Source organism: Rudaeicoccus suwonensis (genome assembly GCF_007829035.1).
Lineage (GTDB): Bacteria > Actinomycetota > Actinomycetes > Actinomycetales > Dermatophilaceae > Rudaeicoccus > Rudaeicoccus suwonensis.
Map to the genome: position 1 here is coordinate 799,193 of NZ_VIVQ01000001.1, position 57,671 is coordinate 856,863.

50 protein-coding genes and 1 riboswitch (2 of these 51 running past the window's edge) are annotated in these 57,671 nt (G+C 66.1%); of the genes, 32 read left to right on the forward strand and 18 right to left on the reverse strand.

Annotation, left to right across the window (positions count from 1 at the left end; all coding sequences use genetic code 11):
• The 3 genes from BKA23_RS03695 to BKA23_RS03705 form a co-directional block, all read left to right on the forward strand.
• On the forward strand, positions 1-285 hold the 3' end of the coding sequence (locus tag BKA23_RS03695) for a cell division protein PerM (protein WP_145225582.1). 921 nt of this gene lie to the left of the window's left edge; only the last 285 of its 1,206 coding nucleotides appear in the window; its start codon lies off the left edge, out of view; the stop codon is at positions 283-285.
• Between the two features lie 79 nt (positions 286-364).
• A complete protein-coding gene (gene purN, locus BKA23_RS03700) occupies positions 365-1,033 on the forward strand; it encodes a phosphoribosylglycinamide formyltransferase (protein WP_425473737.1) in 669 nt (222 codons plus the stop codon).
• Positions 1,030-1,596, forward strand: a complete 567-nt coding sequence (locus BKA23_RS03705; protein ID WP_145225586.1) for a GNAT family N-acetyltransferase — start codon at positions 1,030-1,032, stop codon at positions 1,594-1,596. Before purN ends, BKA23_RS03705 begins: the two co-directional genes overlap by 4 nt.
• 26 nt (positions 1,597-1,622) lie before the next feature.
• Here BKA23_RS03705 and BKA23_RS03710 read toward each other — a convergent pair whose 3' ends face one another.
• A complete protein-coding gene (locus tag BKA23_RS03710) occupies positions 1,623-4,337 on the reverse strand; it encodes an aminotransferase class III-fold pyridoxal phosphate-dependent enzyme (RefSeq protein WP_145225588.1) in 2,715 nt (904 codons plus the stop codon).
• 139 nt (positions 4,338-4,476) lie between these two features.
• Positions 4,477-4,555: riboswitch (ZMP/ZTP riboswitch) on the forward strand.
• A 31-nt stretch (positions 4,556-4,586) separates the two neighbouring features.
• On the opposite strand from BKA23_RS03710, the gene purH reads away from it, so the two are divergent.
• On the forward strand, positions 4,587-6,206 hold the full coding sequence (gene purH, locus BKA23_RS03715; RefSeq protein WP_145225590.1) for a bifunctional phosphoribosylaminoimidazolecarboxamide formyltransferase/IMP cyclohydrolase: 1,620 nt from the start codon (positions 4,587-4,589) through the stop codon (positions 6,204-6,206).
• A gap of 287 nt (positions 6,207-6,493) precedes the next feature.
• Here purH and BKA23_RS03720 read toward each other — a convergent pair whose 3' ends face one another.
• A complete protein-coding gene (locus BKA23_RS03720; RefSeq protein WP_145225592.1) occupies positions 6,494-6,925 on the reverse strand; it encodes a cyclic nucleotide-binding domain-containing protein in 432 nt (143 codons plus the stop codon).
• Positions 6,926-7,186: 261 nt separating this feature from the next.
• On the opposite strand from BKA23_RS03720, the gene BKA23_RS03725 reads away from it, so the two are divergent.
• Genes BKA23_RS03725 through BKA23_RS03735 form a run of 3 tightly spaced genes read left to right on the forward strand, consistent with a single transcriptional unit; the run spans position 7,187 to position 13,703 of the window.
• A complete protein-coding gene (locus tag BKA23_RS03725; RefSeq protein WP_170226357.1) occupies positions 7,187-10,159 on the forward strand; it encodes an adenylate/guanylate cyclase domain-containing protein in 2,973 nt (990 codons plus the stop codon).
• Between the two features lie 15 nt (positions 10,160-10,174).
• The gene (locus BKA23_RS03730) at positions 10,175-13,318 is read left to right on the forward strand and encodes an adenylate/guanylate cyclase domain-containing protein (protein ID WP_145225596.1); all 3,144 of its coding nucleotides are present in this window, start codon (positions 10,175-10,177) and stop codon (positions 13,316-13,318) included.
• Complete coding sequence (locus BKA23_RS03735) at positions 13,299-13,703, forward strand: YjbQ family protein (RefSeq protein WP_145225598.1); 405 nt, start codon at positions 13,299-13,301, stop codon at positions 13,701-13,703. The genes BKA23_RS03730 and BKA23_RS03735 overlap by 20 nt, the downstream gene beginning before the upstream one ends.
• 102 nt (positions 13,704-13,805) lie before the next feature.
• On the opposite strand, the gene BKA23_RS03740 is transcribed toward BKA23_RS03735, so the two are convergent.
• Both BKA23_RS03740 and BKA23_RS03745 read right to left on the reverse strand, forming a co-directional pair.
• On the reverse strand, positions 13,806-14,228 hold the full coding sequence (locus BKA23_RS03740; protein ID WP_145225600.1) for a hypothetical protein: 423 nt from the start codon (positions 14,226-14,228) through the stop codon (positions 13,806-13,808).
• 273 nt (positions 14,229-14,501) lie between these two features.
• Positions 14,502-14,987 carry a hypothetical protein gene (locus BKA23_RS03745; protein ID WP_145225602.1) on the reverse strand — a complete coding sequence of 162 codons (486 nt, stop codon included), beginning with the start codon at positions 14,985-14,987 and terminating at the stop codon, positions 14,502-14,504.
• A gap of 113 nt (positions 14,988-15,100) precedes the next feature.
• On the opposite strand from BKA23_RS03745, the gene BKA23_RS03750 reads away from it, so the two are divergent.
• Both BKA23_RS03750 and BKA23_RS03755 read left to right on the forward strand, forming a co-directional pair.
• Entirely contained in the window at positions 15,101-15,985 is an 885-nt protein-coding gene (locus BKA23_RS03750) for a bifunctional methylenetetrahydrofolate dehydrogenase/methenyltetrahydrofolate cyclohydrolase (RefSeq protein ID WP_145225604.1), read from the forward strand.
• Positions 15,982-16,251, forward strand: a complete 270-nt coding sequence (locus BKA23_RS03755; RefSeq protein WP_145225606.1) for a DUF3017 domain-containing protein — start codon at positions 15,982-15,984, stop codon at positions 16,249-16,251. Before BKA23_RS03750 ends, BKA23_RS03755 begins: the two co-directional genes overlap by 4 nt.
• 116 nt (positions 16,252-16,367) lie before the next feature.
• On the opposite strand, the gene BKA23_RS03760 is transcribed toward BKA23_RS03755, so the two are convergent.
• A complete protein-coding gene (locus tag BKA23_RS03760) occupies positions 16,368-17,348 on the reverse strand; it encodes a malate dehydrogenase (protein WP_145225608.1) in 981 nt (326 codons plus the stop codon).
• Between the two features lie 372 nt (positions 17,349-17,720).
• Positions 17,721-18,230: a GAF domain-containing protein gene (locus BKA23_RS03765; protein WP_246104594.1), complete on the reverse strand. Its 510-nt coding sequence runs from the start codon at positions 18,228-18,230 to the stop codon at positions 17,721-17,723.
• Positions 18,231-18,325: 95 nt separating this feature from the next.
• On the opposite strand from BKA23_RS03765, the gene BKA23_RS03770 reads away from it, so the two are divergent.
• The 15 genes from BKA23_RS03770 to BKA23_RS03835 all read left to right on the forward strand — a co-directional run bounded on the left by BKA23_RS03770 (position 18,326) and on the right by BKA23_RS03835 (position 32,871).
• Positions 18,326-19,507, forward strand: a complete 1,182-nt coding sequence (locus BKA23_RS03770) for a PIG-L deacetylase family protein (protein WP_145225612.1) — start codon at positions 18,326-18,328, stop codon at positions 19,505-19,507.
• The gene (locus BKA23_RS03775) at positions 19,507-20,517 is read left to right on the forward strand and encodes an ATP-grasp domain-containing protein (RefSeq protein WP_145225614.1); all 1,011 of its coding nucleotides are present in this window, start codon (positions 19,507-19,509) and stop codon (positions 20,515-20,517) included. Before BKA23_RS03770 ends, BKA23_RS03775 begins: the two co-directional genes overlap by 1 nt.
• Positions 20,514-21,236, forward strand: coding sequence for a PHP domain-containing protein (locus BKA23_RS03780; RefSeq protein ID WP_281287527.1), 723 nt, complete (start codon positions 20,514-20,516; stop codon positions 21,234-21,236). Before BKA23_RS03775 ends, BKA23_RS03780 begins: the two co-directional genes overlap by 4 nt.
• On the forward strand, positions 21,229-22,746 hold the full coding sequence (locus BKA23_RS03785) for a glycosyltransferase family 2 protein (RefSeq protein ID WP_145225618.1): 1,518 nt from the start codon (positions 21,229-21,231) through the stop codon (positions 22,744-22,746). Before BKA23_RS03780 ends, BKA23_RS03785 begins: the two co-directional genes overlap by 8 nt.
• Positions 22,743-22,889, forward strand: a complete 147-nt coding sequence (locus BKA23_RS17580) for a hypothetical protein (protein WP_170226358.1) — start codon at positions 22,743-22,745, stop codon at positions 22,887-22,889. Before BKA23_RS03785 ends, BKA23_RS17580 begins: the two co-directional genes overlap by 4 nt.
• A 47-nt stretch (positions 22,890-22,936) precedes the next feature.
• A complete protein-coding gene (locus BKA23_RS03790) occupies positions 22,937-24,622 on the forward strand; it encodes a hypothetical protein (RefSeq protein WP_145225620.1) in 1,686 nt (561 codons plus the stop codon).
• Between the two features lie 316 nt (positions 24,623-24,938).
• Positions 24,939-26,168: an NADP-dependent isocitrate dehydrogenase gene (locus BKA23_RS03795; protein WP_145225622.1), complete on the forward strand. Its 1,230-nt coding sequence runs from the start codon at positions 24,939-24,941 to the stop codon at positions 26,166-26,168.
• Between the two features lie 29 nt (positions 26,169-26,197).
• Complete coding sequence (locus BKA23_RS03800; protein ID WP_145225624.1) at positions 26,198-27,103, forward strand: nucleotidyltransferase family protein; 906 nt, start codon at positions 26,198-26,200, stop codon at positions 27,101-27,103.
• A 1-nt stretch (position 27,104) separates the two neighbouring features.
• A complete protein-coding gene (locus BKA23_RS03805; RefSeq protein WP_145225626.1) occupies positions 27,105-27,377 on the forward strand; it encodes a PqqD family protein in 273 nt (90 codons plus the stop codon).
• Between the two features lie 88 nt (positions 27,378-27,465).
• Entirely contained in the window at positions 27,466-28,689 is a 1,224-nt protein-coding gene (locus tag BKA23_RS03810; RefSeq protein WP_170226359.1) for an O-antigen ligase family protein, read from the forward strand.
• A complete protein-coding gene (locus tag BKA23_RS03815; RefSeq protein ID WP_211841584.1) occupies positions 28,686-29,231 on the forward strand; it encodes an acyltransferase in 546 nt (181 codons plus the stop codon). The genes BKA23_RS03810 and BKA23_RS03815 overlap by 4 nt, the downstream gene beginning before the upstream one ends.
• Entirely contained in the window at positions 29,228-30,235 is a 1,008-nt protein-coding gene (locus tag BKA23_RS03820; RefSeq protein WP_145225630.1) for a CgeB family protein, read from the forward strand. Before BKA23_RS03815 ends, BKA23_RS03820 begins: the two co-directional genes overlap by 4 nt.
• Positions 30,235-31,182, forward strand: coding sequence for a glycosyltransferase family 2 protein (locus BKA23_RS03825; protein WP_145225632.1), 948 nt, complete (start codon positions 30,235-30,237; stop codon positions 31,180-31,182). Before BKA23_RS03820 ends, BKA23_RS03825 begins: the two co-directional genes overlap by 1 nt.
• Positions 31,175-32,008: a glycosyltransferase family protein gene (locus BKA23_RS03830; protein WP_145225634.1), complete on the forward strand. Its 834-nt coding sequence runs from the start codon at positions 31,175-31,177 to the stop codon at positions 32,006-32,008. Before BKA23_RS03825 ends, BKA23_RS03830 begins: the two co-directional genes overlap by 8 nt.
• Before the next feature lie 14 nt (positions 32,009-32,022).
• Entirely contained in the window at positions 32,023-32,871 is an 849-nt protein-coding gene (locus BKA23_RS03835; protein WP_170226360.1) for an alpha-1,2-fucosyltransferase, read from the forward strand.
• Between the two features lie 24 nt (positions 32,872-32,895).
• Here the strand turns inward: BKA23_RS03835 and BKA23_RS03840 are convergent, their stop codons facing one another.
• From BKA23_RS03840 to BKA23_RS03875, 8 genes are read right to left on the reverse strand one after another with little or no spacing between them, the layout of a single operon-like run.
• The gene (locus BKA23_RS03840) at positions 32,896-33,753 is read right to left on the reverse strand and encodes a glycosyltransferase family 32 protein (protein ID WP_145225638.1); all 858 of its coding nucleotides are present in this window, start codon (positions 33,751-33,753) and stop codon (positions 32,896-32,898) included.
• Positions 33,750-34,565: an alpha-1,2-fucosyltransferase gene (locus BKA23_RS03845; RefSeq protein ID WP_145225639.1), complete on the reverse strand. Its 816-nt coding sequence runs from the start codon at positions 34,563-34,565 to the stop codon at positions 33,750-33,752. The genes BKA23_RS03840 and BKA23_RS03845 overlap by 4 nt, the downstream gene beginning before the upstream one ends.
• Positions 34,562-36,460 (reverse strand): ABC transporter ATP-binding protein, encoded by a 1,899-nt coding sequence (locus tag BKA23_RS03850; protein WP_145225642.1) that lies wholly within the window; start codon positions 36,458-36,460, stop codon positions 34,562-34,564. Before BKA23_RS03850 ends, BKA23_RS03845 begins: the two co-directional genes overlap by 4 nt.
• Complete coding sequence (locus BKA23_RS03855; protein ID WP_145225644.1) at positions 36,457-37,503, reverse strand: hypothetical protein; 1,047 nt, start codon at positions 37,501-37,503, stop codon at positions 36,457-36,459. Before BKA23_RS03855 ends, BKA23_RS03850 begins: the two co-directional genes overlap by 4 nt.
• Positions 37,496-38,413 carry a glycosyltransferase family 2 protein gene (locus BKA23_RS03860; protein ID WP_145225646.1) on the reverse strand — a complete coding sequence of 306 codons (918 nt, stop codon included), beginning with the start codon at positions 38,411-38,413 and terminating at the stop codon, positions 37,496-37,498. Before BKA23_RS03860 ends, BKA23_RS03855 begins: the two co-directional genes overlap by 8 nt.
• Positions 38,410-39,441 carry a glycosyltransferase family 4 protein gene (locus BKA23_RS03865; protein ID WP_145225648.1) on the reverse strand — a complete coding sequence of 344 codons (1,032 nt, stop codon included), beginning with the start codon at positions 39,439-39,441 and terminating at the stop codon, positions 38,410-38,412. Before BKA23_RS03865 ends, BKA23_RS03860 begins: the two co-directional genes overlap by 4 nt.
• Positions 39,438-41,534, reverse strand: coding sequence for a glycosyltransferase (locus BKA23_RS03870; protein WP_342783591.1), 2,097 nt, complete (start codon positions 41,532-41,534; stop codon positions 39,438-39,440). Before BKA23_RS03870 ends, BKA23_RS03865 begins: the two co-directional genes overlap by 4 nt.
• Position 41,535: 1 nt before the next feature.
• Positions 41,536-43,803: an N-acetylneuraminate synthase family protein gene (locus BKA23_RS03875; protein ID WP_145225651.1), complete on the reverse strand. Its 2,268-nt coding sequence runs from the start codon at positions 43,801-43,803 to the stop codon at positions 41,536-41,538.
• A 203-nt stretch (positions 43,804-44,006) separates the two neighbouring features.
• Here BKA23_RS03875 and BKA23_RS03880 point away from each other — a divergent pair, with 203 nt between their 5' ends.
• Both BKA23_RS03880 and BKA23_RS03885 read left to right on the forward strand, forming a co-directional pair.
• A complete protein-coding gene (locus BKA23_RS03880) occupies positions 44,007-44,906 on the forward strand; it encodes a class I SAM-dependent methyltransferase (protein ID WP_145225653.1) in 900 nt (299 codons plus the stop codon).
• A gap of 134 nt (positions 44,907-45,040) precedes the next feature.
• Positions 45,041-46,546 carry an LCP family protein gene (locus BKA23_RS03885; protein ID WP_145225655.1) on the forward strand — a complete coding sequence of 502 codons (1,506 nt, stop codon included), beginning with the start codon at positions 45,041-45,043 and terminating at the stop codon, positions 46,544-46,546.
• A 39-nt stretch (positions 46,547-46,585) separates the two neighbouring features.
• Here the strand turns inward: BKA23_RS03885 and BKA23_RS03890 are convergent, their stop codons facing one another.
• Both BKA23_RS03890 and BKA23_RS03895 read right to left on the reverse strand, forming a co-directional pair.
• Positions 46,586-47,272 (reverse strand): acylneuraminate cytidylyltransferase family protein, encoded by a 687-nt coding sequence (locus BKA23_RS03890; protein ID WP_145225657.1) that lies wholly within the window; start codon positions 47,270-47,272, stop codon positions 46,586-46,588.
• Positions 47,269-48,240, reverse strand: coding sequence for a hypothetical protein (locus BKA23_RS03895; RefSeq protein WP_145225659.1), 972 nt, complete (start codon positions 48,238-48,240; stop codon positions 47,269-47,271). Before BKA23_RS03895 ends, BKA23_RS03890 begins: the two co-directional genes overlap by 4 nt.
• A 69-nt stretch (positions 48,241-48,309) precedes the next feature.
• On the opposite strand from BKA23_RS03895, the gene BKA23_RS03900 reads away from it, so the two are divergent.
• The 3 genes from BKA23_RS03900 (at position 48,310) to BKA23_RS03910 (ending at position 51,688) form a co-directional block, all read left to right on the forward strand.
• Positions 48,310-49,377 carry a glycosyltransferase family 2 protein gene (locus BKA23_RS03900; RefSeq protein WP_145225661.1) on the forward strand — a complete coding sequence of 356 codons (1,068 nt, stop codon included), beginning with the start codon at positions 48,310-48,312 and terminating at the stop codon, positions 49,375-49,377.
• Positions 49,374-50,405: a prephenate dehydrogenase gene (locus BKA23_RS03905; RefSeq protein WP_145225663.1), complete on the forward strand. Its 1,032-nt coding sequence runs from the start codon at positions 49,374-49,376 to the stop codon at positions 50,403-50,405. Before BKA23_RS03900 ends, BKA23_RS03905 begins: the two co-directional genes overlap by 4 nt.
• A 110-nt stretch (positions 50,406-50,515) precedes the next feature.
• Positions 50,516-51,688: a glycosyltransferase gene (locus BKA23_RS03910; RefSeq protein ID WP_145225665.1), complete on the forward strand. Its 1,173-nt coding sequence runs from the start codon at positions 50,516-50,518 to the stop codon at positions 51,686-51,688.
• Positions 51,689-51,804: 116 nt separating this feature from the next.
• Here the strand turns inward: BKA23_RS03910 and BKA23_RS03915 are convergent, their stop codons facing one another.
• On the reverse strand, positions 51,805-53,328 hold the full coding sequence (locus BKA23_RS03915; protein WP_170226361.1) for a tyrosine-protein kinase domain-containing protein: 1,524 nt from the start codon (positions 53,326-53,328) through the stop codon (positions 51,805-51,807).
• A gap of 220 nt (positions 53,329-53,548) precedes the next feature.
• On the opposite strand from BKA23_RS03915, the gene BKA23_RS17585 reads away from it, so the two are divergent.
• A complete protein-coding gene (locus BKA23_RS17585; protein ID WP_170226362.1) occupies positions 53,549-54,142 on the forward strand; it encodes an arsenate reductase/protein-tyrosine-phosphatase family protein in 594 nt (197 codons plus the stop codon).
• Between the two features lie 50 nt (positions 54,143-54,192).
• On the opposite strand, the gene BKA23_RS03925 is transcribed toward BKA23_RS17585, so the two are convergent.
• Positions 54,193-55,680, reverse strand: coding sequence for a S10 family peptidase (locus BKA23_RS03925; protein WP_145225669.1), 1,488 nt, complete (start codon positions 55,678-55,680; stop codon positions 54,193-54,195).
• Positions 55,681-55,800: 120 nt separating this feature from the next.
• On the opposite strand from BKA23_RS03925, the gene BKA23_RS03930 reads away from it, so the two are divergent.
• Both BKA23_RS03930 and BKA23_RS03935 read left to right on the forward strand, forming a co-directional pair.
• Complete coding sequence (locus BKA23_RS03930; protein ID WP_145225671.1) at positions 55,801-57,102, forward strand: nucleotide sugar dehydrogenase; 1,302 nt, start codon at positions 55,801-55,803, stop codon at positions 57,100-57,102.
• A protein-coding gene (locus BKA23_RS03935; RefSeq protein ID WP_145225673.1) for an acyltransferase crosses the window boundary here: on the forward strand, positions 57,099-57,671 show its 5' portion. Its footprint extends 27 nt past the window's final position; the window shows 573 of its 600 coding nt (coding positions 1-573); it begins with the start codon at positions 57,099-57,101; its stop codon lies beyond the right edge, outside the window. The genes BKA23_RS03930 and BKA23_RS03935 overlap by 4 nt, the downstream gene beginning before the upstream one ends.

Below are 57,671 nucleotides of genomic sequence, written 5' to 3' on the forward strand. Positions count from 1 at the left end.
GTGCCGATCCTCCCCGTGGCGCTGGGCGCCGTCATCGGCTGGCGGTCGCTGGCGCAGCTGACGACTCTGGCCTCGCTGAAGACCAAGGCGACGACAGCGATGACCGCGTCCGGCCTCGCCGCCGTGCTGGTGCTCGTGCTGACCTGGCTGTCGACCGCGGGTGTCAGTGGCGGTTCCCTGGCGTATGTCGGTCCGTCACTCTTGGTGGCGCCATTGCTGGTCGTCGAGTTGCTGCTGGGCGCCGTGCTCTCGGCCGTCGTGCTGCACTGGCGGCGCACCCGCTGAACGACCCTGGAGCTTCACCCGCACGGTCGTCGCACCCCGAGCGCCGCTGACCCGCACACCGCGACTATCGTCCGCTGACGTGACCACTCCATCGCAGTTGTCCGCCGCAAGCCAGCCTCGGTATGCCGGCGCCGCGGTGCCGGTTGTCGTTCTGGTGTCCGGCTCCGGCACCCTGCTGCAGGCGCTCATCGACGCCGCCGCTGATCCGGCATACGGCGTGCGCATCGCTGCCGTCGGGGCCGACCGTGACGGCATCGAGGGCTTGGCGCGGGCCCAGCGACACGGCATACCTACATTCGTCTGCCGGGTGCGCGACTACCCGACGCGTGAGCAGTGGGATGCCGCGCTGGCCGAGGAGGTCACGCAATTCGAGCCTGCGCTTGTCGTGTCGGCGGGCTTCCTGAAGCTGGTCGGACCTCACTTCCTCGCCCGCTTCGGCGGCCGCTATCTCAACTCGCACAACGCGCTGCTGCCGAGCTTCCCCGGGATACACGGCCCCAGAGATGCCCTCGAGTATGGCGTAAAGCTAGCCGGGGCAACGCTTTTCGTTGTCGATGCAGGAATCGACACCGGTGCGATCGTGGCGCAGTGTGTGGTGCCGGTCGAGCACGACGACACGGTCGAGACGCTCACCGAGCGCATCAAGCAGGCTGAGCGCCCGCAACTGGTGGACTGGGTCGGCAGGCTCGCGCGCGAAGGTTTCTCGGTGAAGGGCCGGCGGGTGCAGTTGGGCCGAGCAGCGCGATGAGCCGGCCGGTCCTCGCGACCACACGACTGCAGTTGCGCCCGATGACGCTCGAGCACCTGCCTCTGTTGGTCGATCTCGACAGCGATCCGGAGGTGATGCGGTATCTGATCGGTCGGGCGCGCACACGACCGGAGGCCGAGGAGTTCTGGGTGCCGCGATGCGCGGACGAGTCGGCTGACACGTTAGGTCTGGGATGGTGGGCCGGCTTTGCGGGAGACGACTTCGTCGGCTGGTGGGATCTCGGTCGCAGTGACAGCGATCCGAGCGCGACGGTGGCCCACCGACGGCCGGAGGCCGGCTGGCGCCTGAGACGGGCCTTCTGGCGACAGGGCCTGGCGTCGGAAGGGGCAATCGCCCTGTTGGATCACGGTTTCCGCACGGTCGGTGTCGATGCGGTCTGGGCCGAGACGATGGCGGTCAACCAAGGCAGTCGTGGCGTGATGCGCCGCCTGGGGATGCGCCACATCGCGACCGAGGTGCGCGAATGGGACGATCCCCTGCCCGGGTCCGACCTCGGTGAGGTGGTCTACGAGATCACCCGCGAGGAATGGCTGAGGCGTTGACGCCATCCCGGGGCTGAGCCGCTGACTCAGTCGGACAGGCGGGTCAGCACGCGATCGATCGCAGCGACGACGAAGTCGACGCTGTCGGCGGTCACGACCAGCGGCGGCTTGATCTTGAGCACGTTGTGACCGTCACCCGTCGCCTGCACGATGCACCCCTCGCGCAGCAGTGACTCGCAGACGTCAGTCGCCAGATCCGTTGCGGGAGTGAAGCTCTCGCGATCCGTCACCAGCTCGACACCGAGGTAGAGCCCGAACCCGTGGACGGCGCCGATGGCCTGGTGACGATCGGCGAGCCGCTGTAGTTCCGTGCGGAAGTGGTCACCGACGACGAGCGCATTGTGTTGCAACTGCTCGCGTTCCATGACATCGAGCACCGCCATACCGATCGCGCAGGACACGGGCGAACCGCCCGCGGACGAGAAGAAACTGCCCTCGGCCGCGAACGCCTCTGCGATCGCGGCAGTGGTGACGACCGCACCCAACGGCTGGCCGTTGCCCATCGATTTGGCGACCGTGATGATGTCGGGCACGACGCTCTGTTGCTCGAATCCCCAGAAATAGTGCCCTGTTCGGCCGTATCCGACCTGCACCTCATCACTGATGCAGACACCGCCGAGCGCGCGCACCCGCTCGTACACACCGGCGAGATAACCATCGGGCAGGGCCACTCCGCCGCCGTTGCCGAAGATCGGCTCGAGGATCACCCCGGCGATCTGGTCGGTGTCGATCGCCGCCAGTTGATCGTCCAGATCCGACAGGTATGCCGCAGCCGAATCCGGCCCGCGGTGGGTGCCGCGGATCTGGTTGGGCGCGTCCATCAGCTCCACCCAGGCAGGTCGCGACTCCATCGCGCGCGGGTTGTCGCCGAGCGAACTCGTCACGGCATCCGAGCCGATCGTCCACCCGTGGTATGCCTCACGCGCGGCGAGCATCCGTGCGCGACCGGTCGCGGTCATCGCCAGTCGCAGGGCGAGGTCGACCGCCTCGCTGCCGCTGTTGACCAGAAAGACCTGATCGAGTCCGTCGGGCGCCAGGGCTGCCAGCCGCTGGGAGAGGGCAGCGCTGCCGGCGTAGTGGAACCGGCTGTTGGTGTTGAGCAGACTCCACTGCCGCTGCGCCGCGCGGGTCAGGTGCGGGTGCGCGTGGCCGGTCGTGGCGACGTTGTTGACCACGTCGACGTAGACATTCGCGCGGGTGTCGATGAGGAATTCGCGCCAGCCGCGCTCGATCTGCGGCGGGTCGTCGTAGTAGTGCTCCTGCACCGCCGCGAAGTGCGAATCACGTTGCTGCAGAATCGCTTCCGCCTGCGGTGCGGGTGCTGCGACATCGGTGCCCACGAGTGGGGAGGGGTCGGGGCAGATGTTGCGCCATACATGCTCGGCGTGGGCCGAGACGAACCGTGGCGGGGTGCCCGGCAACGTGCACGCCTGCAGCCACACAGCGTCAGCGACGACCGTGTTGTTCGCGTCCAAGCCGAATGCTGTGACACCAGAGGGCAATTCGGGCAGTTTCGTGCCTGTGGGCAGCAGCACCTCGATGCCCAGCGCGAAGACGTCGGCGGTGCCTTGCGCGCTGAGTGGGTGCGCCCGGTCGAGGCGATACTCCCCGTACCGCGTGCTGTATGCCGGTGCTTTCCGCGAGAGAGGCAGTCCGTCGTGCCAGGCGTCGGGGGTCAGCCACGCGCCGTCGTCCCAGCGCTCACTGGTGACACCGAGGTCGACGGGTGTCACGGACTCGATGACACCCGTGAGGTCGAGCCTGCGCAGGTGCTGACCGGTGCCGCGGATCAGCCAGGTCATCTCCTCGGCGTCGAGCGCGAGCGCGATCTGCAGCGATCGGCGCTCACCGGCAGAGCGGACGGCGGCATACGAGTTGGTCCCGTCGGCGGTGAGGTCGTCGCTGCACGCGACGAGCACCCCGGTGCGCAGGACGATCAGCGGCCAGACCGCGGTGAGTTCGGCGTCGGTGAGGTTCACGCGTCCGGCGAAGGCGTCGACGACGGCCAGCACGGCGGCCACATCGTCGGAGGTCTTGCCCAGCACGCCGGCGGCGGTCACGGCGAGTTCGGCGCAGCGCCAGCTCAGGCTCAGGTCACCGAAGTCGATGACGGCGGCATCTCCGTCCGGCGTGAGCACGACGTTGTCGTCGGTGACGTCGCCGTGGATCACCTGCAACGGCAGCTGATCCTGCACCGCTTCCAGGCGGGCGGTCGCATCGGCCAGTGTGGACCGCAGCGGCGGTGCCAGCTGGTCGATGACCTCGGTTGCCAGCCGCAGGTCCCACTGAGAACGCCGCTGAGTGCCCGGGTGGTTGAATCCGGCAAGGGCATCGACCACCCGCCCCGCGATGTCGCCGAGCAGTCGGCACTCGGCGGTGCCGAATCCGGCTCTGCCCAGCAGCGGTTCGCCGTCGACATACGTGATCACGTGCGCCAGCAGGTCGTGTCCGTCGACGGTGATCTCGTCCGCCCGGAACACCGGCACCGGTGCCGGAATCCCTGCTGCAGCCATGACAGCCAGGGCCTCGTGCTGAGCGTCGATCGTGTCGCGTTCCCAGGCCGGGTTGACGATCTTGACGACCACCGGGCCGTCGGTCGTGGTGATGCGCAGGTTGTAGTCCTGGTTGGACCCCAGCTCCCGATGAGCGCCCGTGAGGCCCCATTTGGAGCTCGCGACCGCCATCACGGGGTCAGTGCTGATCGGGGGCATCTGCAGGCCACTCAGATTGCCGTCATCCATGCCAGGACATCTCCCGCTCGCACCACATCGGATCGCTCTCCGCAGCAGCTACCAGGTTGCTGCCCGCACCGGTCTGGATCGTATGGCAGCCGCGGGACTTCGCGCGCGTGGTCGGTGAAGCCGATAGGGCCCGCTATCCTGGTAGACACACGACTGGCGCAGGTGGGACACCACCGGGGAGTGACATCCGCAGCGCATCGCCCGCCTGGGTGCGCTCACTGGAAACGCGAAAACGTTACTGGGAGAGTCATGTCACCATCAGCAGCAGACGGCCGCCGCCCGATCCGACGGGCCCTGATCTCGGTCTACGACAAGACCGGTCTCGAAGCTCTGGCCCGCGGTCTGCACGACGCCGGAGTCGAACTGGTCTCCACCGGCGGATCGGCCGCCCTCATCGACGGGCTCGGCATACCTGTGGTGCGGGTCGAGGAGCTCACCGGATTCCCCGAGTGCCTCGAAGGGCGTGTCAAGACGCTGCACCCGCGCGTGCACGCCGGCATCCTCGCCGACACGCGCAAGCCGGAACACCTTTCGCAACTGGACGACCTCGGCGTGGCCGCCTTCGAGTTGGTCGTCTGCAACCTCTACCCGTTCCGTGAGACCGTCGCCTCCGGCGCCACTCCGGATGAGTGCATCGAGCAGATCGACATCGGCGGCCCGTCGATGGTGCGTGCCGCGGCCAAGAACCACCCGAGCGTTGCGATCGTCACTTCCCCCGGCACGTATGACGACGCGCTCGCCGCCGTGGCCGCGGGAGGCTTCACGCTGGAGCAGCGCAAACTGCTGGCGGCGCAGGCATTCGTGCACACGGCCGACTACGACAGCGCCGTGGCCAACTGGATGGGCAATGTCTACGTCGACACCAGCGAGGGCACCGGATTCCCGCAGTGGTCGGGCGCGACGTTCACCAAGGCCGAGACGCTGCGGTATGGCGAAAACCCCCACCAGGCGGCTGCTCTCTATCGGCACTGGCGGGGCGGAATCGCGTCTGCACGGCAGCTTTTCGGCAAGGCGATGTCGTACAACAACTACGTCGACGCCGACGCTGCCGTGCGCGCGGCATACGACCACGGCGACCTGCCCACCGTCGCGATCATCAAGCACGCCAACCCGTGCGGCATCGCGGTCGGGGCAGCCGACGAGAGCATCGCCTCCGTCCACGCCAAGGCACACGCGTGCGACTCGATGTCGGCCTTCGGCGGCGTGATCGCGACCAACCGGCCGGTGACGGTCGAGATGGCCGAGACGGTCAAGGACATCTTCACCGAGGTCGTCGTGGCGCCGGCTTTCGACGACGGTGCCGTCGAGATCCTCAGCGCCCGCAAGGCGATTCGGCTGCTGCAATTGCCTGCCGACCAGGTGGCAGGCGACCCCGTCGAGATCCGGCCGATCTCCGGCGGGATGCTCATGCAGCAGCGCGACAAGGTCGACGCGGTCGTCCGCGACGGGGCCGGTGAGGTCACCGGTGGCGACGACGCGGCGAACTGGCGGCTGGTGTCGGGTGAGCCGGCATCGGCCGAGACACTGACCGATCTGCAGTTCGCCTGGCGCGCCATCCGCGCAGTGAAGTCCAACGCGATCCTGTTGGCGTCCGGCGGTGCGTCCGTCGGTGTCGGGATGGGCCAGGTCAATCGTGTCGACGCCTGCCACTTGGCAGTGTCGCGTGCCGGCGCGGAACGGGCGCAGGGCTCGGTCGCCGCGTCGGACGCCTTCTTCCCGTTCCCCGACGGCCTTGAAGTGTTGCTCGACGCAGGTGTGAAAGCCGTTGTGGCGCCTGGTGGTTCCCTACGTGACCAGTCGGTCATCGATGCGGCACAGGCTGCGGGCGTGACGATGTACTTCACCGGCACGCGGCATTTCGCGCACTGATCCTCAGGCCCCGGCGACCGCACGTTCGTTGTCTCGGGGCGTCGTACGTCCGACTCCCGACCCCGAGAGGTGTGCCGCAGCTCGTTTCGGCCCGCCGGTCGACGAAAACCTGTGGAAGTCATCGGGTTCCGCTGCGTAGCGTCGGGAGCGTGATTGACGAGGTGATCTGCCGACCGGAACAGCATCGATGCGCAGGGCTGTCCGATGGTGGTGCTGGGAGGATCACCCTCCGTACTACGGGACCCGGATCTCGCGCAGTTGGAGTAGCTGTCCTAGCCCGGATCCGGTCAGGACTGACCGTGCGAGGCTGCCTCGACCTTGCGCAACCGGGCGACCAGCGTCTTCAGCAGCGCGGCAGCGATGTCGCCGTCGCCACGCACCAGCGGCATGAAGGCCATCGACGACAACGCGAAGGTCGTGACGCCCTGCGACCCGGCGATGACGGTGGCCGACCTGGCGGCACCGTCGATCATCGACAGCTCGCCGACATACTCGCCGGGGCCGATCTCGCCACGGGACTCGCCGGCGACGTCGACCGTCGCCGACCCCTCGAGCACGACGCGCAGCCCGCTGTCGTGGGCACCCTCGGTGATGACCTTGCCGCCCGGGCCGGTCTTGAATGTCGTTCCCGTCTCTGCGATCTGGGAGATCGCGGAGGAGCTGAGGCCGGCGAACAGATCGATGTCCGCCAGGACCTGCTTCAACTGGGCGGTGGCCATGAATGAACCCCTTGTATGCCGTGCCTATGGTGTCGCTGGTCAACCTAGCAGCGCCGGATGCCGCCGTTCCTGGAATTGCGGTCACCACCCGGTCACGATCACCGGGCTGTATGCCGCCGTCCTTGCGCCGCATGCCTCGCCGTGGCCGGTAGATTCGCGGTTGTGGTGACGTGCGCGCGGTGTGGTTCGGGGCTGCCCGAAGCGGCGAAGTTCTGTCCCACGTGCGGGGCCGCTGCCGCTGTGGGCGCGCAGCAGGCGCCGGTGCGCAAGCATGTGGTGATCCTGTTCGTCGACCTGGTCGGGTCGACTGCGCTCGGAGAATCCACCGACCCGGAGGCTCTGCGCGCCGGACTGGCCCGCTACTTCGAGGCGGTGTCGAAGGTCATCTGGCAGCACGGCGGCACCGTCGAGAAGTTCATCGGCGACGCCGTCATGGCCGTCTTCGGGGTGCCGACCACGCGTGAGGACGACGCGACCAGGGCCCTGCGCGCGGCGATCGACATACACACCGTCGTCGCCCGGCTGCGCGAGGAAATCGGCACCGACTTCCACGTCCGGGTCGGCGTCAACTCCGGTGAGGTCTTCGTGACTCACCAGCCCGACGGGCAGTTCAGCGTCACCGGCGACGCTGTCAACACCGCACAGCGGCTCGAGGCGGCTGCCGGCACCGACGAGACGTATGTCGGGGACACCGTCGCCGAACTCGCCGGGGGAACTGTCCGGTTGACCGAGGTCGGGCCGATCCTGCACAAGGGCAGGAGCACCCCGCAACAGGTGTTCGCCATCGCCGCCGACCAGTCGCGCGGGCAGCGGGCGCGCCAGACGACCTTTGTCGGGCGTGAGGTCGAACTGGCCGAACTGGTATCGATCGCCGACCGTGCGATGGAGCGGCGACAGGGCTGGCTGCTCACGTATGTCGGTGAAGCCGGCATCGGCAAGTCGCGACTGATCAGCGAGTTCGCGGTTCGACGACCCGGCATCCACCACATTCACGGTCGATGCGAGCCGATGAACACCGGCACTTACGCTCCGCTCACCCGCCTGCTGCTTGATCTCGACCCGGACTGGGAGCTGTATGTCGATCGCCTGCTCGGTGCAGAGGCCGCCGCGGTGCTGCAACGTCTGCGCTCCGCTGCCGGGCGTTCGGATGTGCAGACCTCCACCGGCGACGTCGTCTGGGCGATGCAGCGCGTCGTCACTGCGTTGGCGAGCACGGGCGCGGTGGCGATCGGCTGGGACGACCTGCAATGGGCCACCGAGGCGCAACTGGACTTCATCACGGCGCTCGCGGCCGCGTGTCGCTCGCTACCGGTCCTGACCATCTGCGTCGGACGCCCGGAACTCTTCGACACCCGGCCACACTGGGGCGGAGGTCGCAAGTCGCGTGTGGAGGACGTCGAGCGTCTGTCCCGCCAAGACCTCACAGCGCTCGCCGACGAGCGAATCCGATTCAACGAGAACAAGCTCCACGTATCCGTCGAGGATCTCGTCGATCGGGCCGAGGGTAATCCGCAGGTTCTGCAGATGCTGGCACACGCATCGGCATCGGGATCGGATCTGCCGGCGTCGGTGGCGCAGCTCTACGAGGCTGCGCTCGATCGACTCACACCTGTCGAGCGGCTGCTGGTGGAGTGCGCCGCCGTCTACGGCCGCGAGTTTCGCATCGACGCGGCTACGGCCACCGCTACTGGCGGCCTGCCGGACGACCTTGAGCTCGTCGCCGACCGGCTGCGCGAGCTCAACATCCTCGAGGTCGCCGGGGATGGCGAATTCCGTTTCGTGCAGTCACTTTTCATGCAGACGGCATACCGGTCGATGCCCAAGCAGGTGCGCTCCGACCGGCACGCGGCCCTTGCCGAGTGGCTCGTGAAGCATCCCGAGGAGTGCGGCCTCGACACGCCTTCGGTGGCCGCGTCACACCTTGTGCGTGCGCTTTCATTGCTGGAGGAGATCAACGGACCTGCCGGCCGGCGTGCGATCCTGCGCGAAGCGGCGATCGACGCCGGGATGGCTGCCGTCGATCACGCTGCCCTGCGCGGCGATCCGGGCCGGATGAGCGCGGCGCTACGACTGATCGACATCCTGCCGGCGGGGGACCGTCGCAGCTTCGACCTCGGGTACAACCTGCTCATCTCCACCGAACCGACCGCAGACCATGCGCTGCGGCAGGCGGGTTTTGCCCGGCTGGACGATGTGATGGCGGCCAGCGCGGAGTGGCAGTTGGTGCGGGAAGTGCCACTGCTGCTCAAAGGCGTCCGGGCCGGCGAGGTAGCGCTACCCCAGGCGCAGGCCTCCGCCGGGCGAATCAGGAAGCGGCTGCTGGCGCTGCCCGAACCTGCCCAGGGGTCGCTCGCGATGGTCGAACTCCTCTGTGCCCAGGTCGAGGCCGATGGCGGCAATCTGAATCGCTGTCACGAGATCTGCCTGGTGAACATCGCCCGCTGCCGCGCGAACGGCAGAACCGTCGAGGAGCGTCTGTGGCGGCACTTCAACCTGCAGATCGCCCATGCCACAGCCCCGGTCGACGACGTGATCCGCGACGCCCGCCAGCTGCAGCAGGACTTCGCCGGTAACCGGACGATGTGGCGGGCGGCGACATCGGTCCTGGCGGCGGCGCTCGCCGCCGCTGGGGAATCGGACGAGGCGTGGCGGCAGTGGACGGCCGCAGAGGCATTGCTTGGCGAGCAGAGCGCAGATGCCCTCACGGCTTTCTACGACCGGCAGTATGTCGCCCGGATCCTGCTGTGCGAGGGCCGAGCCGCGGAGGCGGGTCGACTGTGGGTCGAGATCGCCACGCAGTTGGCCGACCGCGCCATGTTGCAGGCGTCCTTCCTGCACGCGGCGATGCGCGACTTCGTATACGCGGGCGAGATCCTCCAATTGCGCTACGTCGCAAAGCAACTCGAGGCTCTCGCCTTGACGCCAGAAAGTCACGATGTCGCGCAATCAGGACTGGCTGCGAAGCGGGCGGTGGAGTCTGCTCTCGCCGGCGACCGTGCGACAGCACTCGTTGAGATGGCCAAGGTCTTCGCGATCGACCGTTCGGAGGAGAGCCCGATCAACGCCGGTTTCGCGCTCGCGTTCGAGGCGATCCTTGAGCGGGTGATGGGAGACTGCGGCGCCAGCGAGAGTCTGGCCGAGCAGGCCCGTGCGGCATACCACTCCAGAGGTGCCAGTGCGCTTGCAGATCAGGTCGACACGTGGGTGGCCAATGCGGACAAACTCCTGCGGTGACGGTGCCCTGACAGAATGATCGTCGTGATCACGTGCGCGCGGTGCGGTGTGCAGTCGCCGACCGGGACGAAGTTCTGCCCCAACTGCGGTGCGTCGCTGGCGCAGGGCGGCTTGCAGGCGCCGGTCCGCAAGCACGTCGTCATCCTCTTCGTCGACATTGTCGGGTCGACCGGCCTGGGTGAGTCGATCGACCCGGAAGCGTTGCGCGCCAGTCTCGCCCGCTATTTCGACGCTGTCTCCAAGGTCGTCTGGAAATACGGTGGCACGGTCGAGAAGTTCATCGGCGACGCCGTCATGGCCGTCTTCGGCGTGCCGGCCACGCGTGAGGACGACGCGACTCGCGCAGTGCAGGCGGCGACCGAGATCCACGCGGCCGTCAAGGAACTCTCCGCACGTATGCAGGCCCGGCTGGGGCAGAGCCTGCGCGTGCGCATCGGCGTAAACCAGGGTGAGGTCTTCGTCACCCACCAGCCCGACGGACAGTTCTCGGTCACCGGTGACGCCGTCAACGTGGCAGCTCGGCTGCAGGCGGCGGCACAGCCGGACGAGACGTATGTCGGTGACACCGTTGCGGCGCTGGTCGGTCAGGGCGTGTCGCTGGAGTTCATCGGGCCCATGACCCACAAGGGCAAGACCGAACCCCAGCAGGTCTTCAAAGTCACCGACGGCGACGGCCGCCACGGGGTGTTGCGTCGCACCAGGTTCGCCGGCCGGGAGATCGAACTGGCCGACCTTGCGGCGATCGCCGATCGATCCGCGCGGCTGGGTCAAGGGTGGTTCGTGACGTATGTCGGCGAGCCTGGCATCGGCAAGAACCGGCTGGTCTCGCACTTCCTCGAGGGTCGCGACGGTCTGCGGGTGCTGCGTGGCACCGCTCAGCCGCTCGCGACCGACGGGTCATACGGTCCTCTTGCCAAGCTGCTCACTGCCATCGATGACGACTGGCCCGCTGTCGTCGAGGGCATGTTCGATGAGCGGACCGCCACGGCGATCGTCCGTCGGCTGAAGTCGGCAACCGCTCGCTCGGAGGAGACCACCTCGATCGACGACATCGTCTGGGCGGTGCGAAAACTGTTGGCGCAGTTGGCTGTTGCCGGCCCCATCGCAGTTGTCTGGAAGGACATCGAGTGGGCCAGCGAGGAGATGCTGGACCTCATCGAGGGTCTCGTGGCGCCATTGCGCATCTATCCGGTGTTGACGATCTGCACGACGCGCCCGGAATTGTTCGAACGACGCCCGATGTGGGGCGGTGGTCAGCAGTCGCGCGTCGAGCCGGTGGACGCGCTCAGCGCGGACGAACTGCGTGAGATGGCGACCGAGCGGATGCCCGAACTGGAGCGCGTGTCGCAGGAGTCCGGTCGGTCGGTCGAGATGTCGCTGCGGGCTCTGATCCGACGCAGCGACGGCAATCCGCAGGTCTTCCAGGTGCTGCTGGACTGCATGTGTGACGGGGATGAGCTGCCGGTGTCGGTGCACACACTTTTCGAGGCGACGCTGGATCGGCTCACGCCGATGGAACGCGCGTTCTGCGAGGTGGGTTCTGTGCTGGGCCGCGAGTTCTACGCCGAGGCAGTGGAGCCGGTGCGCACGGCTGATCCCGACCCGGACTACGACGGCAACGAGGTCGCCGGACGGCTGCGACTGCTCAACATTCTCGAGCTCGGCGACCAGGACTCCAGCGGATTCACTCGGTACCAGTTCGCCCAGTCGATGCTGATGGAGACGGCATACCGAACCCAGGCCAGGCAGGTGCGATCCGAGCGCCACGTGCGCGCCGCCGACTGGTGCGCGGCCCACGCCGATCAGCTGGAGCGCTCCCAACGCGGCGCCATCGCCGGACATCTGCGCCAGGCGTATGACGAACTCGCTCGCGTGTCCGCCGACACCGCCTCGATCGACGCGCTGCGCGAGCGTGCGGCAAGCGCCGGATACGAGGCCGCCGAAGAGCTCGACCTGCGCGGCGAACCACGCGCTCGCGAGGCATATCTCGCGCTGTTCGAGTTGTTCTCCGACGGCGATCTGCGGCTGCACGACATCGCGCACCGGGCGTTCATGCGCACCCGGCACCACGACATGGCCGATGTCGAGGAGGTCGTCGCCCGCACCGATCGCAAGCTCGCGGATCTGCCGTCGTGGCTGGTGCACCGCGAGGCGATGCTGTTGGTCGGCCGACTGCAGTCCGGTGCTACGCCCGCCGCCGACGGCATCGATGCGGCGACCGAACTCATCGATGCGGCACGTGAGTTTCCCGACCTGCTCGGGCTGCAGATCGACGTCGGCTGGCCAAGGGCACTTGCCTTCGGCATCGCAGGTCAGATGACTGAGGGGCTGGGCGACATCGGCATACTCGCCCGGCGGGCCGAGGAGTATGGCGACCGGCCCGTCGCGAGGTTGCTGACCTTCGCCCGTGTCGAGTTCGGAATGTGGAGCGACGAGCCGGTGAGCCTGGTGCTGCAGGATGTCGACGAAGCGCTGGATTCCGGTGGTGCGCAACGGGAGCGTGTGCTGAGTCTGTTGCCGTTGCGGGTCTGGCTGCGCGCCATGCGAGGGGACCGCGGCGGCGCGACCGAGGATTGGGAGCGCGTCGTCGAACTCTCCAGCGGGCCGGACTACATCGCCCGCGAGACCGACCGGTGGGCAATGGCGTTGTACAGCTTCGGCGAACCCACCGCGGCGGCCGAGGCATTGGCGCAGCAGTTGCCCCTGCTCACCCCGATCGTGCAGCAGGACAACGAGATGTGGATCGTGCGGCTGTGGTTGCGAGCCGGCGACGCGGATGCTGCCTTCGCCGCATTCGAGGGTGATCTGCAGGCGCCCACGCTGGACGACGACGGATATCACCCGGGTCTGCGTGACGGAGTTGTGGCGCAACTGTTGGCGCTGCGGGGCAACGCAGATCTGGCACGTGAACGCATCCGTCAGGCGCATCTGCTGGTCGACACGATCTCGATGCCCATCACGATTGCCGAACTGGCGGTCGACGAGGCCGTCGTCGAAGCGATCCTGGGTGATGAGGCTGCGAGTCTCGACGCTGCCGGTCGTGCCGAGCGGGCCTACCGTCGCAAGGGCGCCTCGGCAATGGCGGACAATGTCGAACGTTGGATGTCCAGCGCAGCCACCTTGGTGCAGGAAGGGCAGCATGCAGACACAGACGTGTGAGTTTCGTACCGGCAGGACCGAGGTGGTGCTCGACATCACTCGCGAGTGCGCGGATTTCGCAGCCCGACAGGCCGACGGACTGCTGCACGTGTTTGTGCCGCACGCAACCGCTGGTGTGGCGATCCTGGAAACGGGTGCGGGCAGCGACACCGACCTGCTGGCCGCCCTGCGGGATCTGCTGCCGGCGGACGATCGCTGGCTCCACACCCACGGCACTCGCGGGCACGGTCGCTCGCACGTCATGCCGGCGCTCATTCCGCCCTACGCCACCCTGCCGATCAGTGGCGGCATCATCGCGCTGGGCACCTGGCAGAGCATCTGCCTGGTCGACCTCAATGTCGACAACGAGGTGCGCACCGTGCGACTGTCCGCCCTCGCGGGCTGAGGACGACCATGGCCGTCGTGCCCGTGACCTGGCTGGTGCGAAGAGATGGAGTGTGGAAGTGCGTCGTCGCCCGGCGCTCACGCCCAGACCGTGTCGAGTCGGTCAGCATTTGCCGAGGGCCGTGAAGGTGTAGGTGTAGGTCGCACCGGAGCCGGCGATCGTCGCTGCCGTCCGGGCGAGGAGCGAGGCGTACAGCGTTACGGTTGCGGTCACGCAAACGCCGCTCGCGAGAGGTGCATTCAGGCTGAGTTGGCCGCTGCCACTTGCTGTGACCAGACCGCTGTTGCTGATGGTGCCGACCGCGAAGTCGTCGGTCGTGATGACCGGTGTTGCGGTCAAAGCGGCGTTAGCGTACGAAAACGTAAAGGCGGTGGATTGGGCCAAGCCGATTGCCCCGGCACACACCTTGAACAGCAAGCTGCTGGGCGTGAGGGCACTGCCGTTGCTGCACGTTGTTACACTGATTGTCGGCGTCGCAGTCGGCGAGACGGTGGCAGCGAGGGCCGGCGCACCGATGGCGATCATCGGCACGCTCCAAGCGGCGCCCTTGGCGAGAGTGCGGCGTGACGGCCGCTGCGACGCGGTGGCCATGGTAGGGAGATTACCTGCGAAGGCCGCTTTTCGACACGTGCGCAGCTGATCACTTCGCGATGCCGATCGGTCTCCACGGAACGGATCCGTCCGCGAGTGGCGTGTTGCCGTGTCAACCGAGATGTCGGGCGCCACTGTGTCGTCCGACGTGTGCAGCCGGGCACCACGATCTGCACAATGCGGCTGTCTGCCCCCCGCGGGCCGATGTCAGCAGGAGGTGCCGTGGAACGTGTAGGTGGTGGAAGCCCCCTCGCCGGCCAGCGTCGCGGTCGTCGTCGCGAACAACGCTGAGGTGATGCTTGCCGTGAGCGTGACGCACTGACCTCCGGCGAGCGTGTTGATGAGTGTCAAGGCGCCTGAGCCGCTGGGGTTGAACGAGCCGTTGTTGCTCATCGAACCGCCCGAGAACGCACTGGTTGTGACCGTCGGCGTCGTGCCGACAGCGGTGCTCGAATAACTGAGCGTGAACACGGTGCCCGCGGGCAGGCCGTTGACTCCGGCGCATATCGAAAAGGTCACGGTGTTCGGACCCGTCAGCCCGGTATGCGGTGTGCATGCAGTCGTGATCCTCGGGACCAATCCGGGCGACACCGTCGCAGCCATCGCAGGACCGCCCAGCGCAATGATCGGCACGCTCCAAGCCGCACCCTTGGCGAGGGTGCGGCGCGAAGGCTGCCGGATCGTGCTTGACATGTGTTCAAGTCTACTGTCTTGGACGCTGTGACTGAACAGCTGTTCAATCTCTGGGACGGTCGTCCAATATCGACCTCAGCGGTGCCTGATCCGGGCGTGGCAGGATGGCCGCCGTGACAGCTACGGTGATGGACGGCAAGGCGACCCTGGCAGCGATCAAGGGCGAACTCGCGGAGCGGGTGGCTGCGCTCGCGGCGCGCGGGGTGACCCCCGGCCTCGGCACCGTTCTGGTCGGGGACGACCCCGGTTCGCATTGGTATGTCGGTGCCAAGCATCGCGATTGTGCCAGCATCGGCGTCACCTCCATCAGGCGTGACCTGCCGGCCACCGCGTCGCAGGCGCAGGTCGAGGAGGTCATCGACGAACTGAACGCTGATCCGAAATGCACCGGTTTCCTCGTGCAACAACCGACCGGTCTGGACGAATTCGCCCTGTTGTCAAGGGTTTCGCCGGACAAGGATGTCGACGGTCTGCACCCGGTGAACCTCGGCAAACTAGTGCTGGGGCAGTCCGGTCCGTTGCCCTGCACCCCGGTCGGTGCGCTGGAACTGCTGCGCAGGTACGCCGTGCCGGTCGACGGCGCCGAGATCGTCGTCATCGGGCGCGGCCTGACCGTCGGCAGGCCACTGGGGCTGTTGCTGACCCGCCGTAGCGAGAACGCCACGGTCACGCTGTGCCACACGGGCACACGCGACCTCGCGTCCCACACCAGGCGCGCCGACATCATCATCGCTGCGGCCGGCGTGCCCGGGCTGGTCACCGCCGACATGGTCCGACCCGGCGCCGCGGTGCTCGACGTCGGTGTGTCGCGGGTCGACGGCAAGATCGCCGGAGACATCGCACCGGATGTCGCCGGCGTCGCCGGCTTCCTCACACCGAACCCGGGAGGCGTCGGCCCGATGACGCGAGCAATGCTGCTGACGAATGTGGTCGAGGCGGCCGAGCGTCACGCCGATGCCGAGATGGCGCGGCAGGCCGGAGCCGGTCTCGACTCATGAGTCAGTTCCGGCTCGGTCCGCTGTGGTGGGCTGTGCTCGCAGCTGTTGCCACCGGGGTGCTGGTGACTTTCTGCGGCTCGGTGCGCGTTGGGGGCTTCCTGATCGCGGCGGCCATGGTGCTCGCGGCCATCGCTCGCCTCATGATGCACGAGGAAGCTCTCGGTGCCATCGCAGTCCGCTCGAAGGCCACCGACGCCGTCGTGCTGCTCGGGCTGGCCGCTGCGCTCGCAGTCATCTTCGCGAAGGTGAAGCTCGGCGGCAGTTGAGCGTCATACCAACGGGTGGATGCTAAGCGTCGTCCAACTCGGCCGGCAAGCAACAACGACAAGCGAAACCGGGACGTGACCCTGAGGCCACGTCCCGGTTTCGGTGTTGCTGAAGGTCAGATCAGGCCGAGTTCCTTGACCTGGTCGCGTTCGCCCTGCAGGCGGGCAGCCGACGCCATGATGCGCTCGCGGGAGAAGTCATTGAGCTCGATGCCCTGCACGATCTCGTAGGAGCCATTGCTCACGCGGCACGGGAACGAGGAGATGATGCCCTCGGGCACGCCGTACGAGCCGTCGGACGGCACCGACATCGACACGATCTCGTCCGAACCGAGCACCCAGTCGTGCATGTGGTCGATGGTTGCGCTCGCAGCGGAGGCCGCCGAGGAGGCGCCGCGTGCCTTGATGATGGCGCCACCGCGACCGGCGACCTTGGGGATGTACTCGTCCTTGATCCAGGCCTCGTCGACCAGGTCGGCCGCAACCTTGCCGCCGACGGTCGTGTTGTAGAGGTCGGGGTACATCGAGTCGTCGTGGTTGCCCCAGATGGCCAGGCCCTTGATCTCCTCGACCGAGACTGCGAGCTTCTTGGCCAGTTGGCCCTTCGCGCGGTTGTGGTCGAGGCGGGTGAGGGCGTTGAAGCGCTCGCGCGGGATGTCGGGGGCGTTGGTCATCGCGATCAACGCGTTGGTGTTGGCCGGGTTGCCGGTGACCAGGATCTTCACGTCGTCGGCGGCTGACTTGTTCAGCGCGGCGCCCTGACCGGTGAAGATCTTTCCGTTGGCGGCGAGCAGGTCGGCGCGGTCCATGCCGTCCTTGCGGGGCATGGCGCCGACGAGCAGGGCGGCATTGACGCCGTCGAAGATCGTCTCGGCGTCGTCACCGGTCTCGATGCCGGCGAGCAGCGGGAAGGCGCAGTCGTCGAGTTCCATCACGACACCCTCGAGCGCCTTCAGCGCGGGGGTGACCTCGAGCAGCCGCAGCTCGACCGGGGTGTCCGGGCCGAGCAGAGCTCCGCTGGCGATGCGGAACAGCAGGCTGTAACCAATGTTGCCGGCGGCGCCGGTGACGGCGACCTTGACTGGCGTTGTGCTCACAGTGAATACCCCTTAGGGCGCGAAGATTTGCTTACCACATGGACGCTAGCAGCGGTGGGATCCGCCCTTCCTGGCGGGTAAGTGCGCGATTGGGGCGGCGATGACGCATGGGGCGACAACCCGCTGAACGAAGCCGCCGTCGCAGCCGTGGCGAGTGCGGGCAGGCCGAAACCTCGTCCGGTCGGACGATCCGGTGCGCGATGGTGTCCAAGACCGCGGTCGACTGGCGGATGACTCGACACCGTGCGAGGGGTGATCTGGTCCCCGGACCCTTCCGCGGACGGATGGCATCGCGGTCCCGCCCGGCGTCGCGCTGACGGTCATCACCAAGGCAGCATCCCCTGCGTGACCGGAGCCGGGCGATGGTTCAGGTCAACTGCCAATCAGCACCACGAGGCGGAGCAATTCCTTTTCAACCTCGTCGGCGTGCCTCTGCAGAAGCTCCAGGTCCGACGACGTCCAGGCTCGGGGCCGACTCTGAATAGCACATAACACCCCGACGATCATTCCCTGAACCACCAGCGGGGCGCCGATGTATGCGCCCAGAAATCCGCGTTCCACCACGGGTAGGCTGGAGACTCGGGCGTCCGAGCGAGCGTCCGGTATTACTTGCGGCAGCTGTGTTCGAAGCACGTTCGTACAGGCGGTGTTCTCCAACGGAACACGCATGGTGTGCTCAGTTCGCGTGACGATCTTCCCGCACGAAGCGGCCGAGACTTGTTCGTCGGCCATCATGGAGACTTGAACCGCATCGGCTCCAAGCTCTTCCAAAACTGCTGCGACTATCGTGTGGAGGCGATTTTCTTCATCAGCGGATAGTGCAACCGTGGCAAGCTCGGCAGCGAGGTGTGCACGTGGAGAGGATTTCCAAGGGCCAGTCATCACGTCCTATTGCTACTCGTCTGCGATGGTGCGGATGTTGTAGCGTGCTTCCGGTACGGGTATATCGTTGATGAACAACCGATAGGCAACGTTGAATGCCACACGATGATGTCACACTACCAGCCGGCGATGCCGCCGGTTTGATGCCGGAATCAGGGGATTTTTCCGATCACGTACGACTGATGCGCAAGGCGCCGCCCGAAGTGGCGGTTCTCGTGGGAACGGGAGCCTGTGAATCCGTTGTGGCCGCTCTGGATTCTTTAGGTATCACACATGTTGTGACGTCGGTCGACGACGCCCATCGCGCCATCGCAGAGGCTGGTCCGTTCACGTTCATGATTCTGGGAACGGATGCTTTCCAAGATGACCGCGGAGTGGAGGAAGTGCGTGGTTGGCATCGATTCGCACCTGCGGCTCGTCTGAAATTGGTGGTTTCCGGCAGCCTCAGCGACGCATCCTTGCTTGTGCGGGCCATGCGCGTCGGCGTCAATGACGTGCTGAACGCCGATGAGCCGGCTGCGGTCGAAATTTCCCTGCGTGGTGGGTGGGAGCGATCTCGATTGACTCGTGAGCGGGTGCTTGCGATCGGGTCGCATCCGGATGACATTGAGATCGGTTGTGGGGGCACGTTGCTCGACCATCGCCGACGTGGTGACAGCATTTCGCTGCTGACACTGAGCCGGGGAGCGCTCGGTGGAAATGAGGGCGCTCGGATCGACGAAGCGTGCACCACTGCCGCAGTGATTGGTGGACAACTGTTCCTGGGAGACCTGCCGGATGCACGGATTGACGCTGGACTCTCCACCATCCGTCTGATCGAGGCAGTCGTGGCACACGTCGACCCGACAGTGGTGTACGTGCATTCTCCGCACGACAGTCATCAAGATCATCGTGCCGTCAGCGTTGCGGCTCGGTCAGCGACTCGGACTGTTCGCCGTGTCTTCGGTTATCAATCGCCATCTGCAACGAACGAATTCAACCCGACGCAGTTCGTCAATATCGACTCTGTCATCACCCGAAAGGTTGAGTTGCTCAAGATGTTTCATTCACAGGACGGCCGGACTTATCTTGAGCCAGAACTCGTCGTCGCCGGCGCTCGTTACTGGGCTCGACATTTGGGGGCGACTGCCCGATATGCGGAGCCGTTTGAGTTGGTACGTTCGGTCGGTGAACTACGGCATGTTGCGTCGGCGCCGGCATACATCTCGAACTCGGTGATCGGTGCCACGGACGGCAGTGATCGCGTCGGCTCTGATCTGACCGGGGGCTTCTCCTGATGGCTGTCGATGCCCAGGGGAACCTTGGCACAGTCTTGGTGACTGGAGCCGGCGGTGCGGCCGCTGTCACTGTTTTGCGAAGCTTGACCGGATCGGCGACCCTGGTGGCAGCTGACATCGATCCCGTGGCCGTAGGCCTTTACTTGGTGCCGAGAGAGCGTCGCGCTCTTTTGCCTCGAGGAGATGACGATGAATTCATAGATGCACTGCTGGCCGTCGCCATCCAGCAGTGCGCGGACCTCGTGATTCCCACGGTGGACAGTGAATTGCGCAAGGTCTCTGCAGCGCGTGATCGTTTTGCCGCAGCGGGCATCGACATACTTGTTGAGTCTGTGGCGACGCTTGATATGTGTCTCGACAAATTTGCTTTGATGCAGGCATGTTCAGCGGCGAGCGTCCGGGTGCCGGCCACGGTTCTGCTCGAGAAAGGTATGGCCCCCGATGCATTAGAGCCTCTGGGCGCGCCCTTCATCATCAAGCCACGAAGCGGAGCTGGGGGACGCGGCTTCGAAATTCTGCGTGATGCGACCGAACTGAAGCGCGTCCCGCACGACGGAACGATGCTGGCTCAGGCTCTGTTGCCGGGTGACGAATACTCGATAGACGTCCTAGCTCACCCGGACGGGGGTGTGATCGCGGCGGTGCCGCGTCGTCGAGACAAGGTCGACTCTGGTATCGCTGTTGCAGGGCGGACAGTGGCAGATGACGCACTCGAAGACTTCGGCCGTCAGGTCGCAGACGTCATCGGTGCTCGCGGCGTGGTCAACGTGCAGGCGAAGCTCGACAACTCCGGCACGCCAGCTTTGCTGGAGGTGAATTCCCGCTTTCCGGGCACGATGGCTCTCACTCAGGCGGCCGGCATCGATATGCCGTTACTGGCCGTCCGGGCAGCGCGCGGAGAGAACCTGCCGCGCCACATGCACTTCAAAGAGGTGGCGGTCGTGCGGTACTGGGAGGACATCGTGGTACCCATCGACGAGTATGCACAGATCGGTCGCGGGCGGACATGACCGGGGAAACTGTCGATCGAGGCAGCGACCTACATACCCACTCTGCCTTGACAGACGGTGCTGATACTCCCGAAGCGATGGCAGATGCGGCCATCGCTGCTGGTCTGCATACCTGGGGGCTTTCGGATCATGTGCGCGCAGAAAGTGACTGGCTGATCGACTACGTCCTCCGGGTGCGAGGTCTCAGGAGAGAGGGTCTCATCGTCAAGTGCGGCGTCGAGGCCAAGATTCTCGACGCCTCCGGGACACTGGACCTGCCTGCCGACCTTCCGGACCTGGACTATCTGCTCATAGCCGACCACCAGTTTCCGGGAGTTGACGGTCCAGTGCATCCCAGCACCGTCGCTGAGTGGATCGCTCGTGGCGTGACGTCCGCCGAAACCGTCGTCGACACCTTGGTCGACGCACTCTGCCGCGCGATAGCCGGTGCGCCATTCCGCCCCATCGTGGCGCATCCATTCAGCGTTCTGCCGAAAATGGGTCTGAGCGAGCGCCACGTGAGCCCTGACCACGTGACTGCGCTGGGTTCGGCCTGCTTGAGCTCTGAGGCCGCAGTCGAGATCAACGAGAAATGGCGCTGTCCGAGTGCCTCGATCGTGGGCCCGCTGGAGTCTGCAGGCGTGCTCCTGACGTCCGGTAGTGACGCTCATCAGGTCTCCGACGTAGGTACGCGCAGCTATCTGGATCTGCTGCTTTCGCATCACAACTCCCATGGCTAGCGTGCTCGATCGTCTTGCGGATCTCGGGCTGTGGGTTCTTAGCATCTTCGTGCTTCTGGGCGCGCTGCCGAACGTCGTGGCGATTGTTCAGGTCCTTCTTGCTTCATTGCACCGCTTTCGGGACCACTACGGCGATGACGACGTCGACGTCGATGACTTGCCGCGCGTTGCGGTGTTGGTACCAGCATGGAACGAGTCAGCCGTTTTGCGTTTCAGTATCGACCGGATGATGACGATGGACTATCCGGCGGACCGGCTCCAACTTGCGGTGGTTGATGATGCCAGCACCGACGAAACGGTCGAACTGATGACTGACAAGGTCGCGCAATACCCCGGACGCGTCCTGCACCTGCGTCGCGAACAAGGGGGGCAAGGAAAGGCGCACACGCTCAATCACGGTCTTCGTGTGGTGCTGTCCGATGACTGGGCACAAGCCATCCTCATCACCGATGCAGACGTTGTCTTCGAGCCGACGGCGGTACGTCGTATGACTCGTCATCTGCACGATGAGAATGTCGGCGCGGTCACTGCTTTCATCAAGGAAGCGAGCGATCCACCCGATTGGATGAATCGATACATCGGATACGAATACGCTGCAGCACAAGCTGTCGGGCGTCGAGCTCAGAATGTTGTGCGGGCTCAGGCCTGCCTCGCGGGTGGCGCTCAGCTGCACAGTCGGCGCAACTTGGAGGACCTGGGTGGGCAGATCGACACCTCAACTCTTGCCGAGGACACCGTCACGACACTGCTGACCCAGCTGGCCGGGCGCAAAGTCATCTTCGATGGCAACGCCCATTGCCTTGCCGAAGAGCCTGGCGGCATCGTTGCCCTCTGGAAGCAACGCCTCAGGTGGGGGCGCGGGAACCTACAAGTTGCGAGGCGATTCAGTCACGTCTTCTTTCGTCCGTCGAGAATGCACCGACTGGGGCGGCCCTGGTTCGGACTCAATTGGTGGTGCACACTCCTGCTCCCGGCCTTCATGGTTTTGTCGTCGATCGCGCTGGTTGTCCTGTGGTGGTGCGGTGGTAATCGTGCCCATTTGTTGTTCAATCTGCTATGGATCACCAATTCGCTCGGCTTTGTCCTGACGACATCGTTTACTCTCCTTATCGACAGCGGTGTGGCGCGCCGCAGCTGGCGACAGGCACTGGCTTTTCCTGGGTTGATCAGCCTGACCGTCATGATGTGGGTTCTTGCGCCGCGGCCCATGCACCACGTAATACGTTGGTCCTGTCAGTGGCTCGGCCTCGGGTGGAGTCCGCTGACGCGTTCTCTCTTGGCACTGGCGGCCTATACCTGGGTCTGCGGTTGCATGGTGTTCGCCTGGCTCCTCTACAGACTGGACAAGGCATTTGGATTGGGCCGTGCTGGTGGAGTTTTGCTCTTTGTCGTGGGTTACGGACCACTCCTGTGCAGTATCACATTTGCTTCGTACGTAGCTCAAGCGCGCGGGGCAGCTACAACCTGGGATAAGACCGAGAAGACTGGAAAACTAGGTGTTTTACGATGACCAAGATGAATTCTCCTCAGCAAAATGGTGATGAAGAGTTGATCGCTGACCGGCGCTCGGAACGCCGAATTTTGTATAAGGGCCTGGTCGCGATCGCTGTGGTGGCAATCGTCGTGCTCGTCCGTCAGTGGTGGTTGCGGTGACCTTGCGCCGCATACGGAGGCGGACCCTACTAGGCGGTGCGGGAGGGTTGGCAGTTGCCGGTGAATCACTCATCGCTGTCCCATTCGCAGGCGCTTCATCGGGTGCCGAGAAATCGCCCGAGGCAGAAGCGGCGTGGGTGTGGGTGCAGAGCCAGCGAGGCAGCGCAGCCATCGACGCCGTGGGCACGATCACACCGGACACGAGTTACCCGCTGGACTGGACCGGCGCGGTTTCGGGAACCTTCAGCAGTAGTGGAGGTTATCCGGAGGAGGTGAATCCTGCGTCGATCGTGGTCGACTCACCCGCGACTGTTTCCGCGTCGTACGACGGCGTGGTCGTCGGTCATATCACACTTCAGCCGACGCCCGGGCGTTGGATCGTGCAGGTGTATCGCGACACCGGCACCGGCCTTGTCCAAGTTCCATTGCAGACTCTGGTTGATCCCACGGGCCAATTTCGCGTCGATCTGAGTAGTATTTCATCCCCACCCGCTGGTACGTGGGCTTTAGGACTGTTGGATGCTCAAAACAGCTATGCCCCGTCCGGCGTACCGTGGCCAGCCGAGCCAGTTTTCTCCGGTTGGGAGGTCGAGCTCTTCGTAGTGACCGATACGGCCTATTTCATAGCGCGACAAGCCGCTCGCGCGGATGGCACTTTCGCGTTCGCGGCGAGTGCGCCGGGATCGAAGCTGTTCCAACTGGTTTCAAGCGATGGCACCGTGCTCGCTCAGTGGGTTGCGGATACGGGATTAATCCGCAGCTATGCGGGCCAAGAAGTCACTTACACCTATGACCAGGCTATTGCAGTGGTGACAGCCTTGCGGCTCGGCACAGCTTCCGCGGATCTGGTGACCGGTCTGATGGCGATGCAGCTGGCCGACGGCGGCTTCGTCAACTCAGCGGATTGGCGTAATCCCTGGGCCGGAGTACAGGTGCAGCGCTCAGGGGTGTCGGCGATCGCGACGTACGCACTGCTTCTGTGGTTGGAAGTGGTCGGAACCGCTGGTTCGTTGGCGGAGCAGGTGATGGTGGCTGCTCAGCAAGGAATCAACTGGCTGCTGGCACAGCAACGTAGCGACGGTCTCATCGGTGCCGGAGTGGGTGACTTCAATGAGGACGGCTCCGTCGATGTAACTGCGTCGCCGACCTGGGTTTCCACCGAGCACAACGTGGATGGGTGGCAAGCGTTGCGACTGGCCGAAAGTGTGCTGGGCTCTCAGGAAGCCGCGAGCGCGGCTGCAACCATCGCTTCCGCGGCCGTCGCGTTGCTGTGGGATGGAAGTCGGATGCGGCAAGGGCTCGACCCCAGCGGTGAGCCGGATGACACCGACACTCTGGACGTAGCCTCTTGGGGTTCAATCTTCCTGCGTCAGACCGGCCAAGCAACACTTGCGGATGAAGCACTCGCCCATGCGAGTTCTTTTGCGGCATCGGTTGGTGACCTGGCTGGTTATCGCGCATATTATCCTCAGCCGGCGTTTCCCGACGCCCCTGCCAACGTGTGGTCGGAAGGATCTGCGGGTGTCGTTCTAGCTCGTTTTGTGGCGGGTGACTCCGGCGCCGCACTTACCGATCTGCAGAATCTCAGTGCTCTGCAGGACGGCAGTGGCGGATTTCCTTATGCGCTCGTGGACGACACGGCGACAAGTATGACGACAGCACTGTCCACGTGCGCCTCCTGTTGGTTCATTCTTGCCACACTTGCCCAGAACGGTCCGTCCATCTGGGACTGACAAAAGATGGCAACGGCCCAGAGGTCGGGTGGTTGTGTGCGTGGCATCGCGAAAACTCCGGCACAACTCGACATGCCCTCGTGCCTGATAACAAGCAGCCTCGGCTGTTCACGGCAAACGTGATCGCAGCGCCCATCCCACCGTGCGGGCCACCCGTCGCTGGGACACCATTCCCAGGCGTTGATGGATGACCCGACCGCACAGCCCCCAGTGCCCGATGGGGGCGGCACGCGCGGGCAGGGATAGCCTGGGTCGGCGCGCCACCGCGCGTCGAAACACCGCGAATACCCGCAATTGCAAGGAGCCGCAACAGGTCATGGAGAAGATCAAGGTCAAGAACCCAGTCGTCGAACTCGACGGCGACGAGATGACCCGCATCATCTGGCAGTTCATCAAGGACCGGTTGATCCACCCCTACCTGGACATCGACCTGAAGTACTACGACCTGGGCATCGAGAACCGCGATGCGACCGACGACCAGGTCACCATCGACTCCGCGAACGCGATCAAGGAGTACGGCGTCGGCGTCAAGTGCGCGACGATCACCCCCGACGAGGCGCGCGTCGAGGAGTTCGGCCTGAAAGAGATGTGGCGCAGTCCGAACGGCACGATCCGCAACATCATCGGCGGCGTCATCTTCCGCGAGCCGATCATCATCTCCAACGTCCCGCGTCTGGTGCCGGGCTGGACCAAGCCGATCATCATCGGCCGCCACGCCCACGGCGACCAGTACAAAGCCCAGAACTTCAAGGTTCCCGGCGCCGGCACCGTCACGATCTCCTACAAGCCCGCCGACGGCGGCGAGGAGCAGACCTACGAGGTCGCCGAGTATGGCGATGACGGCGGCGTCGCGATGGGTATGTTCAACTTCAACAAGTCCATCGAGGACTTCGCCCGGGCCTCCCTGAACTACGCCCTGCAGCGCAAGGTGCCCTGCTACCTGTCGACCAAGAACACGATCCTGAAGGCCTACGACGGTCAGTTCAAGGACATCTTCCAGCGCATCTTCGACGAGGAGTTCAAGGCCGACTTCGATGCGGCGGGTATCACCTACGAGCACCGGCTCATCGACGACATGGTCGCCTCCGCGCTGAAATGGGAGGGTGGCTATGTCTGGGCGTGCAAGAACTATGACGGTGACGTGCAGTCCGACACGGTCGCGCAGGGCTTCGGCTCGCTCGGCCTGATGACCTCGGTGCTGATGACGCCGGACGGCAAGACCGTCGAGGCCGAGGCAGCACACGGTACGGTGACCCGCCACTACCGTCAGCACCAGCAGGGCAAGGCCACCTCGACCAACCCGATCGCCTCGATCTTCGCGTGGACGCGTGGCCTGGCCCACCGCGGCAAGCTCGACGGCACTCCTGAGGTCACGCAGTTCGCCGAGACCCTCGAGCGCGTCTGCATCGAGACCGTCGAGAGCGGCCAGATGACCAAGGATCTCGCGCTCCTCGTCGGCCCCGACCAGGCGTTCCTCAGCACCGAGGAATTCCTCGCCGCGATCGACGGCAATCTGCAGAAGGCGATGGAACTGCACCACGGCTGACCCGGTCCTCGACCTTCGAGAGCCACACCATGGATCGTGATCGCAGCGCTGACACGCGAGAGATCCCGGTCGATGTGCGCGTGCAACTGGTCCACGGATATGCGCAACTCCTTGCGAGTGCGTCATCCGTGGACCTGTTGCATCTGAAGGGAGCCGCCGCCGACCCGACACTGCGGCCGCGGACAGCCGTCGAGGGCACGCCTGTCCGGGTGAGCTTCGACGTCGACCTGCTCGTCCGGCCCGGTCACGTCGACCGGCTCCTGGCGGTGCTGCTCGATCATGAGTGGGAGGTTGTCTCGGGATTCGAGGCGGGTTCGGCGTTCGGCCACGCCACGACGTTGCGGCATACCTATCTGGGATACATCGACCTGCATCGCAGCTGGCCCGGCTTCGGGATGGACGCCGACCGAGTCTTCGACCGGTTGTGGGCGCATCGCAGCACAGTGTCGATCGCGCATGTGCGCTGCACGGTGCCGTCGCTCGAGCACCAGCGGCTGATCCTGATGCTGCACGCGGGTCGTAGCGGCGGTCTGCGGCATCCGGACGCGCAGTTCCTGTGGGTCGAGGCCACCGACGACGACCGCGTCGCGATGCGCGGTCATGCCGCGGAGTTCGACGCACAGGTCGCGCTCGCCGCCGCCACCGGCGAGCTCGAGGACTATCGCGACGATCCGCAGTATCAGTTGTGGCGGCATTTTTCGGAGGAATCGCAGAGCCGGCTGGACGAGTGGGTCGGTAGGTGGCGTGCGGCGCGCAGCGTCTCCGACCGGGTGCGCGTCGTCAAGGGGTTCCTGATCGTCAACCCGGATCTGTTGCGCGATCAGGTCGGCCCGAAGCCGAGCGCCGGTGATTACGCGCGCGCATACGCCGGCCGGCTGGGCGCCGCCGTCACCGACCTTCGTCGACTCGTCGCCGCCCTGGTGCGGAGGCGGTGACATGACCTGGCAGCGGCCGCGCGACGTGGCCTGGGTCGATCAGGCGACGTCCAATGCGATCGCGGGCTTCGCGCTGACGCCCGGCTCAGGCCGGATCACCTGTATGTCGGGCAGTGGTCTGCTGATCTGGGAATCCGCGGTGGAAGCGACCTCCGCAGCACAGATTGCGCAGCGGATCGCGGACGTCACCGGCGAGCGAGCGTCCGACATCGAGCACGACATCGCGGCGTTCGTCGACCAACTGGTGGATGCCGGGCTGCTGGAATGGGTCTGAACCAGCTGCCACGTCTAGGGTGTGGCAGCATCACGTTGTTCATCTGCCGGGGAGCCTCACCGATGCGAAACGACATCGCCTGATGGTGATGACCAGGCGACCTGTTGTCGCGTCGCGATGGGTGTTGCACGAGCGTCGGGAGCGACCGCGCCGGGTGCACCAGTGGGCGGCATACCGCTCGACGATCGTGCTGTTGGATGCCGTGCTCGGGGCGGGACTGTTGTTCAACAACTACACCGTGTCGGGGCCGTTGACCGGTGGCATCGTGCTGGGTCTGCTCGTGATTGCGGTGGGTTCTTGCCGCCGGCCGAAGGTTCGGGTCGAGTGGGGCAGCCTGATGGTGATCGTGACGGTGGCGTTGTATGCGTTTCTGATCATCGAGTCGCGACACAACGACATGCCGTGGACCCAGCGGATCGCCAAGTTTGTGATCCTGCTCGGTGTCGCGATCGTGGTGGCGCAGCGTCGGGTGGACTACCGCTCGATGATCCTGGGCGCGTGTGTCGCGATCGTGGTGAATGTGCCGTTGTTCTATGCGGGTCTTGCGACGAACCAGTACCCGCCATACCTGACGGGCTTTTTCGGCGACAAGAACGTCGCGGGCATGTACTACGCGCTGCTCGGGCTCTTGGCGCTGCTGGCGTTGCCGCGTAAATGGCACGTTCCTTGGCTGGTGTTCTCGTTGTGGGCGCTCTATCTGACGGGGTCGCGCACCTCGATCGCCGCGTTCTTGATGGCGGTGGCGTGGTACTACCTGCGGACCAAAGTGAGTATGACGTTCCGGTTCGCGCTCATCGCGATCGCGTTCTGGTTCCTGATCTACGTCGAGGACAACTGGGCCCAGAACAGCGTGTACTCCGACCGCGCCGGTGACGACCAGTTCCGTGTGGCGATCGAGGCCGCGACAGCGCAGAAGGTCAACGGCACACCGTGGTTCGGCCTGGGCCTGAACCAGGGTTTTGTGTTGTTGGGCGGGGTGCGGCGGGTGTTCTTCCATGATTCCTACGACCAGGCATTCGTGGAGGGTGGATATCCGTTCCTGTGGTGGAGCCTGCTGGCGTTCGTGGTCCTGGGCCTCGGTGTGGCCAGTTCCCGCATGGATGTGCCGTTCCGGCTGCTGGTGGCTGAGGCGGGCATCGTCGTCATCCTCATCACCGCCTGGAAGCTGGGTGAGGTCTTCATGACCACCGGAGCCTTCTTCGTGCTGGGCATCGCGATCACCGAACGCTTCGGGCGGCCGATCGCTGATCCGTGGTTCGGCAGAGCCGGTCGGGGTAAACACGCCTGGGGGGACCTGGTGATGCGGCGATGAACCTGGCGCGGTTGGCTGTCGAGAAACGCGCCGGTCTGCGCTACCGCCTCGCGCAGTCCGGAATGCCGTTGATGCGTAAGGCTTTCGGGCACATCGGCCGCGGCACTGTCGTCGTCGCGCCGCTGATGCTCGCCGGTGTCGACCGCATCACCATCGGTGACGACGTGATCATCCGGGACGGTGCCTGGCTGGCGACCGAAGGACCGTCCGCTGCGCTGGCGATCGGGTCACACACCTACATCGGGCACCGGGTGCACCTGCACTCCATCGATCCGGTGTCGATCGGCACTCGTTGCGTGATCGCCGACAACGTGATGGTGTCCTCCACCGACCACGGCCGGTCCGACCGGCACGCCGTCCAGGGCACGGGTGCGGTCGTGATCGGGGACGACGTCTTCCTCGGTCAGAACGTCGTGGTGCTGGGCGGCGTGCGCATCGGTGACGGTGCGACGGTCGCCGCGGGTGCCGTGGTGGTCAAGGACGTGCCGGCCGGGGCGGTGGTCGGTGGGGTGCCGGCGAAGGTGCTGGGCGGCTGGTCGTGACCCGGTTGTTGGTGATCACGCCGGGTTTCCATGGGTACGGTGAGTCGATCGCAGATGCCTTCCGTCGCTTGGATCACGAGGTGACGGTGCATCGTTATGACGCGGTGCCGTCGACGGCGATAAAGGTGTGGAACAAGGCGCGGTACGAGACAGTCGCGCGGGTGCGGGGCACCGACAACCACCTGTCGACGCAGCGGGCGACGCGCGGGGCGGTGCAGGCGGTGCGGGGGATGCGCCCTGACGTGGTGCTGGTGATCCGTGGTGATCTCTTCGACCCCGAGTTCTGGCAGGTCGCCGCGGCAGGCGGCCGTCCCACGATCGTCTGGCTGTATGACGAGATCCGGCGCACACCACGGTTCGATGTGGGTGTTGTCGCGCAACATGCACGGCTGGTGAGTTACAGTCCGCACGATTCACAGGAGTTGTCCGCGCAGGGGTTTGAAACGACATACGTGCCAACGGCTTTCGATGATCTGCGGCCGGTGGCGCAGCACTCCGGCGCAGAAGGGGTCGTCAGCTTCGTCGGTGCACCGTTGCCGGGCCGCGTCGCGGCGTTGCGGGCGTTGATGGATGCAGGAGTGCCGGTGCGGGCGTGGGGGCGGGGCTGGTCGGATCATCCGGTGGATCGGGCCCGCACGTGGCGGGTGCGGTCGCGGGGCATCCCGAACCATCGAGACGTGCCGGGTGATGTGAGTCTGTCGATCATGCGGGATTCGGTGTCGACTCTGAACGTGCACGGTGACCAGGACGGTTTCACGATGCGCACGTTCGAGTCGTGCGCGGTCGGTGGTGTGCAGCTGATCGATCGGCCAGATGTCTCGGAGTTCTACGAACCAGGCAGCGAGGTGCTGGTCTTCACCAGCGACGACGAGTTGATCGACCACGCGCGGCACGTCTTGGCGCGACCGGGGGATTTCGACGACCTGCGCCGGCGGGCCCGTGATCGGACGTTCGCGCAGCACACGTTCGTGCACCGCGCGCGGGCTCTGGAGCGGTTGTGGTGATGAAATCGACTGACATCACTGGGCTTTCGGTCGTGATTCCGCACTATGGCGACCCGGTTCCGACTGCCGCGCTGATCGAGCAGTTGCGGCAACACTCCTCGCCGGTGCCGGTTCAGATCGTCGTCAGCGACGACGCCTCGCCGCAGGCGTTTCCGGCAGGGGAGGGTTATCAGGTGGTGCGTCGTGCCACGAACGGTGGCTTCGGCGCCGCGGTCAACGCCGGTGTCACGGTGGCATTTCATGACGCCCTGCTGGTGCTCAACAGCGACGTGTCGCTGCCCCCGACTGCCTTGGACGACCTCGTGCAGGGCGCGCAGCCGTGGTGGCCGGCAGTGGTGTCGACGAAGGTGCACCAGGGCAGCGGCGAATTGTGTGTGCCACGGTTGTGGCCCAAGGCGTCGCACCACGTGCTGGAGTGGTCTGAGCCGTTGGCGCGATTCCACGGCCAGGACTGGGTCGAACGTGCGATGGGCAATGACGTCGCCGGCTGGCATGCGCAGGTGCCGGTGGTCACCGACTGGGCGATCGGTGTGTGCCTTTTGATCCCGACGCAGGACTTCCGCGCGATCGGCGGCTTCGACGAGCGCTTCTTCATGAACTGCGAGGAGGCCGACCTGCAGTGGCGGCTCAAGCGAGAGCGAGGGCTGCCGGTGGTGGTGCTGGCTCAGCCGGTCCTCGACCATGTCGGCGGTGGATCCTCCGATCCGGTCAAGCGGGGCGGATGGGTCACCGATGCGCGCTTCCGGTACCACGAGAAGTGGCACGGAGGTGCCGGTTTGCGATGGGGGCTGGAGGCAGCGACCGCGGTCAATCTCGGGTGGAATGCCGCGCGTAGCGTGGCGGGTCGGTCGCCGCGGCCACGGGAGAACCACCGCCGGCAGCGGGCGCTGATCGCGCACGCGTGGCGCACCCGTGGCGGCACTCCGAGCGGAGGACCCGATGCGTGACCCGTCCCGGCTGTGCGTCACCAGCGGCGGCGACGAGGTGCGCTACCGCTCGTACGTCAACCACACCGTCTTCGCGCGGGAGCACGGCTTCACCCATCACATCGGCATCGGCCTGGCACCCGGCATACAGACGGTCTACTACTACAAGTTCGAGCTGATCCGAGAGATCCTGCCCCACTTCGAATGGGTGCTGTATGTCGATGACGACGTCTACATCACCGACGTCGCCTCGCGCAGCATCGAGGAGCTGGTCGACCAAGCCGAGGCCGACGACCGGTTTCTCGTCGTGGCTGACGGGCCGGTGGAACTCGACGGGACGTGGACCAGGCTCAACTCCGGTGTGATGTTGCTGCGCAACGACCCGCGCACGTTCGCCTTCCTCGACGCCGCGCAAGACCGCGACCTGGCCGACATCGAAGCCGACTGGGACCCGGCGACCGAAGGGCTGTACACCCACGGCGACCAGGACGCGATCTGGCGCGTGATCCGCGACGACCCGGCGGTCGAAGCCGAGGTGGCCATCGTCGATCACCGCCTGCTCAACTCCCGAGAGCACTACTACGACACCGCCCTCACCGACGCCTTCGCGGTTCACTTCTGCGGACCGGGCGACAAGCCGATGCGTGTCGCATGCTTCGGCAGACGCTTCGGCCTGGGCCAGGAACTGGTGTCCACCGACCTTCTGGAGCGCTACTCGGTGCGGCGGCGCCAGACGATGTCCGATGCCGAGATCGCAGCACGCAGAGGCGCATTGGTGCTCAAGGCCGGCAGCAAACGGGTGCGCCGCAAGGTCGCCTTCGTGCGCGAGACCGGCCGCTGGAAATGAGCAAGAGTCTGTCGATGACGTCGCTGCGCAACTTCAGCGGCTACCAACTGACCCGAGCGCTCGACCTGCTGCGGCGTCACAGCCGGCGTGCAGTTTCGATGCCACCGGCTGACGGCATCGGCGTCGGCAACATGTTCTCGTTCTGGTTGTGGGCTCATCACGGGCGAGCCACCGGCCACGACTGGTGGGTCCGGCGCACCGATGCGATGAACCCGTGGGTGGAGGTCTTTCCCGACATACAGCCCCTGCTGATCGAGCCGGAGGATCTGCGGATCCTCGACCGACGTGATCCCCACTGGTATCAGGACTTCGACCGGTTCCCGGTCGAACACCTTCGCAGCTTCGTGCGCGAGCGACTGCTCACCTCGCCGGTGCTCGCTCTCACACCCGACGGTCCGGCCACGACTGTCACCGTCAATGTGCGCCGAGGCGACTACTACTCCGATCCGGTCCTTCGCCGTCAGTACGGTTTCGACATCGCAGGCTTCGTCGCCACCGCGATCGAGGGTTCAGCAGCGCAGCACCCGATCAGCGAGATCGCTGTGGTGTCCGACGATCCGGGTTGGTGCCGGGACAACCTGGGATTCCTCGCCGACCACGGCACCCTGCACTTCCAGGCCGACGACGACGGACCGGTCGACAACCTGCGGCAATTGGCATCCGCCCGTCGGCTGATCCTGGCCAATTCCAGCTTTTCCTACTGGGCGGCATACATGAGCAACGGTCTGTATGGCGACAACCACGCGCTCGTCTGGGCACCTGAATTCCACCGCCGAGACATCAATGACAGTAAGGCTTTTCAGCTTGACCCAACCTGGTCCATCGTGCGTGACGTGCCTGGCGGGTGGGGCTCGGGGATCTGACTGCGTCCTGCAGACACACGAGTCTCAGAGGTAGTTGCTGTGATCGACGAAGAGGCTCGCGGAGTACAGCAGATGCCGGCGGTATTTGACTTCCAGCGGGTCGATGATCTGGGCGAGAATCTCGTTCAGCTGCAGCGGATAGTCCGCGTTGTCACCGCGCGCATTCCCCGGATGTGCTGCCAGTTCGGTCAGTCCGTGGTCAAGTCGAAGGTTCAGTTCGCGCCACCACTCCTTGGTCAGTGGCGTGTCCGGTCGGCAGATGTACGAACACTGACCGAGGCGAAGTTCCGAACACCGCCGCATCACCAACTCGAGCGCTGGGTCGGTCATGTTCGGTGTCATCAGGCGCACGGGCACCCGGTAACCGGCCATCCACGCGCTCGAGCGATCCATCAACTCGAACGTCTGCGTCCACGGATGGAACGGCGCCTTGATGTCTGCGTATCCGCCACCGTGGACGTGCATCGCGTAGCAGCGCAAGTAGTCCGACCGGTGGATCAGCGACAGATGCTCGTACGCCGGGTGCAGCGGGTGCTCCGGCACGACGAACTCGTCCATGGTGGCGGGCGTGATGAGGCGGACGTCGAGATCGCCGTTCATCCGGCGGATCGCGTCGAGGCTGCGGCGCCGATTCTCGGTCAGCGGATTGGAGCCGGTCCAGAAGCAGAAGATCTGCCGTGGGATCGGCTCGGTCGTCTCCCTGGTCAGCGGCTCATCGTGTGGCAGGTGCGTGTCGGGCCAGTCGAGCGGGTCGAAGTGGACCGGCTTGATCCGATGGGCGGCGCGGAAGGCCGGCTCGAGCGCGCCCGCGACCGGAAACCGGTAGGGCTTGTAGGCCAGATAAGCACGATGTTTGAGCAACTGCAGTCGACGCTTGATCACGAATCCCACCCACCGGGTATCGATTCGACGATCGACCAATCCGGGTCCAGGCTCCATGAGGCGTGATCGGCCTGCGACCGCGAGAAGAAGCGTGGCGCCCAGACCTGGGATTCGCCACCGGGGTGGACGACGTCGTGCAGGTATCCGGCCCAATAGGAGAACGTCGAGTTCATGATCAGGATCCGGCGGGCACCGGCGACCGTCCACAAGTTGTCAGCGGGAGTGTCGGTCGAGCGGGAGAAGGTCAGCGGTGCGATGTCGCGCAACCACTGCAGCCGTTCTTCGCACCATTCGATGCCGTCGGAGACAACATGTATGCCGTGGACGGGTTCTTGCTCCTGTGCGTGGTGGAGCGCGGTGCGCAAGAAGGCCTCCGTGTCGATGGCGTAGTGGCCACGGGCGGCCGGATCGGTGTAGTAGTCCCCGCGGCGCACGTTGATCACGAGTCGATCCGTGGTCGATGGTGCAGTCGTGGTCATCAGATAGTCGCGGCAGAAGTCGTGCAGTTGGGTCTTGGCGAAGTCCGTGCCGAACCGGCCGAAAGAGGTCGAGATCGAGTCGATGCGAGCGGCCGTGAAAGGCATGCTCGTCCGCTGGATCGTCAGCTCGCGCAACCGCGGGAAGGTGGGATACCAGGCCGCCAGGTTGGAGGTTTCGAGCATCTTGCGAGTGTCAGGGGCTTGTGCGACCCACACAGCGATGTACAGCAGGTTGCCCAGGCCCATGAAGTTCTCCGTGAGCACCACTTGTTGGCCTCCCCGCCGCAGCGGAGTGAGCAGGGCGGACTTGGCGTGCCGCAGGATGCCGTTCACCGGAGTCGCCTCGTCGACATATCGCTGCCGTCGTCACGTGCTTCCGGGCCCACGTCGTCGTGCGTGCCGGCCTCGTTCCGATCGGCGCCGTGTTCGGTGGGACCGTCAAGTCGGCCGAGTTCCACCAGGCGCGCGAAGGTCGGTGATGCCGCGACGACCTCGTCGAAGGTGCCGACCCCCTGGAGGTCGCCGTGTTCGAGGAAGGCGAGGGTGTCGACGTGGCGGACGCTGGACAGGCGATGCGCCACCAGGATCGTGGTGATGCGCCCGCGCAGCGCTCGCATCGTCTGGGTGATCTTGTATTCGGTCTCGTTGTCCAGTGCCGAGGTTGCTTCGTCCAGCACCAGCACCTTGGGTCGGCGGTAGAGCGCACGAGCGATGCCGAGTCGCTGGCGCTGCCCGCCGGACAGGCGCGAACCTCTTTCGCCCACAAGGGTTTCGACACCATCGGGCAGTTCGCTGAGCAAATCCGACAATTGGGCGTCGGCGAGGCACTGCAGGATGAGCTGTTGGTCGCGGTCTTCCACCGGCAGGCCGAAGGCCACGTTGCCGGCGAGGGTGTCATCCATGATGTAGACGTCCTGGGGGACATACGCGACGATGTCGTGCCACGCGTTGCCTGCGGTGTTGGTGGGCACATTGTCGTAGCTCACGGTGCCCGAGGTGGGCGGGATCAGCCCCAGGATGATGTCGATCAGCGTGGTCTTGCCCGACCCGGTCGGCCCGCACACTGCCAGCGAACTTCCCGGCGGCACAGTGAGATTGACGCCTCGGACGATGTCGCGCGTTCCGTCGGGGTAACGGAAGCAGATGTCTTTCAGCTGAATCGGGGCGTCCTGTGCCAGCGGTGCATTGTTTGTCCTGGCGGCCGCGTCGTCGCGTGCCTGTGCGGTGTCGCGCAGGGCGACGACGGTGTGTTTGAGGCCGTCGCGGCCGACACGGATCATTCCGATCGTGGCGGTCAGGCCCACCATCAGCGGCAGGATCTTGACCGTCGATGCGACGAACAGGCTCAGCGTGGGCATCGCGGACTGGGCATCTCCGGACAGCACTTCGGCGACGATGAGCACGACCAGACCGATCATCGTGACCAACTCGAGCAGATACTTGGGCAGCCCGGCGAAGTAGTTCGCCCGGCGGGCCGACTGCGCGGCCAGTTGGTTGCCGGTGTCGAACCGGTCGACGAAGAAATCCTGAGCATCGTGCAGCACTGCTTCGCGGTAGCCCTGCATCGCGTCGATGAGAGCGTGGCTGCTCAGCCACGATGCGTGCTGCGCCTCTTCACCGGCACGGTGGTTGGCACCGGCAAGCAGTCGCTGGATGGCGAAGACGATGATCCCGAAGTATGCCGCCGCCACGATCGTCGGGATCGGCGCGACGATCAGCAGCAGCACCGCGATCAGCACCATCGACAGCGCCGAGCTGAATGCGGTGAGCAGACCACCGAGGACGCTCACATGTGCTGCCTGCACTGCCGATCCGATCGTGCGCATCAACTCGGCGGTGTTGCGGCGCCGATGCTGCAGGTAGTCCTCACTCATGTAGACGGCCAGCAGTCGACGTGAGGTGCGTGTCTGCAGGCGTGCGATGAATCCGGACGACCACCACATCAGCACAGAGGCGAGCAGGGCTTTGAGGATGAATGCCAGGATCATCAATCCGGCGAGCGACAGGACGAACGGGTCGCGCGGCTGCGACCCCAGCATGCGATGGATGTAGCCCAGGGTGCCGTGGTCGAGGGAGGAACCGGTGACGATCTGCATCAGCGGCAGAATCGCGGCGATGCTGACCAGATCCAGTGTGGCGACGACGAACTGGGCAACGGCATACACGCCGAGCAGGCGCCGCTCCCGCGCGGTGAACGTGGACAGCAGATAGCGTAGGTCGGCGATCACAGCGGCAGCCCTGGGTACAGCGAACGGTGATGAAGGGCTGCGCCGCGCAGGTCGCTCAATTCTCGGTCGAGGGTGGGAGACGCGACATCCAGGTCCCGGCGGATCTGCTCGAGGCGGTAGCGCCAGTCCAGCCGTTCGAGCGCCGCTGAGCGCAGTACGGCGACGGTGCGGTCGGTGTGTCCCCTCACAGCGTCCATGATCGCTGAGAGGCCGCGCGCGCGTGACGTCACATCGATGTCGATCCACGCCTCGTCAGGGATGAGGTCGCTGGCGGAACAGGCCGGACGGGCCCCGGCGATGAGCGTGCCGGCAGCGACGGCATCGGTGAACCGCGCGGACAGGTAGTCGCGAGTCGGATGTCCGTACTGCGTCGGGCTCGCGAGGTTTCCCGACGCGAGCACGACGCGAGAGCGGCCGAGGTGGTCGCGCACGGCTTGCTGGTTGGCCAGGCCGTCATCGAGTTGGGGAAAGCGCCCTTGGAATCGAATCCCGTTAGTCGCCAACGCTTCACCGGTGGTGCTGTCGTCGTCCCAGGCCTGTGGTTGGCGGCCCAGCCGGAGTACGTCGATGTCGCGCCGGGTGGCCGGTCGTGGCAGAGCGGCAAGGGCATCGGTGCCCCACGGCAGCCAGCCGCACTCAGCTGTGGTGGCGCTGGCATACCTGTCCATCAGTTCGACGTCGGTGATCCAGATGCGGTCGACCAGATGCCGGGTCCGGGCGAACAGCGGGATCCGTTCGTCCCAGAACGAGTCGATGATCCAGGCGCCGATCTGCTCGAAGCGCCCGGCAAGCACATCGGCGCGAGCCACGGTCAGCAGGTCGCCGGGCTGAGCCGCGATCAGCAGTAGCTGCCGGTCGCTGCGGCGACGCCGAGGGAGCATCGCCACCGCTTTGCGTAACGGTCCCGCGGGTGCCGTGGGGTGGAAGTAGACCGGCGTCGTGTCCCACATGCGCCCCGCGAGTTCGGCGAGCGCGGTCACCGGCCCCCATCCACCGGAGGATGACGGTGTCGCGCACCACACCTGCAACCGCCCCTCACTCATCGGGCTGCTCCGTGAAGCCGGCCGTGGCGGACGCCTCGACGGTGAATGCGACCGCCTTGCGTGCGATCGGCGGTGGCAGCACCGGCAGTGTGGCGTCGACAGCCTTCGACAGCGCCTGAACCCGGGCCGAGGTGAGGGCGCCCGCAGTGGTGTCTGTCGCGCGACGCCACCACGACGACGGCGTGCTCCTGTCACGGCTGCTGCCGGCGCCGTGCAACGCCTCGAAGTGTCGCTGGGCGCGGCCGGAGTCGAACGCTCGGCGCGCCCTGGTCTGCGTGTCGACGGATGCCATGTGGTGCAGCGCCTCGGCATCCTCGACCAGGTGGATCGGCAGACCCAGCTGGGCGACGCGGTAGCCGAAATCCACGTCTTCCCAGCCGTATCCGGCGTAGGTGGTGTCGAAGCCGCCCACCCTCGTGAACGAGCCGCGGTCGATGGAGGTGTTGCCGCCCCACAGCCGCCAGCGTTGGTCCGCGGGCATGCTGTGCGCGTCGTGACGGCTGCGCTCGTCGGCGGCAGCGCCATACACCCGCCAATATCTGTTGGTCAGGGCGACGTTGCGGGTCAGCCCGATGGCACCGCATGGACCGCTTGCATGTGCGGCGATGTGGGCAGCGACATGCCCGGGGGAGAGTTCGAAGTCGTCGTCGACCCGGATGAACACCTCGCCCTGTGCAGCGGTGAATCCGGCGTTGAGGGCGTGGGAGCGGCCGCGGTTCTGCGGAAACACGATCGTGCGGATCGGCAGGTCCGCGAAGATCCGCACCACCGACGCGGAGTCGTCGATGTCGCCGTCGATCACGACCAGGGCCTCCCAGTCGTCGGTGCTCTGGTGCTCAAGTGTGTGCAGCAGCAGCGGCAGCCGCTGGGCGCCGCCACGGGTCGGTATGACGATCGATGCGGTCGTCATACGTGCCCCTTCGCTCTCACCAGAACATCGTCCAGCAGTTCGAGGAAGCGCGCTGCTCCGGCTGCGGGTGAGAACTCCGACTCCCAACGGTCGCGTGAATCTGCAACTGTCGCAGACCAATTCGCGGTCATCGCCGCTTCGATGCGGTCAGCCAGGGCAGCGGGATCACCGGCGGCAGTCACCCACGGGTAGTCGGGCCCGGTGACCTCCGGCAGGGCGCCGGCATCGCTGACGATGAACGGGCAGCGTGCTGCCATCGCTTCGGCGGCCACCAGCCCGAAGGGTTCGGCCCACACGGAAGGAAAGACGGCCAGGTCGACGGAGTCGAAGAACTGCGAACGGCTCACCCACCCGATCGAGCGTGCAGTGTCCCCTAGTTCGCTGATTGCCGCGGACACGAGCTGCGCGTCTGCTGGTGGGACGAAACGCGACTCGCCGGCGATCAGCAGGGAGACCTGCGTCCCGCGTCTGCGCAGTCGATCGATCGCCGCGCACAACACAGGCACACCCTTGTCGCTGGACAGTCGCCCGAGGTAGCCGACGACGAAAATGCTTCCACTGCAACGGGATCGAGGATGTGCGTCTGCCGTCCAATTGGCGAGCACGCGTGAGTGAGGCACGTGGTGCTGCATCATCACCGACGGTACGACCGTCGCGACGGAACCCTTGCGCGCCATGGTGGCCAGTGGTTGTTGTCGCGGCGAAGGGATCTGATGCAGATGTATGACGCGGCCGCGGCGTCCCGCCGTGGCGACCGCAGGGCGCAGCCCGTTGCACCACAGCACACCGCGCCGGTGGCGGCGGTCCCACTCGCGCAGGCCGCGCAGGTAGCCGCCGCGTGTGCTGGAGTCGATCCCCACGGTGTCGAAGCCCGCATCGCGCGCGGCGTTCGTCACCTCGCTGTCGATGCCGGGGGCGACGATCCGCACGCCGCGGCCTGCGTTGCGGGCGGCATCAGCCATGGCCAGCAACATCACCTCACCCCCACCGATGGTGGGATTGTTGGCTGCGATCGTCAGCGCGCTCATCGCAGCCTCGGCCGGCGCACCGACAGTTGCCCGAGCAGATTCCCGGTGGTGCCGCCACACCGTGATGCGACGCAGAGGCGGGTGATTTCATCCGCGTGGCGGGTGGTGAGCCACAGGGCCGGCAACGCAGCGGTCTCCCGCAACGCCCAGCGCAGCGACATGCCGCGCACCGGACGACCCATGCGCCGGCTGCGCGCCCACAGGCCCAACTGCGCCCGTTGGTAGCGATACGCCTGCGAGCGCACATCACGCTCATCGACACGCAGCCGGTAATCGATGAGGGCGGCGTCGTCGACGGTGATCATTCGACCGCTCTCGAGCGCTCGCCACGAGAAGTCGACGTCCTCTGATCCGCCGAGCATGGTTTCGTCCATGCCGCCGAGGTCGAGGAAGGTCTGCCGGCGGACTCCGAGATTGCAGCCCATGACGAAGGTCTCGTAGCCGAGATATCCGAACGGCCCGAGCAGGTACGGACGAGGGGCTTCATCGAGTCCGGCGATTCGTGCCTTCGCCTGCCACACGGCGGGTGGGTTGATCACGTCATGGCGCAGAGGGCCGGTCGCGAGCACGTCCTCGGCGCTGGTCATCCGATGGAGCGCAGCCACCCAGGTGGGGCCGACGACATCGTCGGCATCGCACATCGCGATGTGCTCGGCGCGTGCTGCCCGCACGCCGACGTTGCGGGCATGGCACTGCCCGCGCACGTCGTGGGCGTCGACCACGCGGATGTCGAGGGCATCCGCGTACGACGCGACGATCATGGCCAGTCGGTCGGACCCCTCGTTGTCGGCGATGACGACCTCGAACGACGGCGCATCCAACTGGTGAGCGAGAGCGTCGAGTTGAGCGCGGAGGGTCGAACCGTTGCGGTAGTACGCGATCACGACCGTCGAGTCGGGTGCCCGCCGTATGGCGGTGGCGCCATCGTCGTCGTGGCTGTCGTTGTCGTGCCTGTCGTTGTCGTCGTCGGCGCTGCCGGTTGTTCGGACGCCGGCATCGGCATACACCTCGACCACATGTCGGCACATCCCGGCGACAGCGGGGATGTCCTGCGGGAGGTTCGGCCGACGAGTCACGTCCAGGCCCTGTTCGATCACGGCCGCAGCCATCGCAGGCGCGTCGTCCAAGGAAACCAGGCAGTGCGGCGGAAGAATCTCGTCGTTGCCGCCGATGGCGCTGGCGACGACTCCGAGCCCGGCGTTCACGGCATCCAGCAGCGTGTAGGACAGGTTGTCTGCCAGCGACGGCTGGAGCACGACGTCATGCTGGGTGAGTGCTGTGGCCGCATCGACGAAGCCCGGGAGCGTCACGACGTCGGAGAGCCCGAGATCGTCTGCGAGAGAAAGCAGTTCGCCCTGCTGTGGCCCCGTGCCGGCAATGGTGAGCCGAGCCGCTGGTTCCGCCGCATGCACGCGAGCGAAAACGCGCAACGTCATGCCGAGATTCTTCTCCGGGGAAAGCCGGGTCAGCGACAACACCCGCAGTCCTGGTTGCGATGGCTTCGCCGGCGACCGGTCGACGCCGTTGCGGATCACGGTGATGGGCGCGCTGGGGTGCCAGTGCTGCACCATGGCTCGGCGTGTCGACTCGCTGACAGCGATGAGGTGGTCGAAGCGACGGATTCGCGAGTGGTGGGCGATCCGGCGAGACCCGGCACGCAGCGCGGACCCGTGAAAGATCCGCTGGTCCGCCTGCACATGATGTTCGGTCGACACCAGTGCCGGGGGCAGCCCTACCGTCGCCACCGCCACGAGAAGGTCGGCCATCGCCAGGTGCGAGTGGACCACTGCGGGTTCCAGCCGCCGGACCGTATGCCGCAGCGCTCGCGCGAAGCGGGGCGCACCATCGACGGGATCGGGCAGGACGACCACCGGACACTGCAGCACGCGAAGCTGATCCAGTAGTGGACCTTCGGGGGCGGCGACCACGAGACGGAATCCAGGCAGTCCGTTTCTGGCAACGTCCATGACATGACGTGCGACACCACCAATGTCCGACACCGGGAGCACCCACAGGGCGATGGGGTGGGCACTGACGATCGGCTGGGTGCTGCCTGAGGAATCGCCTAACGCTGGCCGCTGGAATTTTGTCACCTCAGAACCACGCCTCGAGGCGATCCAGCGCCGTCCAGAATCCTTCGCCGTTGTTGACGTGGCCCTGCCAGATCTCGGGGATGAAGGGCACGCCCGGTGCGAGACGGTCGAGCGCGGATGCCGTTGCGGGCCAGTCGATTTCGCCCTCACCGATCTGCGGCCCCTCGCCGTCGACACCGACGGCGTCGACGATGTGCAGGTGCTCGCTCAGCGGGGCCAGTGCCTCGACATACTCACTGAAGGCGCGCCGGTGGAAGTTCGCGGCGAGCTTGGAGTGCGACAGGTCCACGGTGAGCCGCCGGCCATGGTCGCGGCAGAAACCCACCGTGTCCTCCAGCGCCATGAACAGGTTGTGATGCTGCTGTCCGCCCATCAGCCACGGGTAGGGCGGCAGTGTCTGGGCGGTCAGGCGCACGTCCTGCTCGTCGATACGCTCCAGTGCCCGCGCGATGCGTGCGTACATCGCGCCGCGGTCCTCCGGCGGCACGAATGCGTCGCGGGTGAACCCGCCCATCGTGCAGATCACGACCGGTGGCTGGTCGGCGTCGAACCACGGCGCGAGATCGCGGGTCAGGTCGATGACACGCTGCACCTCGGCAATGGAGCGTTCCCAGGTCTGCTCGTCCGGGCTGGCCAGATCGATGAGGAAGTCGCCGGCATACAGGTCGGGGGTGTGCACGGTGTAGGTCATGCCCTCGAAGCGACCACCGAACAGCCGGTGGAAGTCGTCCTCGTCCATCTCGACGTCGCGGTAGGACAGATGAAACTCCAGCAGGTCTGGGTTGATGTCGTTGTCGTCCAACAGTTTTCGGACGTCATGGTGGCGCACCGGCAGACCCCACGGCCGGCGGAACCGATACGCGCGGCCCTGCGCGACGGTGTCCGACAGGTCGGTCGCGTAGAAGAAGTCGCCCGCGTCGATCGCGCGGCGCATCGGTCGTCCGATGAGGCCCTCCAGCCGGTTGGGCTGCAAACCCCGCCCGGGTGCCTTGATGGCGACGGCGTCACGGGTGACCACGTCACCGACCTGCAGTGCCCGAGTGGCGACCAGTGACTTGGCCAGGTTGGCGCGGTTCATCTGCTCACCGGTCGAGACCGCACGCGCGGTGGCGGTGCCCAGTGCGCTCTCGATGTCGCGGATCTGGGTGACCATCTGTGCGAATTCCGCTGGTAGCAAAGACACTTGGTGGTCGTTGCCCTCCAACGTCTTGTCGATCGTGAAGTGTTTCTCGATGATGTGCGCACCACGCGCCACCGCCGCGACCGGCACGTGGTGACCACGCTCATGACCGGAGTACCCCACCGGGCAGTTGCCGATCTCGGCAAGGGTGTCCATGTACCGCAGGTGCACGTCCTTGAACGGCGCGGGATACGTGGACTGGCACTGCAGCAGCGCGAACTGGGCACCCGCACGGCGCAGCACGGTCACGCTCTCGCGGATCTCGTCCTCGCTCGACATACCTGTCGAGACCAGCATCGGCAGGTGCTCGGCGGCGCACGCCCGCAGTAGGTCGTGGTTGGTCAGGTCGGCACTGGCAATCTTCAACGCGGGCACGCCGTATGCCGCGAGCACCCGCAGCGACGGCTCGTCCCACGGAGTGCAGAAGGCGTCGATGTCGACGCCGCGACAGTGGTCGAGGCACTCGATCATCTGCTCCGGCGTGAAGGAGTACTTCGCCAGCAGGTTCATCGTGTACTGCGGGCCGAGGTCCTCGCCCTCGCTCACGGCGAAGCCGCCCTGCCGGTACAGCGTTGCCACGTCACGCAATTGGAACTTCACCGCATCCGCGCCGGCCTCCTTGGCCAGGTCCACGAGCTGCTTGGCCAGCGCGACATCGCCCTGGTGGTTGTTGCCGATCTCGGCGATCAACAGCGCCGGGTGTCCCGGGCCGACCGTGTGCCGGCCGATCCGCAGCTCTCCAGCCGATTGCCGTGCGATCGCCGACAGATGACCGTCGGCATCGACCAGAGGTATGACGCCGACCCCCGGGCGGAATGCCGCCGAGATCGTGGCCGGCTCGGAGCCGAGGGCGAGGCTCACACACGATGTGTTCGCCGCCGTGATCGCCATGGTCGACAGGTCGATCGGGGACGCGGTGGTGACCCACCGGCGGAAGTCGCCGTCACTCAGCGAGCCCAGCAGGATCCCGTGCTCATCGACACAGAAGACGATGCCGGCCTTGTTGTCGCTGATCTTGGTCAGCGCCGACAGCACCGTGTCCTCACCGAAGACGACGTAACGGCCGATCACGCGGTCAATGGTGGTCATCGGTCACTTCACAGTCAGGCCGGATCACGGCGGTCGGTGCACAGAAAGGCTGGCGCGATCAGAATTATATGTTCCTGGCGCGGCGCAAAATGTTGGACAAATGGCCAGAATTCGCTGCCGACGCGGGTCGCTCGTCATACATCTCGCGGGCACGCGGGCGGCCACTATGGTCGTCACATTCGTCGTCGAACCGATGGGCTGCAATGCGACTCAATACACGCAAGAAGCGCTTCATCCGTCGGATGGCCGGTTATGCGACCAATCCCATCGCAGTGAAGGTGCGCACGCTGCGCAGGCAGGAGCAGCGGTACGACATCGCCGGCATACCGGTGGTCCTGCCTCCGGAACACAACCTGCCGTTCTACCAGCGGCGCGACCCGACGTACGACCACTACGCCGTCGCCCTGTTGTGGACACTGGCGCAGGGAGAGCGGCGCGTCACCGTGATCGACGTCGGCGCGAATGTCGGCGACACTGCCGCGGCAGTGCTGGCCGCGGACCCGCGCACCGCCGTCATCAGCGTCGAGGGCGATCAGCGGTTTCTGTCCTACCTGCACCGCAATGTGGCCCCGTTCTCAGATCGGGCGAGTGTCGTCGAGGGATTCGTCGGACCGGTCGGCGCGTCCGTCGCATACTCCCGTGACGGGAGCACTGGCGGGTTCAACGCGGTGGGGGGCGACGACCCGCAGGTGGTGGACGAATGGGTGCGCCCGGCCGACCTGGTCGCCATACCCGACGCGGCCGACCTCGTCGTCTGGAAGAGCGACATCGACGGCTTCGACATCCACGTGTTGGCTCAGCACTGGGATGTCATCGACAGCCGGTGCGATGTGATCTGGGTGGAGTACGACCCGCCGCGAACCCTGGGTGACCCGGCCGATGTCGACCGGGTGATCGCGGCACTGGCTGGCAGTGGCCGGACCGTTCTCGTCTACGACAACCTGGGCCGCCGGATGGTGAGCCTTGCGCCCGGCGAGGGCCAGATCGCGGCGCTGCGGACCCTGTCGGACTGGCTGGGCGTGCAGTATGCCGGGCACGTCACCGTCCCTTACCTCGATCTGTGGGCGCTCAGTCCGGAGGCGGCGAAACTGCTGTCCGCGTGATGTGAACACCTATCGAATTCCCAGGTGACTCTGTGCCGTCATGCGGCCGACGTGTCGGCAGTCGTCAGTTTCGCTGCGTAAACACGGTGTGAGCGCGGGGACATCGAGTTCTTCGCCCCTGCGGAAAGGCCCTCATGGGTCCCTTGGGTAATCGAAAACTGCGGCGCCGTGTTTTCGCGGGTATCGCCGGTGTGCTGTCGTTGGCGCTGGTGGCCGTCGCGGTCTACGCGGGCTATCTCTACAACGACCTGAGCGGTATTCGCCGGTCCGCCGCTCTGCAGGGGCTGCCGGTCACCAAGGTCGCCGGCACCACGACGGTGCACGGTGTGGGTACCAACCTGCTGGTGATGGGTCTGGACAGCCGCCTCGACGAGAACGGCAACCCGCTGCCGGAGGCGATCTACAGCGCCCTGCACAGCGGCGACCAGGATGACGGTGGCCTCAACTCGAACGTGTTGATGCTGATCCACATACCTGCCAGTGGCTCACCTGTGACGGCGGTGTCGATCCCGCGGGACGATTACGTGGCCTTCCCCGGCTGCCCCGACGGTGAGTGCGCGGGCAAGATCAAGGAGGCCTACGGCCTGGCCACGGCGCAGGCGCAACAGCAGTTGAGCGCTAAAGGAATCACCGGTGAAGCGGCCTACCAGAAGGCCCGCGATGCCGGTCGGCGCGCGGAGATCCAGACCGTCGACCAGTTCCTCGGCGTGCAGATCAACAGCTTCATCGAGGTCACGATGGTGGCCTTCTACCAGTTCGCCCAGGTGATCCAGCCGATCACGGTCTGCCTCAAGGAGAACACCGTCGACACCTTCTCCGGAGCGAACTTCCACGCGGGCGTCCAGGAGATCAACGCCAAGCAGGCGATGGCCTTCGTGCGGCAGCGTCGCGACACGAGCAACCCGGCACTGAACTTCACCGACCTCGACCGTGAACGTCGTCAGCAGGCTTTCGTCATCAGTGTGCTGACCCAGCTGAAATCCGCTGGCACGCTGCTGAATCCGGCCAAGGTCATCGACCTGATCAACGTGGCCAAGAAGAACGTCGTCCTTTCCGACGGCCTCGACCCTCTCACCCTTGCCAGCCTCGGTGAGAAGCTTGCCGACGCCGGTGGGCTGCACTTCTACACGCTGCCGGTGCAGAGCTTCGGTGTCATCAACGGCCAGGACGTCAACATCGTCAACCAGCCGCAGATCGAGGCGATTGTCGCGCATCTGTTGGACTCGACGGCGTCTGCGACGGCGGCCGCGCCGGCCGTGGGCGGCTACACCGTCAGCGTCGTCAACTCATCGGGAGTGACCGGTGCCGCGCACGCTCGACTGGCCAAGCTCGTTGCCAAGGGCTACCGGCAGGGAACTGCGACCACCGGAGCGCAACTGCAGACGGCGACGCAGATCGAGTACAACCCGTTGGACGAGCCGGCTGCTGCAGCGCTGGCAGCATCGGTGCCTGGATCAACCCTGGTGCCCGACTCGGCCGTCGGCGCCGGTCAGCTCACGCTCGTGCTTGGCACCGCGCAAGGCTCGGCGTCGACGCAACCACTGCCGCAGGCAGTGGCGGGCACCGGCGGCGGAGTTTCCGGACCACCGGTCACCGCCCTCACAGTGATCAGCAGCGGAAGTATTCCATGCGTGAAATGATCTGGCACTGCTGACGATTCGGCCGCCAGTTCGGCCCCTTCAGCCGGTCGGCGAGCTGTTGCGGAAGAGATACTCGGCGCGTTCGAAGTCGTCGTGTGTGTCGATGTCCATACCTTCTGATGTATCCATCACGAACAACCCGATGCGCCCGCCGAGGCGGTTGTGCTCGTGCTGGTAGATCTCGGTGCGGGTGAGGTAGAGCGATCCGGTCTCGCGGTAGCGCAACTGCTCAGGAGTCATGTCCTGTCGCCTCGGACGCGCCTGGAAAGGGTAGAGGGCTTGTACCTGCGGGTCGCGTTGCCACAGGAAGATCTCGGCCGGCACCACGCCGACCATCGAGTCCACCCCGGTTGCGGTGAATTCGGCCACCGCGCGCTGCAGGGTTCCGGGCAGCCGCACCGGTGAGGTTGCCTGCAGGAACATCACGTTGTCCGGCCGCCCCGTGCCGCCGGTGATCACATCGATTGCGTGCTCGATCACCGGCTCCGACGCGCTGGTATCGGTGGCCAGGTCCGGTGGTCGTCTGATCACCGAGGCGCCGAATCGCGTTGCGACGTCGGCAATCTCGTCATCCTCGGTGGAGACGTACGGGTGCAGACCGTCGGTGGCGAGCACCTGCTCGATCGTCCAGGCGATGAGCGGCTTGCCACCCAACGGGCGCAAGTTCTTGCGGGGGACACCTTTGGATCCACCCCGTGCCGGTATGACGGCAGGTATGACGCTCATCGCGCCTGCATCGTTCTGGCCGGCCGGGAGGACCAGTACGTTTCCGTGGACGGCACGTGGTCGGTGCTGGTGAGCCGGCCCTTGGCGTCCAACGGCGCCAATTGCGATGCATAGCAACCGATCCGGGCGATCTTGTCGGCGACATCGACATCCACGGTCAGCTCCGAAAGAGTCAGTCCACGACTGCGGGCGACGGCGGCGGCCTCTGCTGCGCCCCGCTGGTGCCACAGATACGGCAGGTCTTCGTAGAACACCACCCGTGTCGCCGGCGGCTGCGCGCACACCTGCAACGCGATGTCGCGCACGGCCACGTGATCGGGATTCACTGCGAGCCCTCGGCGCTGTGCCCGCCGCCGTCGGCGCTGCAGATCGGCGTGCATCGCCGTGCGGACCGCTTGGATCGCCAGAGCACGTATGCCGTCGCGGCTCGTCGTCGCTGCATCTGCGGGCGCCGCGCTCACGTGCGTGGACAGCTCTGGCTCCGGGCCACTCGACCCGACGACGCGGCTGCGAAAGTCGTTCAATCCCAGTCGTTCCCACAGGGCTGGTGCGACCTGCACGCCGGCACAGACAGGCGCCACCACCGTCCCACCGGGATGCGCGTCCAACCACTGCCGCAGCAGGTCGGCGAACTGGGCCAGGTCGCGCTGGCGATCGGCACCGGCATACCCGCCCTCGACGAAAGGCAACCGCCGCACGGCGAGCTCGGTGCCCTCGAAGGCGGTGGCGTCTTCGGCCAGCCGCGCTGCCATGGTCTGGTCGGAGTCGGCGAATCCGCACGCGAGGTCCCACGGACTGCGCTGCGCCGGGTCGGGTGTGCCGGCGAAGACCGTCCAGACCTCAGCAATGCCCTGCTGCAAGACGGCGGCAGCACTCAGCCACGCATCGTCCAGATGCGGTGACAGCACCAGTGTTTCGCTGTGACTCAGGCCCAGCGGTCCCGCGGCGGCGGCGGCGTGGTGGGTCACGTGAGGTTCCTGTCGGTGATCGGTGGCGGGCGCGGCTCATACTAGAGAGCCGTCATCGTGAAAGGCATCATGACAACCCCTGACGTCAGCGTCATCATCCCGTGCCACAACGCTGCAGTGACCCTGCCGTTGCAGTTGGAGGCGCTGGCCCGGCAGGAAAATGCTCCGGCGTTCGAGGTGCTGGTCGTCGACAACCGCTCCGGCGACGATCCGGCCGCGGCCATCACGGCCTGGCAGGACCGGCTCCCGGCACTGCGGATCGTGCCAGCGGCGGACCTGCCCGGTGCGGCATACGCCCGCAATGTCGGCGTCGCGGCGTCGAGCGCGGATCACTTGTTGTTCTGCGATGCCGACGACCTGGTCGCTCGCGACTGGGTGCGCGCGGGCCACGATGCTCTCCAACACGTCGAGATCGCATGCGGTTCGGATGTCGTCCTGACCGACGAGGAGTTCACCACCGTCGACGCGGTGTGGGCCGACCATCTGGACGCACTGCCCGGTGGCCGGGTCGAGGTCCGCACCGCAGCGATCGACTATCCGATCCTGCTCGGCGGCAATGTCGCGATCCGGCGATCGACCTTCGTGGCCGTTGGTGGCTTCGACGCCGCGTTGGTGTCCGGCAACGAGGACAACGACCTGGCGGTGCGGGCAGAACGCGCCGGGCACCTGATCAACCGGGCTCCCGCGATGCGAGCTGCCTTGCGCGAACGGCGAGGCGCACGAGCACTTTTCGCAAGGTCGCGCGTTGCGGCCCGCGGGCACATCGAGTTGTGCGACCTGCACGACCTGTGGACCGTGTCGCCGCATCTGCGCGGACACGCCTGGCGCCTGGACATCGTCCGCGCGGGCGCAGCGTCCGCGCGAATGCTCATCCGCCCGGCGTCCGAGCGCGACTGGCGGGCGTTGGCCGGGCGGTGGGGTGTGGCGGTCGGGTTCTGGGAGGGCGACCTGCGCAGGCGCATCCCACGCCGACCCCCGCCGGTGCCGCTCATCGGTGCGGGATTACGCAGCGAACAGATCGAGTTCACCTTCGCCGGAACCGCGTCCGACCCGGATCAGCCGGGCAAGCCAGACACTCCGGATGACGCGGACAAACCGGATCAGGTGAGGCCCGAATACGACAACGAGGACACATGAGCGCTGCCACCGGACTACTGTTTCCCGGCGATCTGGCCGGCTGGCAGCACTGGAACCGCCGGCAACGCCGGGTCGGCGGCGCCCTGCGGTCCGCTAAAGCGCGTGTCCGGCCGGCGCCAACCGCGTCGCCGGTGCTGCACCTGCCACCGGACACGGTGCGCACGCTGGTGGTCATCGACGTGCTGTCGCCCAGTTGCCGCGCTGCCATGCTCGAACCACTGCGTCACCTCGACCCCCGGCACACAGCCGTGCTGTCGCCCGTGGCCGACCCCGGCCTGCCCGCGAGCGGTACGTGGCAGCCGCGAGCGTATGCCGGAACCCACGATCTTCCCGCCACCATCGAGACGGTGTGCACCCTCGGCGCCTTCCTGCCGATCGCCGGCCCCGTGTCGCAGTGGGCCAAGCAGCGCGGGATGCGCCACATCGTCGTGCAGCACGGGCTGCTCACCCCGTGGTCGCCGCCGCTGGCCGACGGCGACCATCTGCTCGCCTGGAGCGAGGCCGATGCGGCATACCTCACCGGCGGACACGACGGCGTGACAAGTGAGATCGTCGGCTCCCAGCTGTTGTGGTCCGCCGCGCAACTGCCGCCCGCCGACATACGGGATGACGGTGCTGTGGTGCTCGGCCAACTGCACGGCACCGAGATGGCGCGGCACACGACCTTCGGTGTCTATTGGCGATTCTGCCGCTCGACCGGCGCGAACTACCGACCCCACCCCAACGAGTCCGATGCGGCGAGCAGGGCGCTGCACCGGGCGATGCGTGCCGGCGGCATCAGCTTTGAAGGGTCGGGCGATTCACTCGCGGATCTCGGACGCCCGGTGGTGTCGATCTTCTCCACCGGCACTCTCGAGGCAGCTCAGCGCGGCCTGCCTGCCTGGGTGATTCACCCCGACCCACCCCCATGGCTGCGCGACTTCTGGCACAGATACCACCTCGGTCGCTGGGGCGAGGCGCCCACACCCCACTGGGAGGACACCTCCGAGGAGCCCGCGGCGGCCGTCGCGACAGCGATGAAACAGTGATCACAATGTCGAAATTCAGGCCTTCGTGGTGGTGCAAAAACTTGACATAAGTCCAGTTTCTCAACCGGTGTTAACGTTCGACTACTGACCCGCTGAGGAGCTCCCGAAGTATGTCGATCACTGTTCCGCGGCCGACGCGCATCGTCGAGACGAACACCAGGTCGTCTCGACGACCGCGAGTGGCAATTGCGCACGATTATCTGACGCAGCTGGGCGGTGCCGAGCGGGTTGCGTTGGCGATGGTGAGGGCATTTCCTGAGGCCCCCCTGTATACAACATTGTATGAACCTGATCACACATTTCCGGAATTTCGGAATGTCGACATCCGCGTCACGCCGATGAACAGAATGCGGTATTTGCGACAGAAACATCGTTATGCACTTCCATTGCTGCCGTGGGCGTCCTCCCGCCACTTCATCGACGCCGATGTCGTGATCGCATCGTCCAGTGGGTGGGCGCACGGCTTTCCCACGTCCTGCAAGCGCATCGTCTACTGCCACACGCCGGCCCGGTGGACCTACCTGCCGGACGACTACTTCGGTGAGCGCCAGAGCATGGCTCGCACGATGATGAGTGTGGCGGCGCCGGCATTGCGACGGTGGGACCGGCACGCGGCCATGGGCGCCACCACCTATCTGTGCAACTCGAGCATCGTGCGTGATCGGGTGCAACGCATCTACGGCATCGACAGTCAGGTGCTCAATGCCCCGCACAGCATGATTGTCGACGGCGACCAGGTCGCCGTCGACGAACTTGTGCCGTGGCACAACGCAGACATCCGCCCGTATGTCATGGTGTCGCGGCTGATGCCCTACAAGAACGTCCGGCAGGCGATCGAGGCCTTCCGCATGCTGCCCGACGAGCATCTGGTCGTCGTCGGTCGCGGCCCGCTCGAGGCCGACTTGCGGATGGGTCTGCCGGTCAATGTGCGCATCGTCGGTGGGTTGACTGACGCGCAGTTGCGATGGGTCTACAGCCACGGCGCGGGCATCGTCGCGCCGTGCCATGAGGACTACGGGCTCACCCCGCTCGAAGGTGGGGCCTTCGGGCTACCTGTTCTCGCGCTGCGTGCCGGTGGCTACCTCGACACGGTCATCGAGGGCGTCAGCGGGCTGTTCTTCGACTCGCCCACGCCCGGGGAGATCGCCATGGCGGTGCGCGACAACGCTCACCGGATCTGGGATCACGCGGCCATCATGCGTCACGCAGACCGGTTCAGTGAACGCGAATTCACCCGTGCGCTGCACGCGTCGGTGGACGAGGTCTTCAACCGTTTCGTATGACGCAGTGCGCCGTCGTCGCAGGTCGATGGCGGCGCAGCCGCACGGTGCACACGTGACGCGCTGCCGCACCTCGCGCAGACCCGGACGGTCCGACGCAACGGGCGCCCGGCGCGACCTCACTTGCCCTGTTTGCTGCGCCGGTCTCGTCGTGAGAGGCCGAGTTCCTGATCGGTGATGTTGTCGCCGGCGGTGGCCGGTTGCGTTCCCATCGTGGCCGTAGGTGCAGCCGGAGTGGCCGGTGGCGATGGCTGTGCGGGGGTGGGGGCTGGGCTGTCGCCGTATCCGTACCCGTATCCGTTGTATTTCTTGCCGCTGTAGCCGTATCCGTAGACAGCGGAGCCCATGTTCTTGGGCGGTGTGAGGTTCATGACGCCACCGAAGAGGCGTCCGCCGACCTGGGTGAGGATGCGGGCGCACAGGCGGATGTGTTCGGCGCGGGTGCGGCCGACGTGCATGACCAGCAGGGCGCCGTCGGCGGAGCGGGCCAGCAGTCCGGCGTCGGTGACGGGCAGCAGCGGTGGTGCGTCGATGATGACGAGGTGGTCCTTGGACAGCTCGGTGATCGCGGTCTCCATGCGGCGGGAGCCGACGAGTTCGCTGGGGTTGGGCGGGATGCGTCCGGCGGGGATGACGACAAGGTCGGGGGTGGTGGTGGGTTGCATGACGTCGTGCAAGGTGATGTCGCCGGCGAGGGCTTGGGTCAGGCCGATGCTGCCTTCGAGGTTGAAGATGGTGGCGACCATGGGTTTGCGTAGGTCGGCGTCGATGAGCACGACGGGTTGTCCGGCGGCGGCCAGGACGCGGGCGAGGTTGGCGGCCACGGTGGATTTGCCTTCGCCGGGGTTTGGGCTGGTGACCACGATGCTGCGGGGGTGGCGGTCGACGTCGATGAAACGCAGGTTGGTGCGCAGCATGCGCAGGGCCTCGGCTGCGTTTCCCAGGCCGGTGTCGCCGCGGTAGTCCTCGGCGAGTTCGGGGACTTTGGGGATGACGCCGACCACGGGCGCCTCGAGGTGGCGTTCGACGTCGTCCTGGTGGCGGACACGGCTGTCGAGTTGGCGGCGGAACGCAGCCCACAGGTAGCCGGCGACCAGGCCCGCGAGGAGGCCTTCGGCGGTGGCCTTCTTGAAGTCGGGGGAGAACGGCAGGGAGGGGGTGGTGGCGTTGTCGAAGGGGTAGATCCGCACGCTGGGTTGGGTGCCGGCGGGTTCGCCGGTGGTTTCGATCTGTGCTGCTTCGTCGCGGGTGGCGTTGACGGCGGCGTCGGCGAGCTCACGGGCACCGTTCGGGGTGGATGAGATCGCGGTGAAGTTGATGACGGAGCTGACGGCGCTGACCGAGGCGCTGATGGATCCACCGGGCGCGTTCGGGCCGAGGGCTTGTGCTGCGCGTTCGGCGACCGGTGCGCTGGAGGCCAGTGCGGCATACTCCTGGGCTTTGGTCTGGGCGAGGCTGACACCGTTGAGTGCGGAGCCGGTGTTGTCGGCGCCACCGGCGGAGACCAGGCCCTGCGCGGTCGCGGAATACAGGGTCGGTTTGGTGAAGGTGTACCCGAACATCAGCGCCCCACCGACAATCGTGAACAACAGCAAGAGCAGCGCATTCGTCCGGCTGAAACGAACGAAGTCTGTGACCGTCACGAACGAACTCCTGCGAATGTGTGTTTCAGGTGCACTGAAAATGTTCGGGTTGCACGACTTACCAATCACCCAGCCTATCGGGCGGGGCAAAAGTCGGAGCGATCCGAGTATTGCCTGTGCGTGTGTCGGTGTGAATTTTGTTCCGTATGTCGATCGGTCGTTCGCCGACCGCACCGGGGGGTGCGGGCTTTTTGCGGTAAAGGTTGTCAGACTGGATGCCATGAAACCCGGACGCATCCTCGTGGTTGGTGATGGGAACGTCTGTCGCTCGCCGGTTTTCCACCTTCTTCTGGCTCGCGCCGTGCAGGGCACCGGCGTGATCGTGGGCAGTGCCGGTCTCACCGCGCTGCCGGACGACCCGATCGAGCGGGCGGTGCAGCACGCGTTGGTGTCGCGCGGGATCGAAGCGGCATATTTCACCGCTCGCGAGGCGACCCCGGAGTTGCTCGACTCCGCCGACCTGGTGCTCGCGGTCGACCGCGTCGTGCGGACCACGACAGTGCAGTACGCCCCGGCGGTGCTCCGTCGCACCTTCGCCGTGGTCGACTTCTCCGAACTGCTGTCCCAGAGCACCCGTGATCGGCTCTGGACCTTCCGGGGGTCGGAACAAGCGCCCGCCGACGGTTTGGTGGACGAACTCGTCAACGTGGCCCACCGCCGCCGGCCGGACGTGCAGGGGGTGTCGGCTGGTCAGGCACGCATCGTGGCCCCGGTCGACCCCGCTGGTATCGAGCGGTTCATCGACAGCGCCGAGGCTCTCGTACGGCCTATTGCCGACCGCCTTTTCGAGATGGCGTCGCAGACCGGACAGTGATTCCTTGAGGGATGACCCGTCGCTGGACGGCGAGCGACGGGTCCGGCAGGTCAGACCGTGTGGCGACCGATGGCCCGCTCGACGAAGTCGGCGAGGTCGGCGCCCTGCTGCTCACGGCTGGGTTCGTGGACGTAGGTCATGTGCCCCGCTTCGTAGTAGCTGTGCTCGATGTTCGCCAGCAGTTGCTCCGGGAGTTGCAGATGAGCGACGACGTCCTGTGCAGCGAAATAAGGTGTCGCGCCGTCGTAGTAGCCGTATGCAAGGTGCACCCGCAGGTGTGGGTTCTGGCGCATCGCGCGCTCCAGCCGATCGACGACATACACCGGCTTGCCTTCGAATTCCTTGTAACTCCAAGGGTTCACGGCTTCGGAGATGACACGGAACGGCCCGTCACCGGGATAGCCGAGCTCCGTGCGCACGTAGTGCTGGAAGGCCGCGGCATACGGCCCGGTCAGGGCATCCATCGACACATCGGCATCCATCAACTCCGCGATGCCGCTCGCCGCGGGGCCGACGAACCGGGAGTCGATACGGCCCACGGTCCTCCCCTTCTCACGAAGCAACTCGCCGAAATAGCGCCAGTGCTCGACACGCAGATTGGCCCGGTCGACATACTCCTCGCTCAGTCCGGTCAGCCGGGCGATGGTGGCGACGGCTGTCGCGCGCTCCCCGGCGGTGAGCCGGTTGCCTCGCGCCAGCGCCCACGGATAGTCGCGCGTCGCGTATGACTCCGCCTGCGCGAGCACCTCCTGCAAGGTGAGTCCGGGGTGTTTGCCGTGGTAGTGCGCGGTCGCCGCATAGAAGGGCAGGTACAAAGCGAACGCGCGGTCGTTGCGGTGGATCTCGAAGTCGAGCGTGCCGAAGTCCAGGACCGACGAGATGAGCATGATGCCGTTGAAGTACATGCCGAATTTGTCCTGCAGCAGATCGACCACGGCGACCGCGCGCGTCGTGCCGTACGACTCGCCGGCGATGAATTTCGGTGACAGCCAACGATTCTCACGGGTCACCCATTGCCGGATCACTTCTGCAACCGACTCGATGTCTCCGGTGAAGCCATGGAACTGCTGCGGCTTCTCGCCGTCGGTGGTGCGTGAATAGCCGGTAGAGATCGGGTCGATGAAGACGAGATCGCTGACTGCGAGCAGGGTCTCCGCGTTGTCGACGATGTCGTATGGCGGTGGCAGCAATGCGCCTGCGTCGCCCATCTGGACTCGTCGCGGCCCCAGGAGGCCCATGTGCAGCCACAGGCTGGCGCTGCCGGGTCCGCCGTTGAAGGCGAAGGTCACCGGGCGGCTGCCGGGGTCGGCGTCATCGACGACGTATGACGTGATCGCAACCTCCGCAGTCGCCCGCCGCCCCTTCCAGACGCCGTCGTGCAGATCGTCGCGGCGCAGCACCACCGTGCCGGTGGTCGCCGTGTAGCGCAGCGGAGTCCGGCCGACCTGCAGTTCGTGGTGCGTCGTGACCAGGGCATCGGCCGGTTCGATGTGCTGGGCCGGTGGGATGGGCGCTGTGTCGGCGGGATCCTGACTCACGACTCCGCAGACTACTCGTGAGTCGTCCGCCCGATTCGGTGCGAAGGGTCGAGGCGGCTAGATTGTGCTCGCGTCCGGGCACGGGACCGTGCCGATGTTGCAGCCAGGGAGAGGCTTGTCTTGAAGGTCACCGTTGTCGGTCTGGGAAAGATCGGTTTGCCACTCGCAGTCCAATTCGCCAGATCGGGGGCCGAGGTCTTCGGTGCCGACGTGAACCCCGCGGTGGTGGATCTGGTCAACGCGGGCAAGGAGCCCTTCCCGGGCGAGGCTCACCTGGGGGAGTACCTCGGTGAGGTGGTCGCACGGGGCACCTTCACCGCCACCACCGACACCGCCGATGCGGTCAGCCACAGCGATGTTGTCGTGGTCGTCGTGCCCTTGTTCGTGGACGACGAGGCCCGCCCCGATTTCGGCTGGATGGACTCGGCTACCGACGACATCGCCCGTGGCCTGCGCCCCGGCACGCTCGTGATCTTCGAGACGACCTTGCCGGTCGGCACGACGCGCACCCGCTGGAAGCCGAAGCTGGAAGAAGGCAGCGGCCTGCGCGAGGGCACTGATTTCGATCTGGTCTTTTCCCCGGAGCGCGTGCTCACCGGGCGCGTGTTCGCCGACCTGCGCAAGTACCCCAAGCTCGTCGGTGGTCTCACCGCCAAGGGAGCGGCCGCCGCGACCGCGTTCTACGAGCGGGTGCTGCAGTTCGACGAGCGCCCCGATCTGGAGCGCGGCAACGGCGTCTGGGATCTGGGCTCTGCCGAGGCCGCCGAGATGGCCAAGCTCGCCGAGACCACCTATCGCGACGTCAACATCGGCCTGGCCAACCAGTTCGGCCGGTTCGCCGCCGAGCACGGCATCGACGTCTATCAGGTGATCGACGCCAGCAACTCCCAGCCCTACAGCCACATCCACCGGCCCGGCATCGCCGTCGGCGGTCACTGCATCCCGGTCTACCCACGGCTCTACCTGTGGAACGACCCCGAGGCGACGGTCGTGCGCGCCGCTCGTGCAGCCAACGCCGAGATGCCGGCATACAGCGTCGGCCTGGCGGCAGGTGCCTTCGACGGCAGCCTTGCCGGCAAGAAGGTCGCGGTGCTCGGTGCGTCCTACCGGGGCGCGGTCAAGGAGACCGCCTTCTCCGGAGTCTTCGCGACCGTCGACGCCGCCCGGGCTGCCGGTGGTGAGGTGGTCGTGCACGACCCGATGTACTCCGCCGACGAGCTGGCCCACTTCGGTTGGCAGTCCTACGAACTCGGCGAGCCGGTCGATGTCGTCATCATCCAGGCCGATCACGCTGAATACCGCGAGCTGGGCAAGGACGACCTGCCCGGCGTCGCGCTCGTGGTCGACGGCCGCCGGATCCTGGATGCCGCGAACTTCGACGGCGTCCGCGTCATCGTCGTCGGTCAGGCAGAGCAGAAATGAGCGTCCGCGTCGTCGACTCCGCAGACGTCGCAGCCTCGGCCCAGATCGGCGACGGCAGCAGCATCTGGCACCTCGCGCAGGTTCGGGAGGACGCCGTGCTCGGCGCCAACTGCATCGTCGGGCGCGGGGCGTATGTCGGCACCGGCGTGCACATGGGCGACAACTGCAAGCTGCAGAACTACGCCCTGGTCTATGAACCCGCAGTGCTCGAAGACGGCGTCTTCGTCGGACCGGCCGTGGTCTTCACCAACGACCATTTCCCTCGGTCGGTCGCGCCGGACGGATCGCTCAAGCGCGGTGACGACTGGGAGGCGGTCGGTGTGACGTGTCGCGAAGGCGCTTCCATCGGAGCTCGGTCGGTCTGCGTCGCGCCGGTCACCATCGGCCGGTGGGCGCTGATCGCCGCCGGTTCCGTGGTCACCCGCGACGTGCCCGACTTCGCCCTGATGGCCGGCGTGCCCGCGCGTCGCATCCGCTGGGTCGGCCGTGCGGGTGTTCCGCTCGAGCAGATCACCGAATCGACATACACCTGCCCGCAGACGGGCACCACCTATACCGAGAACCACGGA

Bases quoted from the DNA above. Each gene is read 5' to 3' on its own strand.
- BKA23_RS03705 (WP_145225586.1), top strand. From the start codon at position 1,030: ATGAGCCGGCCGGTCCTCGCGACCACACGACTGCAGTTGCGCCCGATG.
- BKA23_RS03710 (WP_145225588.1), bottom strand. From the start codon at position 4,337: ATGGATGACGGCAATCTGAGTGGCCTGCAGATGCCCCCGATCAGCACT.
- purH (WP_145225590.1), top strand. From the start codon at position 4,587: ATGTCACCATCAGCAGCAGACGGCCGCCGCCCGATCCGACGGGCCCTG.
- BKA23_RS03720 (WP_145225592.1), bottom strand. From the start codon at position 6,925: ATGGCCACCGCCCAGTTGAAGCAGGTCCTGGCGGACATCGATCTGTTC.
- BKA23_RS03730 (WP_145225596.1), top strand. From the start codon at position 10,175: ATGATCGTCGTGATCACGTGCGCGCGGTGCGGTGTGCAGTCGCCGACC.
- BKA23_RS03735 (WP_145225598.1), top strand. From the start codon at position 13,299: ATGCAGACACAGACGTGTGAGTTTCGTACCGGCAGGACCGAGGTGGTG.
- BKA23_RS03740 (WP_145225600.1), bottom strand. From the start codon at position 14,228: ATGATCGCCATCGGTGCGCCGGCCCTCGCTGCCACCGTCTCGCCGACT.
- BKA23_RS03745 (WP_145225602.1), bottom strand. From the start codon at position 14,987: ATGTCAAGCACGATCCGGCAGCCTTCGCGCCGCACCCTCGCCAAGGGT.
- BKA23_RS03755 (WP_145225606.1), top strand. From the start codon at position 15,982: ATGAGTCAGTTCCGGCTCGGTCCGCTGTGGTGGGCTGTGCTCGCAGCT.
- BKA23_RS03765 (WP_246104594.1), bottom strand. From the start codon at position 18,230: ATGACTGGCCCTTGGAAATCCTCTCCACGTGCACACCTCGCTGCCGAG.
- BKA23_RS03770 (WP_145225612.1), top strand. From the start codon at position 18,326: ATGCCACACGATGATGTCACACTACCAGCCGGCGATGCCGCCGGTTTG.
- BKA23_RS03775 (WP_145225614.1), top strand. From the start codon at position 19,507: ATGGCTGTCGATGCCCAGGGGAACCTTGGCACAGTCTTGGTGACTGGA.
- BKA23_RS03780 (WP_281287527.1), top strand. From the start codon at position 20,514: ATGACCGGGGAAACTGTCGATCGAGGCAGCGACCTACATACCCACTCT.
- BKA23_RS03785 (WP_145225618.1), top strand. From the start codon at position 21,229: ATGGCTAGCGTGCTCGATCGTCTTGCGGATCTCGGGCTGTGGGTTCTT.
- BKA23_RS17580 (WP_170226358.1), top strand. From the start codon at position 22,743: ATGACCAAGATGAATTCTCCTCAGCAAAATGGTGATGAAGAGTTGATC.
- BKA23_RS03795 (WP_145225622.1), top strand. From the start codon at position 24,939: ATGGAGAAGATCAAGGTCAAGAACCCAGTCGTCGAACTCGACGGCGAC.
- BKA23_RS03800 (WP_145225624.1), top strand. From the start codon at position 26,198: ATGGATCGTGATCGCAGCGCTGACACGCGAGAGATCCCGGTCGATGTG.
- BKA23_RS03805 (WP_145225626.1), top strand. From the start codon at position 27,105: ATGACCTGGCAGCGGCCGCGCGACGTGGCCTGGGTCGATCAGGCGACG.
- BKA23_RS03810 (WP_170226359.1), top strand. From the start codon at position 27,466: ATGACCAGGCGACCTGTTGTCGCGTCGCGATGGGTGTTGCACGAGCGT.
- BKA23_RS03815 (WP_211841584.1), top strand. From the start codon at position 28,686: ATGAACCTGGCGCGGTTGGCTGTCGAGAAACGCGCCGGTCTGCGCTAC.
- BKA23_RS03825 (WP_145225632.1), top strand. From the start codon at position 30,235: ATGAAATCGACTGACATCACTGGGCTTTCGGTCGTGATTCCGCACTAT.
- BKA23_RS03830 (WP_145225634.1), top strand. From the start codon at position 31,175: ATGCGTGACCCGTCCCGGCTGTGCGTCACCAGCGGCGGCGACGAGGTG.
- BKA23_RS03835 (WP_170226360.1), top strand. From the start codon at position 32,023: ATGACGTCGCTGCGCAACTTCAGCGGCTACCAACTGACCCGAGCGCTC.
- BKA23_RS03855 (WP_145225644.1), bottom strand. From the start codon at position 37,503: ATGAGTGAGGGGCGGTTGCAGGTGTGGTGCGCGACACCGTCATCCTCC.
- BKA23_RS03860 (WP_145225646.1), bottom strand. From the start codon at position 38,413: ATGACGACCGCATCGATCGTCATACCGACCCGTGGCGGCGCCCAGCGG.
- BKA23_RS03865 (WP_145225648.1), bottom strand. From the start codon at position 39,441: ATGAGCGCGCTGACGATCGCAGCCAACAATCCCACCATCGGTGGGGGT.
- BKA23_RS03875 (WP_145225651.1), bottom strand. From the start codon at position 43,803: ATGACCACCATTGACCGCGTGATCGGCCGTTACGTCGTCTTCGGTGAG.
- BKA23_RS03880 (WP_145225653.1), top strand. From the start codon at position 44,007: ATGCGACTCAATACACGCAAGAAGCGCTTCATCCGTCGGATGGCCGGT.
- BKA23_RS03885 (WP_145225655.1), top strand. From the start codon at position 45,041: ATGGGTCCCTTGGGTAATCGAAAACTGCGGCGCCGTGTTTTCGCGGGT.
- BKA23_RS03890 (WP_145225657.1), bottom strand. From the start codon at position 47,272: ATGAGCGTCATACCTGCCGTCATACCGGCACGGGGTGGATCCAAAGGT.
- BKA23_RS03900 (WP_145225661.1), top strand. From the start codon at position 48,310: ATGACAACCCCTGACGTCAGCGTCATCATCCCGTGCCACAACGCTGCA.
- BKA23_RS03905 (WP_145225663.1), top strand. From the start codon at position 49,374: ATGAGCGCTGCCACCGGACTACTGTTTCCCGGCGATCTGGCCGGCTGG.
- BKA23_RS03910 (WP_145225665.1), top strand. From the start codon at position 50,516: ATGTCGATCACTGTTCCGCGGCCGACGCGCATCGTCGAGACGAACACC.
- BKA23_RS17585 (WP_170226362.1), top strand. From the start codon at position 53,549: ATGAAACCCGGACGCATCCTCGTGGTTGGTGATGGGAACGTCTGTCGC.